Genomic DNA, 41,655 nt, shown 5'->3' with positions numbered 1-41,655 from the left:
CTCAAAATGCGACCAGCTCTTTGGTCGCATTCATTGAAAATTGGATGAACAACTATCCCAAGAAACTACTTGGTTACAAATCTCCCAGAGAGTTTTTACAAAGTGGCTAACTTCAACTTGAAATTTGCCGTATTATATTCAAATAGCTAATATTTATTTAAAAAGTGTACAGCAATCACTGTACACTTTATATAAAAATTATCGGTTGTACCACCAAAATAATCCACTTAAAAAGATCATGACTAACTCCTTTCACTTATCTTTTTCATACTATTATTGTAACGGCAATAAAGATAAATGAACAGGACATCAATGTCCTATTTTAAATTTTTTTGATCATTTTCCCACTCTCGTTCCAATTGTTGGATTAGAAATTGGTCATTTAAAAGTGAAGCAAATTGAATTGACGATTGATGAAAATGTTTTGCTTTATCTTCTCTTTTTTTCAGTAAAAAATACTTCCAATAAAGCATATCAACGATAGGCTTACGCTGAAAATCCTGTGTTTTGACAAGTATATCTTCCAAAGCACTTAAATTTTGTTTAATTTTATCCAATTCCCTCCATTCAATAAGCATACCCAGATTGCCTAGAAGGATTTCTCTAACTAGAAAGAGATTATCAACATCAATAGATTGTACTTGACTTAATAAATTGTCAAAAAGTTTATCATGTTCTACTTTATTAAAAATCAAATCATTATACTTAGAGACCTGAACAGATACTAAGTATAAATCAATAATGACTAGATCGTTGGTTGAATAAAGCTCTCTATTTTTAACTTGCTCAAAATATTCTTGAAGTATGTCTGTGGCTAATTCTGCATCTTCCATTTTGACAACTTTCATAGAATAATCTAAACAATCAATAATCAGAGCTTCATCTTCGGGTAAACGTTCATAGAAAACATTATAAATCTCAGTTAATGCGGCTTCTTTTTCTTTCAATTTTATCGGATTACCATTAGAACGTACCTTTAATAAAAAATGTTTTAATTCTTTATATCTGATTGGCAATTCATAATTTTCTCCATCAGTCAAAGTAGCCACTGATACCTTTAACTGGTCGGCAATAAAATAGACTTTAGCCAAATTAGGAATAGAAGCATCATTCTCAATTCGTCCCAGCTGACGAATGGATAATTCACTTTCATCTCCGCAAAAGTCTTGTTGCGAAATATTCTTTTCCTTCCGCAAACGCTGTACACGCTGACCAAAACTTTCTTTCACTTACAAACTCCTATGATTAATTTTTAAAAAAATTATATCACAAGTCGTTTTTTCTTTCAATATTATTTATTAGCATTTGATTATAAAATCTGAAAACAAATAAAAAACCCTTGCCTACATGAATTCACATAGACAAGGGGTGTGAAAGCTTATCTTTTCAACTATTAACCAAACTGTCTCTAAAAAGTACAGTTATCTTCGTAAATCATCCTGTTATTAATTTACGTTATAGCGGATTATAGAGCAGCCCGAAGACGAGCCTGAGAATTTTCAACATTACGAATTGAACGTGGCAAAAATGCACGAATATCATCTTCTTTATAGCCAACCTGTAGACGTTTATCATCAATCAAAATCGGACTCTTAAGAATACGCGGATTTTCTTGAATTAAGTCAATTACTTCGCTAACACTAAGTTCATCAATATCACAATTAAGAGCTTTTGCATAACGATTTTTTGATGAAACAATACTTTCAACGCCATTTTCTGTTTTAGAAAGAATAGCTAAAATTTCCTCTTTTGTTAATGGTTCTTTTCCAAGATTTTGTTCTTTATAAGGAAGCTGATGATTATTCAGCCATGTTTTTGCTTTTTTACAGCTTGTACAGCTTGAAATTGTATAAATTTTAATCATGTCAAATCTCTCTTTCTGTCACATGATACTAGTATCTTAACACAAAGACCTCAACTAGAAAATAGGTCTTGCGACCTATTTTAATCAGATAACCTAAAAAGATACTGAAACCGCGTCTATCAAAAGTCTTTATAACAATCAGATTAAAACTCTGCAACCTTTTCCCTACAAAAAACTTATCGCTCGAAAAAGAAATAAAAAGTTAAAATCAATCCCATCACAGAAAATCTATAACTTAATACACTTTTACTTGAATGTTTAATAAATCTTCAAGATTAATCTTCAATTTCTATAGTAGTATCAAGGTCAAGAACCAGATCATCTGCCTCATCTTCATGTTCTTCTGCCGGCACATCACTTGAGTCAGCCTCAACTAAGCCAAACTTAACTCGCACTTTATGATCAATTTCATCAAATATTTCTGGATTATCTGCTAAGAATCTCTTAGCATTTTCAGAACCCTGCCCAATTTTCTCATTATTGTAAGAATACCAAGCTCCAGCTTTTTGAATAATACCCAAATCCGTTGCAATCTTAACAAGTTCACCAGTTTTGGAAATACCTTCACCATACATAATTTCTACAAAAGCTTCTTTAAAAGGCGGAGCCACCTTATTTTTCACCACTTTAATTTTGGTTTCTTTACCAACATTTTGGTCTTTCTGATCACCAGTACCTTTGATTTGAGTGTTACCACGAACATCAAGACGAACAGAAGAGTAAAACTTAAGTGCTCTGCCACCTGGTGTAGTTTCCGGATTACCAAACATAATTCCTACTTTTTCACGCAACTGATTGATAAAAATAGCTATCGTTTTTGTTTTATTAATAGAAGCAGATAGCTTACGCATGGCTTGACTCATCATACGAGCCTGAAGACCAACATGGCTGTCACCAATATCACCATCAATTTCTGCTCGCGGAACAAGGGCTGCAACCGAATCAATAACAACCAAATCAACCGCACCCGAATCAATTAGTTTACCGGCTATTTCTAAACCTTGTTCGCCCGAATCCGGTTGTGACAAAAGAAGCTCATCAATATTCACACCAAGTGCAGCAGCATAAGCAGGATCAAGTGCATGCTCTGCATCAATGAAGGCAGCAATCCCGCCTTCTTTTTGCGCTTGTGCTACAGCATGAAGTGCGACAGTTGTTTTACCCGAGGATTCCGGACCGTAAATTTCAACAATTCGTCCCTTAGGATAACCACCCGCTCCAAGAGCAATATCCAATGCCAGACTTCCAGAACTCATTACTTGAACTTTTTGCTCGGCACGTTCACCTAAACGCATAACCGCACCCTTACCAAAGTCTTTTTCGATATTTTTTAAAGCATCATCAAGTGCTTTACGACGTTCATCACCAAATTTCTTTGTGATTTCTTCTGTTTTTTTTACTTTTTTAGCCACTAATTTTCCTCTTCTTTCCTAGAGATAATTCATATCATTATAGCAATTTTTATTGTTTTATTAAAGCTTTACGTACCAAATTAAAGGCATGTAGAGTGCTGATATAGCGAACGTCTGAACGACTGCGTCTGCCTATATTGACTTTAATGGAAGAAACTTCTCCTCCAAAGGCGATACCAATGAAAACTGTTCCTGCTGGATGTCCCTCAAGACTGTCTGGACCAGCTACACCTGTTAAAGAAATAGCGATGTCAGTTCCTGTTTTTTCTTTCGCGCCTTTTGCCATAGCCTGTGCTGTAAAATCACTGACAACACCATGTTTTTGCAAATCGGACAAAGGAATCCCCAACATTTTAGATTTTTCTTCAATACTGTAAGTTACAAATCCACCATTAAAAACTGCTGAAGAACCGGAAAAATCAGCAATACTTGACTGAAATAACCCTGCGGTTAAACTTTCAGCTGCTGTGATTGTCTTACCGTATTTTTTTAATAAGCCAAAAGTTTCACGCGCCAAGCTATTAGTTTCACCGTAGCCATAGAGTAATTCTGATAAGAATTGGCCATTTAATGTTTGAATTGATAAAATCCTATTTTCTAAAGCATTAAGTTTTGTGTCAGCCTCCTCTTTTGTATTTGCTTTTGTAGATAAACGCAGGGTCACTTCACCAATTTTAGCATAAGGTGCTATGGTCGGATCCGTCTGCTGATCAATCAATTCGGACAAAACAGTTGCTAACTGGCTCTCACCTATTCCAAAGAAACGCAACACACGAGAGTAAAGCTTAGTTTGATTGTTAACTAAAAGCGGCACCAATTCTTCATTAACCATCGGTTTAAGCTCACTTGGAGGCCCAGGTAAAACAACATATGTTACTTTATTTACCGTAAGAATGCCGCCTACTGCAAGCCCTGTTCTGTTTTGCAGAGGTATTGAACCTTCCACCACTTGTGCCTGACGTTCGTTATTTGGTGTGCGAGCATATTGAGGACGTAAAGCAAAGAAATCATCAAGTTTTCGACTGGCCAAATCATCAAAAATCAGACTCCTATTCAGAAATTTAGCTAAGGTTTGTTTAGTTAAATCATCCTCTGTCGGCCCAAGACCGCCACAAAGAATAACTAAATCACTGCGCTTACTGGCCAAGTCAATAACAGACAAAAGGCGCCCCTCATTATCACCAACAGCTGTTTGAAAATACACATCAATACCGAGTTCAGCTAATTTTTCAGACAAAAATTGAGCGTTGGTATTAATGATTTGACCCGTTAGGATTTCGGTTCCAACAGTAATGAGTTCAGCTTTCATTTGATTCACCTATCTTATTATTCGTAATTTTTTCAAACAATACTTTAAAATTTTGTTTGTTTATAAACTAACAAAAAATAGACCTTTTGTCAACTCTCTCATTAATAAATATATTATCAAAAAGGTCTCTTCTCTTTAGGTTAACTGGAAAAACATTTTATTTTTTTACTCCCAAAAATACTAACTTAATTTGACACCATATAGAGAACTGATAAAATATAGGTATGGGGATGGGGATACAATATGATTAAAGTAAGCACATTAACGTTTAACGATATTATTAATCGTTTGGACGAAATTATTTTAAGGTACAACATAACAAACGAATCTGTGTTAAAACTTATTAAGTTGATGCAGAAAGAATATTACAACTCTCTCTACTCCCTCTTGTCCATGGAGGGATTGAAAATACAAAAAAGTGTAGAATATACGTTTAGATTAATATTAAAAGACTGCGGTATAACTGCACAAATTACTGACGAAGTATTGCTGTGCTACTATAGACTACACTACTTTGAAGTGCTTATTTTACGACAAAAATATATGTCACGCATGAAAATAATTGAGGAATTAAAAAAATCAATGACTCTTATGGATTTTGCTCAATTATCATTAACACCAGGTTTTGTTTCGATGAATATAGAGACAAATGTGGACACAATGTTAGAAGTAACAAAAATGATGAATCAAGGAGCCACGGTCGAACAGATTGAAAAAGAGGTTGGAGTCGTATATGATTATATTCCAACACGTGTTAGCTCATGGTTAGAATTGTGCGGAGTACGATCGAAAAGACGAGATAAAAATTTGTATGATATCAAAACAGGAAATATTATTATATTTAAAAATTAAAACCTAAATCATTATTTCAAATCCAAAATAAATGTTAATTCAGATAATATTTCTTTAAAGCAAAACCCTCAATATAGACAATTAATATCTACGATAGCATCAAAATAATTCTGTCAAATACTCTATGTTCCTTCCTTCTCAAACTTTTTTTTATAATGTAGGTTAAAAGTAATTTAAAAAGGAAGGTTATTAAGTATGAAGAAAAAAGTAATTTTACGTTGCAGTGCTGCTTTAACAGCTATAGCAATTGGATTAACATCAATTTCCATATTCGCCGATGAGCCTACACCTGACTCTGGTACTCCGCAAGTACCTACATCAAGCAGCAGTGTTAGCACATCTAGCGCCAGTGTTAGCAGTAGTCCATCAACAACGGTCGGTGGAGATGATGCTATTCCCTCTACCAGCTCTTCAATAGTTCCCTCTTCAACAACAACTCCTTCATCATCAAGTGTGCCTGAAAGCTCTTCTTCTGCCATAAACGATGGAACCAATCCAATTAATTCTAGCAGTGGCTCTTCTTCTAGTACATCTGCTTCTTCAACGTCGGCTTCCTCAACTTCTGCCTCTTCAAATCAATCTAACGGTGGATCATCTTCTTCATCTAGTTCTGACCCAAGTTCAACTAAATCAACGTCATCAACATCAAATGCTGAAGCAAATACAGCAAACAACGGAGAGAATAATGCACCTTCAGTTCCAATCGCTGGTAATCAAACTATTATTGGAACCCGTAGTGGGGGGCAAGTTGTCGTTCAAAAGTCTGATGGCTCTACTCAAACTGTCCCTGCAGAATCAGTTGGATTTTCAGTTAATAAAGATGGTTCTATGACTGGAACAGATGCATCAGGACAAACTGTTACTCTTCCAAGTACTGGGGAAGAATCTACAGTATCGGCTTATGTGACTCTTATAGGAACTTTTTCAGTAGCAGTGGCAGCTTTCTTCGGATTCAAGAAAAAAACCAATTAATTTAAATTTAGCAGTAACTATGTAAATAATTAGTTAAAGAATTGAGGTTTGTGTAAACAGATCTCAATCTTTTTAGTTCTGCTTCAAGGGTTTTATGATTAGCTAAACCAGTAATCACTCCTATATGCTAAGATACTCTTTTTAGGAGAACAACACTAGTGAATTATTACTAAACCTAGTTAGGTTAAATATTTAGAGGATTTGGGTTTATTTTGCTGTCTTTGAAATCCATGAACAATTTCTAAATTCTTTTCAAGAAGACCTACTGCTATATTTCAGGATTGCAGTGTCCCTATTTTTTTGGTATAGTTACCTTATGGAAAAAGAACAATATAAGGTTATAAAATTGACAAAAGCGATGCTAAAAGAACAATTTAGCAAGCTTGTTACAGGAGTGGATTATCAATCAGAAGATGTTAGGGATGTACTAGCTCTTTTACAGCAAGGGGAGCTTTCCATTGAAAGCATTGTATCTGAAAACGGAATACCTGCCCATGGACGGGATCGAGGAGGACTTAGAGATTGGATTGCCAAAAATTCTAATCTAACTCATGAACAGATAAATGATTTATTAGTCATTTATTACAGAATTCATTACTATGAATTTTTCAAAACATTTCAACATACTACATTTAAAGTATCAAAGCTGATTCCTTTAAAAAAAGAAATAAAAGCAGTGTCATTTATGCAGTTATTTCCGACCCCTACTAAATTACTAAAATATTATTTTAGAGATCCAGACACTATGGTTGCTATCTTTGAATCTTTGAAACAGAACCCTGAGATTAGCATGTGGGAGCTGGAACGCCAAACATCAACTTTTTTTGAATTGACTAATGATGATTTTGGGTACTGGGTACTATGTGCTAATCTAAGAAAAAATGTTAAAAAGGGATTGCTCTGTGAGCGTAATTGCTCCGAAATTGAATACGAATTTCTCTAATTAAGTAAAAAAAACTCCTATTTGAAGCCCAAAACTAGCTTCAAATAGGAGTTTTTTATACGTCCTCATTAGGATAAGGAACGCCAACCCATATATAACGGCAATTATCCCGTACAGATAACTGTTCAGATAAAATATCCCCTATCCTTTGAGCTTCGTTCTCATCAGACACAAATAAATGTATTAACCCATCATTCTGCGGATCTAATGTTTCAAAATCTATCTCTGATATTTCTAGTTCAAACTCGGTTTCTATCTCTTCTTCATCTGTGATAGGTTTAAAACATAAGATATAGCCTTGTTCCTCAGAGGTTTCCATATTTGTATTATCAACCGTTTGATAACTATTCACCAGCTCATCCATATTAACTAATGAATCCGCTGTTTGAGACTGATTCTCTTTTTTAAACTTATTAAATAGGTTTATCATAATTGTTCTCTCCTTTTTTGTATTGGTATTTTATAATATTAGACCAGATAGTAAAAAGTTAGTTTATACTGTACATTATAATACCTTAATTTAGAGTTCATATTAGGGTATTATACTTTAAAGTTTTATAAGTTGACTCGGCTTTTATTTAAATTCACAACCCACTTCATGATCATTAACTAATCCCGCTGCCTGCAAAAAAGAGTAAACACACACCGGTCCAACAAATTTAAACCCTTGCTTTTTAAGTTCTTTAGAAATCTTTTCGGAAAGAAGTGTCTTGGCAGGTACTTCCTTATAATTGATAACAGGGTTGTCAATTGTCTGATTAGCTACAAAAGACCAAATATAATGATCAAAAGAACCGTAGTTATCTTGAATTTTAAGAAAAGCTTGTGCATTGGTGCGAGTTGCAAAAAGCTTAGCTCGATTGCGAATAATATCTGGATTCTGTAAAAGGTCCTCCAACTGCGCATCTGTCATAGCAGCAACTTTAGAAATCTCATAATTGCAGAAAGCAGTCTTAAAGGCAGCCCTCTTGTTCAGCACAGTCTCCCAAGAAAGGCCTGCTTGATAAGATTCTAAGCAGAGCAATTCAAATAAGGCACGATCATCATGGAGTGCCTTACCCCATTCTCTGTCATGATAAGAAACATATAAAGGGTTGGTCATTTTAACCCAGCCACAGCGTGCTGTCATAGTCATTCCTTTCTTATATCAGATCAGAAAATAAAATAATATTTGAAACCAATAAATCGCAGTATATGCTTATTATCACATTATTACTTGCTTTTATAGTGATGTTCACAGTACTTATTTCATCAGCATTTTCAATGCTTGTTTAACGTACTGCTCTGCGGTCTCATTTGTACCCTCAAAGAAAGCTTTAATTTTCTTAAGCTCTGCAGCTTTATAACCTAGTGCTTGAAGAGCTTCCATAGCTTCATCTAATTGTTCGTTTTCTGCTGTTTTTATTTTAACCGCTTTGCTATTTTCTGCAGAGACTTCTACAAATTTACCAGCTAAATCCAAAATCATTTGCTGAGCCGTTTTCTTACCAATCTTTGGAAACTTCGTCAGATACTTAATATCGCTATTGTCAATAGCAGCTACCAGCCCATCATTATCATCCACAGCAACAATAGCAAGTGCAGTAGTGGGGCCAATCCCTGAAACCGAAATAAGTTGGAGAAAGACTGTCTTTTCAGTCTCATTATGAAAACCAAATAAAAGGTTAGCATCTTCACGAACTACTTGGTGCAAATATATTTGCAGCTCCTGATTCATTTGTTGGGAGAAACTGTAAGGATTGGCTACATTAATGATATAACCGATACCGGCAGCTTCTACTACAATATATTTGGCAGTAATCTTAGTAAGTATTCCTTTGATGTAATCGTACATGATAAATTCCTTTGCAACAATATCCTTTTCATTATATCAAAAAATCCGCCTTTTTAGACGGATTTAAAATTAGGTAATGGTAAACAGCAAAATGTCAAAAAATTTTCAAACAATACGGAATAATAGTCTGCCATAAATGATCGGTCTTATGCTTGACATCCCCTAAAAAGAGCTAAACTAAAACATGCTGCATCTGTTTATCTTGTGACCTCATTACTAATTATTTGGTCAATGCAAGCATAGGAATCACAATATTGCTGCTGATAGTGACCCAAAATCCCAATAAAACAGCAGATTTTCTCCATAGGCGCTACCGTTTTCATTGCCATCTTTAAACCAAGCAGCTCGTCAAATGATAGCTGGTAATATAGTGCAAGTTTTACCAAACTCACACTGTCTGGCAGTACCTGTCCCTCTTCCCAATTCAGAATAGTTTACCTAGAAACATCAAGCGCATTCACCAAAGCTTCCTGTGTGTCCTATCTTTTTGTTCGTTCTTGTTTGATAATTCCTCCAAGATTGTCATGTTGACTTCCTCAGTTTACGGCAGATTGACGGACGGTATTCCCTAGACAAATCCTTTAACATAATGGTTAATACTTCCCTAATTCTCGCAAACTTGTGTGGTTTTCCTGGATACGTCGGAACATCTTTTCCATATCACCGTTGGTAAAATGCACTAAGACCGGACGGCCGTGCGGACAATTATAAGGATTCTTACATTGAGACAGCTGGACGAGTAAATTTTGCGCAGAATAGTCATCTAGGGCATGATTAGCCTTGATGGAGCGTTTGCAACTCATCATAATGGCCAGCTCTGCACGATATTTCTTAATTGACACTTCGTTGGTCAAAAGCAGCATATCACACATTTCATAAATACCAGACTCTATTTCTTCTTCTTTCATCCAGATAGGATGTTCACGAAGAATAAAGGTATTGTCCCCATAGGGTTCAAGACAAATACCAACCTGATTAAGTAAAGGCATTTTTTCCTGAAGATTAAGAAAATCTGATGGCGAAAATTCAAAAAGATAAGGGACTAATAACTGCTGCAGAGAATCATTGACCTCCCCAATATTTTCACGATAATATTCATACTTGACACGTTCTTGTGCGGCATGCTGGTCAATGATATAAAGGCCTTCTCTAGCCTGTGCAAAAAGGTAAGTCCCATGCATCTGTCCGAAATAATCTAACTCCGGAAAAATTGACGTTTCCTCTTTTTCCAAACGATCAATTAAACGATTAACTTTAGCCTTATTTTGAAAATCCACGTGATCGTGTTCTAGCTGATTTTCCTGATTTATGGCGTGACGCTGAGCATATCTGACAGAACTGCTTGAAGATGGCTGTTGGATATCTTGAGATTCAGACGTTTGAGGCGGCATCGGATTCTCAGCTAGCCCATCGTTTTTAATAAAGAAATCCCCACGTTCCTTGTCATAATAAAGGCCGGTTTGCTTCAAAGGCAAACTAGTCTGCTCTGGTTTCTGAGCTCCCCTAGTGCTGGATTTTGCCAAATTTTCCAAGGCATCTGGCACCAAATCCTGTTCTTTTAGACTTTGGGCAATGGCGGAGCTAATCAATCGCATTAACTCTTTTTCTTTAGAAATACGAACTTCCTGTTTGGTTGGATGAACATTGACATCAGCAAGGTAAGGATCAATCTGAATATCAATCACAGCAATCGGAAAACGTCCTACCATCAGTTTGGAGCCATAACCATCCAAAATAGCACGATTGAGCAGGAAATTTTTGATGTAACGCCCATTAATCAAAAGGGTAATGTAATTACGATTGGCTCGTGTTAATTCAGGCAAACTAACATAGCCTGATACTTCAAAATCAAGATCTACAGCTGAAATTTCCACCATTTTCTTAGCCGTGTTAATACCATAAATACCAGCAATAGCCTGACGCAAATCACCTGTTCCGCTTGTTTTAACCAATTCACGGCCATCATTTGCTAAAGCAAAAGCGATTTGGGGATGTGCTAAACTAAGGCGATTAACCACATCAATAATATGAGCCAGCTCTGCCTGCAAACTCTTCATATATTTTAGACGGGCAGGCGTATTGTAAAAAAGATTTTCTACAATAACCTTGGTACCTCTGGGAGCTGCAAAGTCGTCTTGTTCTTCAATTACGCCGCCTTTTGAAATCAACTTAGTACCGCTTTTTTCATCAGCCGAAGCCGTTATAATAGTCATCTGACTGATTGAAGCGATAGAGGGCAAAGCCTCTCCTCGAAAACCTAAAGTCCGAATCCGAAAGAGGTCTCCCTGCTGTTTTATCTTACTGGTAGCGTGACGCCGCAGACTCATAGCTGCATCACTGCTGGTCATCCCTTCACCATTATCAATCACAGCAATGGATTTAAGACCTGACTCTTCAATTTCAACAGTGATTTGATTAGCACCAGCATCAATGGCATTCTCAATCAATTCTTTGACGACACTGGCAGGTCGTTCAATAACTTCACCGGCTGCAATTTGATTAGCCAAAACTTCTGGTAATTCAACAATTTTCGACATAGTTTCCTCACTTTACTTGGCTTTTATTATAACATAAAAGGCCTGAGTTATCGGAAGCTCAGGCTAGGCTTGCTAAAGCATTTTTTTTAGTTCAAAAAGCGTATTCATAGCCTCCATAGGTGTCAAATTCATGACATCTACGGCAGATAAGGCTGCTAACACTTCCTTATGTTCCTTTTCTTCTCCGAAAAGGCTGAGTTGCCGCCCCTGAGATTCTGCCTGAAGAGCTTCATTTCTTTGATTTGATTGAAGCGGTTCTTGCGCTACATCTAACTGGACGGTATTGGTTTCTAAATGAGATAATATCGTATCTGCTCTTCTCAAGACATTCTCAGGCATTCCAGCAATTCTAGCAACATGAATGCCATAAGATTTATCAGCCGCTCCATCTGCAATTTTATGAAGGAAGGTTACCTGACCGCCTTTCTCCAAAGTAGCCACATGAACATTGACAAGTTTTGTCAATTTAGTTGACAGAGTTGTCAACTCATGATAATGGGTAGCAAACATGGTCTTTGCTCCCACATGATTGTGGATAAACTCAATTATAGCCTGCGCCAAAGCCATACCATCATAAGTTGCCGTCCCACGACCCAATTCATCAAATAAAATCAAAGAATGCTCTGTTGCCCGCTGAATGGCTTGATTTGCTTCCATCATCTCAACCATAAAAGTTGACTGACCCGAAATGAGGTCATCAGCTGCCCCAATACGAGTATAGATAGCATCAAACACAGGCAGGCTTGCGCTATTGGCTGGAACATAAGAACCGAGCTGTGCCATGACTGTAATGAGCGCCAATTGACGCATATAGGTTGATTTACCAGACATATTTGGCCCTGTGATAAGCTGAATGGAGGTTTCTTCATCAAAGTGAATACTGTTTGGAATGTATTCTTGCGTTCCCATAACCTTTTCAACAACCGCATGACGTCCTTGATCAATTGCAATCGTTTGATGATGATTGAAACTTGGACGTACATAGTGGCTGGTTTCTGCAACAACAGCTAAACTTTGGAGAACATCAACTGTTGCAAGAGCTTTTGCCAAGTTTTGCAGCCGATCAATGTAAGATTCTACCCGCTCACGGATTCGTATAAAAATATCATACTCAAGGGTTGAAGACTGCTCTCGTGCTTCCAGCAGCTCTCCTTCAATTTTAGCTAATTCAGCAGTTCCAAAACGTTCAGAATTTTTCAGGGTAGCCTTTCGGAAAAAATGCTCTGGAACTAAGCTAAGATTAGAATTTGTCACATGAAAATAATAGCCGTCCTTACGATTATAATCAATTTTAAGCGTGTTAATGCCAGAAGCCTGACGCTCTTTAACTTCTATGTCGGCAATCCAAGATGTACCCTCTTTCATCACTGTTCGATACTTGTCTAAGGTCTCGTCAAATCCTGTCTTAATGATTCCGCCTTCCGTGATGGTTGCTGGAGCCTCTGGATCAATAGCCGTTCGAATTAAATTTTCCAACTCAGGCAAAGTGTCAAGTTGGTTGACAATACTGTCAAGCGCAGCATTCTCAAAAGACTCTAAAACCGCTTTAATAACAGGCACCTGAGCGAGTGTTTGGCCAAGCTGCAAAAGGTCTTTAGGGTTAGCCTTGCCAAAGGAGACACGGCTGGCTAATCGCTCAATATCGTAAACCCCTTTAAGACTTTCTGTCAAGTCACTGCGTTCAAAAAAATTATCCAAAAAAACTTGTACAATATTCTGACGAGATTCAATAACAGCTTGATTTATCAGCGGCCTGTCAATCCACGTTCGCAATAAACGCATGCCCATAGCTGTCTTCGTCTCATCCAGCAGCCAAAAAAGCGAGCCATGCTTTTTACCTGTACGAGCATTCTCCAATAAATCCAGACTAACTTTAGTTGCATAGCTCATCTGCAAGTAATCCTTGATTTCGTAATGCTTAGCTTTTTGTAAATGTCTGAGTTCCCGCATTTGGGTCTTGTGAATGTAAGACAACAGCTTACCTGATGCAGCGTATTCTAAATCCGTCAGACCGTTATCTAAAAGATCATCCTCAGCTTGATAGATTTCTGTTTCCGCTGATAGTACCAAATTAAGCTGTCGAACAAGAATTTCTTCTTCGTCTTTAGCCAGAGGATAACCTACAACAACCTCTCGTGCTTTTAAGTTTTGAATTTCACTGCAGACACTGGCAAAATCAGGCAGTTCTGTCGCAAAGAACTCTCCCGTAGATAAATCCATATATGACAGTCCAAACTGCTCCTGCTGACAATCTATGGCTACTAAAAAATTATTGGCATTATCAGGCTTTGAACTATCTACAGCCGTCCCGGGGGTAATGACCTGAACAACCTCTCTTTTAACAACTCCAACTGCCCGCTTGGGATCTTCCATTTGCTCAGCGATAGCAACTTTATAGCCCATATCAACTAAAACATCAATATAGGATTGAGCAGAGTGATAAGGCACTCCTGCCATAGGAATAGGATTATCTGCATTTTTATTACGGCTGGTTAGACTAATTTCTAAAATTTGCGCCGCTTTAATGGCATCTTCATAAAAAAGTTCGTAAAAATCACCCATTCTGAAAAGCAAAAAAGCATCTGAATAGTCTTTTTTGATGTCCAGATATTGCTGCATTCCTGGTGAAATTTTTTCCTTAGTCATGGCGTAATTCCTCGTTTATCTTTGCCTCAAGTGTCTTCGTCACATATTGCAATAAATCACTGGCATCCTGCATTTTATTTCGATAATCCTGAACAATCGGCATTTGATCCAATTCTTCCTGAATGAGACCTGCCTTTTGATCTGAGTCTTCATAAGCTTGGGCTTTCTCAATTTTTTGAAATAGCACAGCTTCTTGCTGATAGGCTTTCATTTGGCGAGCTAGATCTCTAAGAAAAGGTATCTTTTGTATATCAGCCTCTGCCGCCTGATAAGCAAGGACTGTTTCATTGGCTTTGAGCAATCCCAATAATTCATCTAAGGATTCCTGAAAAACCTGCTCTGCCTGCTCCATTAACCCAACTCACTTTCCAGTTTGGCAGCCACCTGCTCATCTTTACAAATAACCAAAAGAGTATCAGCACCAGCGATTGTCCCCAGAATCTCAGGATTATCATCATGATCAATCAAATTAGCCAGAACATCTGCCTCACCAAGATCCGTATGCAAAATCAGCATAAACTGTGCACGCGCAACCTTTTTGACGTAATCAAAAACTGCAGGATCTAAGGTGGTCATGACAGCTTCCGACAAACTGTAGTAAAGCCTGCCTTCCTCATCACGAAGCTTCAAAAGCCCAATCTCACGCAAATCACGGGATAAGGTTGCCTGAGTGACGGAAATCCCCGCTTCTTCAAGACGCTGTTTAATCTCTTCTTGGGTACTGATTTTATCGGCAGCAATCATTTGTTTGATAACAGCTTGACGGTCTCTTTTCATTTCAAAATCCTCTTTAATATTGTATAAATAATGTATATTATAACAAAATTTCTGTATTTTTTCAGGGATTCTTCACCAGTCAAACAGAAAGAAAACGCCAATAAGTCCTACCCTATTAGTCAAAATAATGGTAAAATAATGAGGACTGACTAGTTTTGAATGGAGTAACTATGAATACAAAAACATTAATTGCTGCTGAAATTGCAAACATTGTTCCTGAATTGGATCAAGACACTATTTTCAGCCTCTTAGAAACCCCTAAAAATTCCGACATGGGAGATCTTGCTTTTCCTGCCTTTTCTCTTGCAAAGGTGCTGCGAAAAGCTCCACAGGCAATCGCTGCCGACCTTGCCGATAAGATTGATACTTCTAAATTTGAGAAAGTAGAAGCTGTAGGACCTTACATCAACTTTTTCTTTGATAAAGCCAAAATTTCCAGTCAGGTTCTCAGCCAAGTCATTCGTAAAGGCGCTCACTATGGCGATCAGAACATTGGACAAGGCCGTAAGATTGCTTTTGACATGTCCTCACCTAACATTGCCAAACCATTTTCTATTGGCCATCTGCGCTCAACCGTTATTGCAGACAGTCTAGCTTATATTGTAGAAAAGCAGGGCTACAAGCCTGTTCGTATTAACCACCTTGGTGATTGGGGCAAACAATTCGGCCTGCTGATTGTCGCTTATAAAAAATGGGGCAGTCAAGCAGCAGTTGAAGCCAATCCTATTTCGGAACTGCTGCAGCTTTATGTCCGCATTAACGCAGAAGCCGAAAAAGATCCCACTCTTGATGAAGAGGCACGCGAATGGTTCCGCAAACTAGAAGCAAACGATCCCGAGGCTACCCAACTCTGGCAATGGTTCCGTGACGAAAGTCTGGTTGAATTTAACCGCCTTTACGATGAGCTTGATGTTTCTTTTGACAGCTATAATGGCGAAGCTTTTTACAATGATAAGATGGACGAAGTGGTAAAACTTCTTGAAGAAAAAGGACTTCTGCAGGAATCTCAAGGTGCCCAAGTTGTCAATCTTGAAAAATATGGGATTGAGCACCCAGCCCTCATCAAAAAATCCGACGGAGCAACCCTTTACATTACCCGTGATTTAGCTGCAGCTCTTTATCGCAAGCGCACTTACGACTTTGCCAAAGCTGTTTATGTCGTAGGAAATGAGCAGAGCTCTCATTTTAAACAGTTAAAAGCGGTGCTGAAGGAAATGGGATACGACTGGTCAGATGACATGATGCACGTTGCTTTTGGCCTTGTTACAAAAGGCGGTAAAAAATTATCAACCCGCAAAGGAAACGTTATTCTTCTGGAGCCAACAATCGCAGAAGCAATCAGCCGTGCTCAGGCTCAAATTGAAGCCAAAAATCCTGACCTCCCTAACAAAGAAGCTGTCGCTCACGCTGTCGGAGTCGGTGCCATCAAGTTCTACGACCTTAAAACGGATCGCATGAACGGCTATGACTTTGACCTTGAAGCCATGGTATCCTTTGAAGGTGAAACGGGACCCTATGTCCAATATGCTCACGCTCGCACCCAATCCATTCTGCGCAAAGCTGATTTCACACCATCCGCTGATAAAACATACAGTCTCACGGATCCAGAAAGCTGGGAGATTATCAAGCTTATTCAGGATTTCCCACGTATCATCAATCGTGCAGCCGATAACTATGAACCATCAATCGTAGCTAAATTCGCTATCAATCTAGCGCAAAGCTTTAACAAGTACTATGCACACACACGCATTCTTGATGACAGTCCAGAACGTGACAGCCGCTTAGCGCTCAGCTATGCAACAGCCACAGTGTTAAAAGAAGCCCTTCGCCTTCTCGGTGTAGAAGCGCCTGATGAAATGTAATCTAAAAACAAGCCCTTTATATTAGCTTATCAGCTCAGTATAGAGGGCTTTTCATATGCGGCAAAAAAATACCCAACTTATACAAGCCAGGCATTTCTTAGGAGATTTATGAAAAAGAAAAGTTATTTAGGATTGTTTTTAGTATAGCCTTTCTTCCTTAAGACAATCTAAAAATTCTCTTATACAAATCTTAAATTAAAAATAATTTTTGTTTTTTTAGTCACCCAGACCAATCCGCTCAAAAATCTCGTCTACACGCTTAGTGTAGTAAACCGGGTTGAAGATTTCGTCGATTTCTTCTTGGCTCAGGCGGGAAGTGACTTCTGGGTCTGCTTCCAGCAGCGGTTTGAAGTCCACTTGGTTGTCCCAAGACTGCGCTGTCTTAGGCTGCACAAGGTCGTAAGCCTGCTCGCGGGTCATGCCTTTTTCAATCAAGGTCAGCATAGCACGCTGGCTAAAGATCAGACCGAAGGTAGAGCCCATGTTGCGCTTCATGTTTTCTGGGAAGACCGTCAGGTTCTTGACGATATTGCCAAAACGGTTGAGCATGTAGTCAATGAGAATGGTCGTATCAGGCGTGATAATGCGCTCCGCCGATGAGTGCGAAATATCGCGCTCGTGCCAGAGGGACACATCCTCATAGGCCGTCACCATGTGACCGCGAATGACACGCGCGAGGCCCGTCATGTTTTCAGAACCGATAGGGTTGCGTTTGTGGGGCATAGCAGAGCTGCCCTTTTGACCCTTGGCAAAAAACTCTTCCACCTCACGCTGTTCAGACTTTTGCAGACCGCGGATTTCCGTCGCCATGCGCTCAATTGATGTGGCAATGCTGGCTAGCGCAGCAAAATATTCGGCGTGCAGGTCACGTGGTAAAACTTGAGTTGAAATTTCCTGAGCTCGGATGCCTAATTTGTCACAGACATATTTTTCCACAAATGGCGGAATATTGGCAAAGTTCCCAACGGCACCAGAGATTTTCCCAGCTTCCACACCAGCGGCAGCATGTTCAAAACGCTCGATATTACGCTTCATTTCGCTGTACCAAGTCGCAAGCTTGAGACCAAAAGTTGTTGGCTCCGCATGGACCCCGTGCGTGCGTCCCATCATGATGGTGAACTTGTGTTCCTTAGCCTTATCAGCGATGATAGCCAGGAAATTGTCCAAATCCTTGCGGATAATGGCATTAGCCTGTTTGTAAAGGTAGCCGTAGGCCGTATCTACCACATCTGTTGAGGTCAAGCCAAAATGCACCCACTTGCGCTCCTCACCCAGCGTCTCAGAAACCGCACGGGTAAAGGCCACCACATCGTGGCGGGTTTGCTGCTCAATCTCCAAAATGCGGTCAATATCAAAATCCGCCTTCTCGCGAATCTTGGCCACATCTTCCTTAGGAATCTCACCCAACTCAGCCCAAGCCTCGTCAGCCAAAATTTCCACTTCCAACCAAGCACGGTACTTGTTTTCCTCACTCCAAATGGACGCCATCTCAGGGCGTGAATAACGTTTTAGCATTGTTTGTCTCCTTTTACATTAAAAAGCTTTACTATTTTCTTGTTCTTCTTTTTTTCTTTATTCTATTTTTTAATTTCTTTTCCCGCTTGCTCCCTACCTCGTTACTCGACATTACTTTAGAAATTTCTTCATTCTTTGTCCAGTAAATTGTTGGTGTAAATCCATCTGTGATTAATTTCAATTTACGAAAAGTGTATACTATTTCTAGTATATAAAAAATTAAAGAAAAATTAATTATACATAACTTAGCGAAATCTACAATAGAGTATTTTTCAACTCTAACCCTACCACCATATTCATCCTTAAAAATAATTTCTTGATTATCAATATCCACCTGAGAGCTATAATGTTGTATTGCATTCCTAATTTTATTATTAAGGCTACTCACTGGTTTACTAAACTGTTCTGAAATATTTAAATAAGATTGTTTTGGATTATGTTGGCTAATTTTCTGAAACTTAGTGGTAATTTTTTCAAGATCGTCTCTATATTTTTTCCCATTATAGCATTCATTGTAACTATTTCTCTCAAAAATATTATTAAGTGCTATAACCAGATTAATATTATCAAGAATCCACTCATAACTTGAAGCATAAAACTCATTTAATTCTTTATAGTTGGCTGCGGAAATGCCAGCTTCGTCCTGATTTAAATTTTCATAATTTCCAACATTCATCAATGTAACTACAGGAATTAGAATTTGATAAATTTTGGCAAAAGCTGTGATTTTATCAAAAGCGGTCCTCTCAATCATATCAAAATTACATGCAATATAATTGCTGTATTTGAGCAATTCTTTTCTGTGTTGCTCTGATTTATAAATACAATTGCTTAATTCTGTATATTCCGATAAAGAGTGTTCTCCAAGAATAAAATTAATACCAGAGGTAGTCAAAAATAACTGATGTAACACCATGGTGGCATCTGAAATATTCTTCACATCCGTTATTGGCGTCAGTCCTCTGTAATCACTTAATAACCTGTTTAATTCTGGATAAAGATATCTATCTTGTTGATTCCAATATAAATTATATAAACGTTTAAAATTATCTAGTTTTTTATCCCTTATAAAGTCTGCAAATATGCTTGTATTCTGAAATTTTTTTATATCAGTTAAGTCATCTTTTTTACTCATACGAGCCATTTGAGCCATAAATGGCGCTAATCCATCAAACGGACTTTCTCTTAAATGTAATTTTCGAGTTGGGAATTCCGCAGAAATTTCTAAACACCATATAGGAAACTCCGTTAATTTATCATAGTTAGGAACATCTTTATCAAGAATTTGTGCATTTGTTAAAGTTATGTCAAATGGTTTAAATTCAACTCTACCAGTAATTTCTGTTTTACACTCTGGACAATTTAAAGCAAAATCAACAGGAAAATTCCCCATCTGAATTCTTAAGTTAATACACCTCTTACATGTAGAACATAAAATAAATTCATTATAAGTCATAAATCCATCCCTTCTCCAAACTCCTCCACACTATCCGCGTCTTCTGCGAACACCGTCACGTGTCCCATTTTGCGGTTGTGTTTGGCTTCTGCTTTGCCATAGAGGTGGAGGTGAGCGCTAGGATTTTCTGCAACGTAGTGCTCAGCTTTTTCGACATGCTGTCCAAGGACATTGAGCATGACAGCTGGGGCGTGGAGGTGAATTTTGGGAAGGGGTGCGCCGAGCACGCCTAGGATATGGGTATCAAATTGTGAGAAGTCGCAAGCTTCGATGGAGTAGTGGCCTGAGTTGTGGGGGCGTGGTGCGATTTCGTTGACGATGATGTCGTCGGCTGTCGCAAACATTTCCACGCAGAGGGTGCCTGAGAGATGGAGCTTTTTGGCAATTTGCACCGCCATGCTCTTGGCTTTCTCAGCCAGTTGGTCTGAGATGCGGGCTGGGACAATGGTTTTTGAGAGGATATTGTTGCGGTGGATATTTTCCTGAACAGGGAAAACCGTCACGTCCTTGCCATTGCCTGACACGATGACCGAGATTTCAAGATCAAAGTCCACAAATTCTTCCAAGACACACTCAGCCGAGTTTGCTAATTGGTTCGCGGCAGCTAAATCGTCGCTGGTTTTGATGACGACTTGACCGTGACCATCGTAACCGCCTGTGGCCGTTTTCAAGACGTAAGTCTTGTCCAAGTCCAAATCCTCCAAGTCCAAGCTAGAAGTCACTACCTTATAAGGAGCGACCGTCACGCCAGCCTTGTTGGCGAGGAAGTCTTTTTCAAAAATACGGTTTTGCGAAATGCGCAGCAGGTCAGTCCCCTGCGGCAGCTGACCGTCCTTGATGACCGCGTCCAGTCCGTCGGCATCGACATTCTCAAACTCATAGGTCAGCACGTCGCAGCGCGCAGCCAATTGACGCAAAGCATCCACGTCGTCGTAAGGCGCCACAATCATGTCAGACACGCGCGAAGCGGGACAGTCCGCCGTCGGATCCAGCGTCACCACCTTGTGACCCATGTAAACCGCAGCAATTGCCATCATCTGACCCAGCTGGCCGCCGCCGATAATACCAATGGTCTTAGTTGAGCTCATCCGTTGACGCCTCCGCGATTTTTCCTTGTTCCTCTGCGAAATCTGCTAGCGCTGCTGCCACGTCCTGGTCTTCAATCGAGAGAATGCGCAGGGCAGTCAGGGCAGCGTTGGTAGCTCCCGCCTCCCCAATGGCCATGGTTGCCACAGGTACGCCGCCCGGCATTTGTACAATAGAGTAAAGGGAGTCAAGCCCTGATAGGGCGCGTGATTTGACAGGTACACCGATAACGGGCAGCGTTGTTTTGGCTGCTACCATACCCGGCAAGTGCGCTGCACCACCAGCACCGGCAATAATAACCTTGATGCCGCGTGCGCGTGCTTCTTGAGCATGTTTGAACATGAGGTCTGGTGTGCGGTGGGCAGAGACAACTTTTTTCTCATAAGCCACGCCGAACTTGTCTAAAACCTCGGCAGTTTTTTGCATGGTTGCCCAGTCGGATTTGGAGCCCATGATGATAGAAATAATTGGTTTCATTTTAATGTCCTTTTCTTTCGATAATGGGCTTAAGTAGTGAGGTCGGGAGCAAACCTGCGGTTTCATCCCTAAACGTTGAGCCTAAGGTCTCAACGTTTCCCGCGACCGTAACTTTCAGTTACGGTCTTTTCACTACGGCGCCCATTATCCTTTTTAGCGACCTGCGGTCGCTTGTTGCTGTCGCTGTTAGTCTTTTATGGCCTTACTGCCGATATCATGTCGGTAAAAGAGGCCTGTGGTGTTTTGTTTGTCAAGCTGGGCATAGATTTTATCCTGCGCTGCTTTGACGCTGTCGGCTGTGGTGACTAGCATGTAGACACGGCCGCCGTTGGACAGCAGCGCTTTGCTATTGCCATCAAACTTAGTGCCAGCATAGTAGGTGATGATGTCACCGTCGGTCTTTTCCGGCAGAGTCACACCTTTTTCGTAGGCGAGCGGGTAGCCATCTGAAGCGACCACCACGCCAAGGGTCACACCCGCATCCGTCCAAGTGATATCAGGCTCCTTGCCCTCCAAGATATCCGTGATGTTCTGCGCAAAATCAGAAGTCAGGCGCGGCAGGATAATCTGCGTCTCAGGATCGCCAAAGCGCGAGTTGAACTCGATAACCTTAGGACCGTCCTTGGTCAGGATAAGCCCCGCGTAAAGCACGCCCAGATAAGGACGACCTTCCTTAATCATGCCTTCAAGGACTGGCTTGATAATAGAGTCAACCGACTTGTCAACCACACTTTGCGGTAAGTGAGGCACCGGCGCATAAGCCCCCATACCGCCTGTGTTTGGACCCTTGTCACCGTCATAGGCACGCTTGTGATCCTGCGCTGCAGGCATCACGTAGAACTTGTCGCCGTTGACAAAGGCAAAGAGGGAGAACTCCTCACCGTCCAAAAATTCCTCGATAACCACACGCGCACCGGAATCGCCGAACTTATTGTCCAGCAGCATCTCATGCGCCGCTTCGACCGCCTGCTCCACGGTTTCTGCCACGACCACGCCTTTGCCCAGCGCCAAGCCGTCCGCCTTGACCACGATAGGAGCGCCCTGCTTTTCGATATAGGCTTTAGCTTCCTCGAAGTCGGAAAATGTGCCATAGGCTGCTGTTGGAACGCCGTATTTAACCATGATTTCCTTAGCAAAATCTTTAGACCACTCCAGCTCCGCTGCTAACTTAGTCGGACCAAAAGCTTTGAGCCCAGCCTGATTAAAATCATCAACGATACCAGCCGCCAAAGCATCATCAGGACCAATGAAAGACCAAGCAATATCATTTTCTTTGGCAAAATCAATGAGCTTAGAATGTTCGGAAATTCCGATATCAACCAAATCCAACCCATCAAGCGTCATGCCATCATTTCCAGGAGCCACAAAGACCTGCTCCACCTGCGGAGACGCCAATAACTTCTTAGCAATCGCATGCTCACGACCGCCAGAACCAACAACCAAAAGTTTCATAAACAAGATACCAAGAACGAACAGAAAGCGACAGAATTTTAGGGAATCAACGCAGTGTGCGGGCACACAAGATGATTCCTCTAAATTCCGAGCTTTCCGCTCGGCTTCAATTCCTTTCATTTCACGAATTATATAGGAATATTATAACATATTTGTTCGGGAGTTTGAAATGGAGAGGTAAAGAAAAACACCACAAATGTGGTGCGGGGGAGGAGAAAATGATATGAATTGTTCATTACAGTTTTTTATTTATACTAAAACTCTTCAAGTAATCCAGTAATTTTTTTATACAAAGGAAAATTTTCTATAATTACTAACTGAAGTTTTGTTCTTGTCCTCGTGATATTTTGGTAGAACATTTTATCAATTCTATAATATGACCTACTCGTATTCAATACCTCAAATCGCTTACCATTTTGTACAAATTGACTATACTGAAAATTATCATCCATTGGAATTAGAACTTTATCAAATTCTTGCCCAATCACTTGATGAGAATTATAACCTTCATCAATCATCTTATCAATTTGATCACTCTCTCTTTTATAATTGGGATTAGACTTAGTATAAGTTAAAACCTGCCAATCACCTTTGCTAGAAATATATTTAATGTATTGGTCTGCATCTACTCTATGTGCAAAATATTTAACCTGTATATTTTTGTTTTTATTAGCTAATTTAGTTGTGTTATCAATAGGTATTTTATTCAACAACTTGATGAAACTACTCATCTCTTTATTGCTACGAATCTTATCTTTTAGACTAAATGTTTTACCAATTTGTGATTTCTTGATTGCTTCAAAGAATTTATTTGCTAATTTTTCATCTTCTTTAGGTCCTAGTATTTGCTTAGCATCCATAGATATTAAAAATTTCACTGATAAATTTAAAGAATTTATTGTAGTAATAAGTCTTTCCATTTGCTCCCTTCTTAATCGCTGTGCCTCATCTAAAATAATAAAATCATAATCATTGGAATTATCTAGTATATCTTGAAAAAATTTTATAGATTTAATATTAAAATTGTGTTTGTTCAACTCTAATTGACCATCATTTAAATTGCCACCATGCAGAATAACAATTTTTTTATTGTTGGTAATAAATCGTTTCGCCAAATGATATATTAAAAGAGTTTTTCCAGTTCCTGGGTTACCTTTAATAGCATAGATTCTATGGTTCTCTGACTCAATTTCTTTCACTATTTCTTCTTGGTGTCCAGTTAAAAAATACTCTGATTCTAAAAATTTGTCTACATTGTTAAATGGTGAAACTAAGTAATTCGACACAGCAAATAATTTGTTAATTTCTTCTCTATTTAATTCCCTAACTACTTGCTCAGATATGATTTTCCAAAATTTTTTAAAATCTATTGGTTTAAATTCTTTATTCTCCGAATCATATTCAATATAACTTTCAATTGTAGGAGAAAAACTAAAATATCTTGTTGGTACTTCTAAAAATTTTAAATAATGTTCATTTTTTTGCAACTGCTTTTCTTGTTCATCTATTGTAGTATTACTTTTTAATTCAATACTTATATTATAGTTAGAACCTATTCTGATTAAATCAAACTCTTTTGCTATTTGTGGTATCTCATACCCAAAATTAAAATTATCACTAAAGTATGAGATCTCATTGTCTGAAATACCTTTATTTTTAAGTAAATTAATAAATTGACAGAAAACTACCAATTCAGATGCGTGCTTAAATGGATAGCCTACTGATTTGTAATATTTTATATATTCTTTTTCATTCCGTTTTATTGCTTTATCTAAGCTCAAATCATCATCTGCTATGCTTTGATATGCCGATCCTTCAATATCGTTTTCTAATGTTAAAAAATCCATTACCTATTCGCCTCATTTTCTCTTATCTGCATTAGTATACCAAAAAATTCTAAGAGATGCTAAACTCCTAGGAAGCTTGTAAAAATTATAAATTTAACAACAGATTTGTTGACTATAGCTCAAATAAATTTACTCCAATGTCTTCTCTTGGATCACTTCCACCGATTAATACCTCTAAAAAAGGGTCAAGTTGTTGTAAAAAGATCTCTTTCTGTTTCTTAGAAAGAGAATCCCATGATTCAGGATTTATTGCTATATTTTCTCCAGAACGCAGTAGTTCATTAGATATAAAATTTTGTCTGTCATTATTATTTAGTTTATCTAGAAAAGAACCATAAGACTTAAACAACAATTCATCCTTCTTCAACCATGATATTATGGCATAGGTTTTCCCTCCCTGTGGAAAGACTGTTAAAAAAACATGGCTTAATGGTTCATTAACATTCTCTGCATTTTGAATTCTTTTTCCCTCAAAATCTGTTTTCGGAGAATAAAAACAACTTCCTGCAAATTTTACTTCGTTTTCAAACTCCCACACTCTATTGATAAGGGAATCAAAGCATTTATTTTGGATTGATTTATCAAATTCTTTTTTATCCAATAAAAAATCTTTAATTGCCAATTCAAAACCTAATTGACCATCATGATTATCAGTAGTCTTTTGAGCTATTATCCTCAAAAAGTTATTAGCTTCTAATTTTCTATGATACTCATAGGCAAATGTTCTATAAGTATACAAAAATATTTGTTCTTCCGTTTTAGTAAATTCTCTATCTTCAATTGGTTGAAAGAGAATCTTATCATGTTTTTTGCAAAATCCAGTAAAGACGCTAGCAACTTTTCTACCATACCTATCTATTGTTATAAATGGCAAACTATCTTTCGATAATGGCATATAAACTTCACCATTAGTAGAAATTTTCTTTAATATTTGATTATTTTGGATTGAATGTGCTTTTATAATTTTTTCATCACATTCTTCTACATTAGGGTGTAAGCACTGTTTGATATACGCCTCATTCCGTGACTCCCTTACTAACTTGTGTGTTTTCTCAAAAAATAATTCCTGAGATGTTTTCTTTAAACAACATTTTTTATATTTTCTTCCACTTCCACACGGACACTTATCATTTCTTCCAATTTTATTTCCCATACATGCTCCTAATTATAATTTTTTTATTGTAACTATTTCTTTCTTATATTTTGAGGAAATCAGTTTTAAAAATAATTTAACTTTTCTATATATATATCTATTATAACTAATAATTAAGTTTATTTCTTGACAACAACCAAAAAAGCAAGCCTCCCAGCTCACTTCTTGTCTCTTTATTTTCTCAAAACAACTTCCCAATCACTGGTAAAACCTAAGTGATGTAGGTGAATACTAGACTGGTATTTGGTAAATAAGGCTTTTAAACGTGGAATAAAATGGTTATTCCATTTGTCGTCATTAATATATAATTGTTTAAGCGCGTATAATTGTGCCATGAGGCGATTTTTAATTTTGGTATTTTCAGTCATAAAAGGCGGAAGTTGACCAGGAATTTTTGTAAAACTTCTGTAATACAATCTGCCATAATGTGCACAATAATTTCTGAGGACAACTGCAACTTCAAGGTAGGTACGAACTTGAGCTGTCTTTATGTTTAAGTCTTTTGCAATAAGACTTTGAACGCCATTTGGACTATCGGCATAAAACTTAGAAGTCATACCAAATGAGAAAAATTCAACCAAAACCCAGAGAGGAAATTCCCCATTATACTTGATTGGCGGCTATTCTCTATATATGATATGGAAGTTGGTTTAAAATTCTTTCCAATCTAACTGAGACAAATCAATTTCGGTTCTTCCTCTCATAAAAGATGGAGTATTATCTGGTCCCACCTTAAAAGGTTCCTCTTGGACGATGTCATAACCAGAGTTGTCTGCTCTCAATTGGTATAAGTAAGCAGTGCCTTCGCCTGTGCCTGACAACCATTGAACGAAATAAACTGTTCCATCGGTGTAGATACCGGTCGATTCACGATCGCCTCCGGCCGAAGCTACATAGGAACGTGATAAATAAGTTGATACACCATTTTGAAGGTAGTAAATGGCTAGAAGAAATGGTTGACCTTCACTTGTCTTATAACCCGTTAATAATTCTCTTGTTCCGTTTTTGTCAATATCATAAAAAGCATACATAGTTGCATGACCATCTGTCGTATCAGCAGCCACCTTGTCCAAAGTCGTCGCATAGAGATCTTCATCTGAGGGTTGACTAACCTCTGATGATTGTGTTGTTTCTGATGATGCTTCCGTTGAAGAAACAGCTGTGCTTGATGATGTTGTCTGACTGTGACTAGAAACCGACTTTTTAGCAGAACTATCCTGATGACAAGCCGATAAAAGCAAAACAGACGACAAAACAAGGATAACCCTCATTACTTTCTTCCTCATAAGAACTCCTTTTCATATTGTAAAGCTATTATATCATTTTTACAGCAGCTGATACAATAAGCCTCTTCATCTGAGTTGTTTCAAGTATTAACACCAATCCTTTGTTAAATCATAACGATTAATCAATATTCACAGTGATTTAGGCAGGGCTTAAGGAAACTTGCGGGAAATTTAACGTTTCTTGGCAGAATCATTCCAATTTTTCAACCGCTTAGACTGGTAGCCATTTTGCCGTCTCGTTTTTCAAAAATAGGGCCAAAGGACTTTTTCCAAACCTTACGATAGCCATAGATAGAGGCATCTATAGTAGCCTTAAAACGGAGTTGCACTCTGCCATTGCCTAAATCAGTAACCTGTGCAGACAGGAGCTTGTAGTCAAAGATCAAACGCCAAGCAACGCTTGGATTCCTTTTGAACAGGCAACAGCTATTTCATGCTCTTTAATTTAGCATAAGGGTAATCAAAAATCTGCTCTCAAGGATTTGGATTTTGCGGCGACTGTCAAGGACTGTTATACCAAAGAGTATTAAAGTAAAAAAAGCTAGGTTTTCCCAGCCTTTTTGCCTGTTTCAAGATTTTAATGCCTAAAATGTCTCACGCCTGTAAAGACCATAGCAATGCCGTGTTTGTCCGCAGCATCGATAGACTCTTGGTCACGGACGGAGCCGCCCGGCTGGATAATAGCCTTGATTCCTGCGGCTGCAATTTCTTCAATGTTATCCGCAAATGGGAAGAAAGCATCAGACGCAAGAACAGCGCCATCAAGACGATCCTTAGCTTGGTCAATAGCGATGCGAACAGAAGCCACACGGTTGGTTTGACCCGGACCGACACCAAGGGTCATGTGGTCATTGGTCACGATGATCCCATTGGATTTGACATACTTAATAGCCTTCCAAGCAAACTCAAGGGCTGTCTCTTCAGTTTCCGTTGGCTGGCGTTTGGTGACAACCTTCCAGTCAGCTGGGTTTTCCTTGATTACATCTTGATTTTGCACAAGGAGACCGCCGACAACACCAGTATATTCCTTTTCAGCCTCGCTGGCTTCTTGGGCAGCAAAAGGCAACTCAAGGATACGCAAATTCTTCTTCTTGGTTGTGAGAATGGCTAGCGCTTCGTCTGTATAAGATGGTGCAATAATGATTTCAAGGAAGATGGCATGCATCTTCTTAGCTGTCGCTGCATCAACTTGACGGTTGAGAACAACAATGCCACCGAAGATCGAAACGGAATCAGCTTCATAAGCGTAGTCCCAAGCAGTCTCAATATCGTCAGCCTGACCGATACCGCATGGGTTCATGTGTTTGAGCGCCACAACGGTTGGGCGGTCTTTGAAGTCACGGATGATACGGATAGCCGCATCAGCGTCGCGGATATTGTTGAAGGACAACTCTTTACCGTTGAGCTGTTTAGCAGATGCAATAGAGTAGTCTGTTGGCAGAGCTTTTTGGTAGAAATCCGCATCCTGCTGTGGATTTTCACCGTAGCGCATGGGCTGTTTGAGATCATAAGTAATGGTCAGCTTTTCAGGCTTGGTTTCACCGACTTGGGCTGTGAAGTATTCGGCAATTAAGGCATCATAGGCTGCGGTATGACGGTAAACCTTAGCTGCCAAACGCTGACGCGTTTCAAAAGTTGTTTCGCCAGCATCAGCCAATTCTTCCAAAACAAGAGCATAATCAGTTGGATCAACCACAACTGTCACACTGGCATGATTCTTCGCTGCTGAGCGCAGCATGGAAGGTCCGCCAATATCAATGTTTTCAACCGCATCCGCATAGGTTACATCTGGTTTGAGGATGGTTTCCTTGAATGGGTAGAGGTTAACCACAACCAAATCAATCGGTGTGATGTCATGCTCTTTCATGGCCTTGACATGACTGTCAAGGTCACGGCGAGCCAAAAGACCGCCGTGAATCTTTGGGTGAAGGGTCTTAACACGGCCGTCCATCATTTCAGGAAAGCCGGTCACATCGTCAATAGCAATAGTTGCAACTCCTGCATTATCAAGAGCAACCTTGGTTCCGCCGGTTGAGACGATTTCCCAACCAAGCTTTGTCAATTTTTGGGCAAATTCCACAATGCCCGCTTTGTCTGAGACGCTGATAAGTGCGCGTTTAGTTGTCATCAATTTTCCCTTTCTTCTTTTAAGAGTTTTCCTTTGATACTTTCCTAAAGCAGCACGGACAGCAGCGACTTCCTTTGGAATTCCATGCTTAAAAATTGAGCCTAAAGTCTCAATTTTCCCGAGACTGGTGACAGATGTCTGTCACCAGTCTTTTTGCTGCGTCGGAAAGTATCGGTTTAGCGACCTATGGTCGCTGGGTTGAGCTAATAGCTATCTATTTAATTTTGGAATATCTTTCCCTCTGACATTTACACCTAGCATAGTTACTCCTATCGCTAATGCTCCAAGAACAACATAACCACCATATTTTATAATTTTCTCTAAGAACTCTTTGTTTTCTGTATCCTTTGCAGCAATTTTATCTGCTATAGCAATCATTTGCTCTGTAATATACTTTCTCTCATCAATAGAAGTCTCATCTTTTTGAAGAAGTACTGACAATTCATCAAGGACTTTTCTATAAGCCTTAATAGCCTCTGTTTGACTATTATCATTTCTTTCTAAAGCCTTTTCACATAATACATTCAATTGTTTAACTATATTTTGTGAATAATCTGCATAAGATGGAAATTGCTCCACAATTTTTATCGCTAGATCTTTATCCATATTCGGAATCAAAGATATAAACTCCATCACTTTATCTTTAGATAAGTTTCTAAAATTTTCAATATTTAAAGCATTTTTGACTTCTTCAACTGATACGAGGACTTTCCCCATAATAAACTCCTATTAATTATTTTGGTTTTACTCCCAAGCTATCCAGCACCTGTGGATAGAGCTGGTATTCGGTTTCGTGGATGCGAGTTTCAAAGCTTTCGATGGTGTCATCTGGCAGGCGCGGCACGCGCGCTTGCTTGATGACCTTGCCTGTGTCAACGCCGCTGTCCACCCAGTGAATTGTGACACCGGATTGGTTGACACCAGCATTCCAAGCATCCTCAATGCCATGGGCACCAGGGAATTCCGGCAGATAGGCGGGGTGAATATTGATCATGCGACCTTCGTAGGCAGCCAGCAAAGTCGGTCCGACAATTTTCATATAGCCAGCTAGGCAAATAAGGTCAATCTGGTGCTCTTCCAGCAAGTCAACAATAGCCTGTTCGTAAGCCGCCTTATTGTCAAATTCTTTGAGTTCAAAGCTGTAACTTTTGACACCGAGATTTTTAGCGCGCTCTAGCACATAGGCATCGCGGTGATCAGAGAAAACAAATGCAACTGGGAATTGCTCTGCAATCACCTGAAAGTTTGTGCCAGACCCACTGGCAAATACAGCAATCTTTTTAGCCATTACTTAATCACCACACTAGCGTCTGCTTTTTTCACGATTCGACCAAGCTCATAAACAGGCTCATCAAGGATTTCCTTGACACGGTCAACCTTGTCTGGACTGACAGCCAGCATGAGACCGATACCCATGTTGAAAATCTCAAACATTTCTTCGTGTTTCAGCTCACCGTATTTTTCAAGAGCCTTGAAGATTGGTAAAACTGGAACTTTGGCTTCTTCGATTTCGGCAGCTAAATCGTCCGCAAACATCCGTGGAACATTTTCGATAAAGCCGCCGCCTGTGATGTGGGCAATACCATTGACTAATTCTTCCTTAATCAATGGCAGAGCTGCTTTGACATAGATACGAGTAGGTTCAAGCAGAACGTCTTTTAGTTTTTTGCCTTCCAACTCTGGTAGTTCTTCTTCACCAGTATAATCGGCAAAGACACGGCGGACAAGCGAGTAGCCGTTTGAGTGAATACCGCTGGAAGCAAGCCCTAGAAGCACATCGCCTTCCTTGACCTTTGAGCCATCAATGATTTGCGATTTTTCAGCCACACCAACCGCAAAACCAGCCAGGTCGTAGTCGTCTTCGCCATACATACCAGGCATTTCAGCCGTTTCACCACCGATCAGACCAGCGCCTGATTGCACACAGCCTTCAGCCACACCAGCAACCACCTGCTCCAATTTAGCCGGTTCGTTTTTCCCAGTTGCGATATAGTCAAGGAAGTAAAGGGGCTCAGCGCCCGCAGCGATGATGTCATTAACACACATAGCCACACAGTCCTGACCGATAGTATCGTGCTTGTCGTACTTGATAGCCAGCATGAGCTTGGTTCCGACACCGTCAGTCCCTGAAATCAAGACAGGCTCTTTAACATCCAATTGAGATAAGTCAAACATGCCACCGAAGCCGCCAAGAGCTCCCATGACACCAAGACGCTCTGTACGCGCCACGTGTTTTTTGATACGTTCAACAACCTCGTATCCAGCCTCAACGTCAACACCAGACTGAGCGTAAGCATTTTTTTCTGTCATTTCTTTTTCCTCATTTTTCTTTTGAAAATAGCAGAGCTGTTATTTAGGTTAACCCCATCAATAAAAACTTGTCTTCTCATCCAAACTCTTCTGATAATCTTCCTCATAATCATAGAGCGGTGTAGGGTATTTTCCATCAAAATAGGCCACACAGAGACCACCATTTGGTGCATCCGTATCAAGACCAATCGAATCAATCAAACCATCAACGGACAGATAAGTCAGGCTGTCTGCACCTATAATTTCGCGCGTTTCTTCCACAGTGTGGTTAGCCGCAATCAACTCCTTACGCGTTTGAATATCAATGCCGTAGAAACAAGGGTAGGCAAGAGCTGGGCTGCCGATTGCTACGTGAACTTCCGTTGCGCCAGCTTCCTTCAAAAGCTGAACGATACGACGTGATGTTGTCCCGCGCACAATCGAGTCGTCAATCATGACCACACGCTTGCCTTTGACAACACCAGACACGGCAGATAGTTTCATGCGAACACCCTGCTCACGCAGTTCCTGAGTTGGTTGGATAAAGGTGCGCTGAGTGTATTGGTTTTTGATGAGTCCCATTTCGTTTGGTAGACCCGATTCTTCAGCAAAGCCCATAGCTGCGCTGAGAGATGAATTGGGAACGCCGACCACGATATCTGCTTCATGCTTAAATTCGCGCGCCAGCTGTGCTCCCATACGTTTACGAGCAGTGTGGACATTAACCCCGTGAATATTTGAGTCAGGGCGGGCAAAGTAGATGTATTCCATGGAACAGATTGCCAGTTGTGTGTCCGTTGTGTAAGTATCATAGGTAATTCCTGAGTCATCAATGACAACCACTTCACCCGGCTTGACATCACGAACCCACTCAGCACCGACCACTTCAAAAGCACAGGTTTCAGATGAAACCACAATGGCACCATTTGCCATTTTGCCGATTGATAGGGGACGAAAACCGTTGGGATCCAGCGCTGCAATTAGCTTATCTTCCATCATGAGAAGGTAGGCAAAGCCGCCTTTAACGGTGTTAAGAGCTTCCTTGACCTTGCCCATAAAGCTTGGATTGTGACTGCGGCGAATGAGATGTGCCAAAATTTCAGAGTCAGATGTTGAATTGAAAATAGCTCCGTTTTTTTCCATCTCCTGTTTTAACGATTCTGCATTCGTTAAATTTCCATTATGAGCCAATCCAAACTCCATATCATGGAACTTAAAATGGAAGGGCTGAATATTATCAACAGAAGCCTCACCAGCTGTCGCATAGCGCACATGGCCAATAGCGGCACTTCCTGTCAATTTGTCCAAATCAGCTGGATTTTTGAAAACTTCGGATAGAAGTCCCATGTTCCGATGGCGTTTGAGGAAACCACTGTCGTTTGAGAGGATGCCCGCTCCTTCTTGACCACGGTGTTGCAGGCTATGTAGGCCAAAATAGGTCAACTTAGCTGCATCTGGGTGTCCCCAAATACCGAAGACACCACATTCTTCATTAAGAGATTTTACTTCGTATGTCATTTTTACCTCAATACAAAAGCCGTTAAGCACACCGGCAAAATAGGAAAGCGGTAGAAAATCCTGATTTTCTAGACGCTTTATCTTTTTGATACAGTGCTTAGGCCGTGTTCAGTACAGCACATGATTTACTGTGATTATTTTCCAGTAAAATATTTCACTGCACTTTCAAATAATTTTTGGTCTTTGTTTCCTGGGATGTTTTGGAAGAGACCATTTTCATAACGTTCTGAGTGTCCCATTTTACCGATGATTTGACCGTTCTTACTTGTAATCCCTTCAATAGCATTGACAGAACCATTTGGATTGTATTTAGAATCCATAGAAGGCTTGCCATCAAAGTCTACGTATTGGCTCCAGATTTGACCATTGTCACGGAGTTCCACAAATTCTTCAGCCGTCACAACAAATTTACCTTCTCCGTGTGAGACAGGAATAGCGTGAACATCACCGACTTCAACACCTGCTAGCCAAGGCGAATTGGTGTTAGCGATCCGTGTTTCAACCATTTTCGCCACGTGTTGATTGGCATCATTATAGAAGAGGGTTGGGCTTGTTTCAGTCGCGTCTTCAAAGTTACCGTATGGAAGAAGACCAGATTTGACAAGGGCTTGGAAACCATTACAGATACCGATGATAAGACCGCCTTTTGCGATAAAGCTGTCAATAGCAGAGCGGACTTTTTTATTGAGTAAGATATTGACGATGAATTTAGCCGAACCATCTGGCTCATCTGCTGCTGAGAAGCCGCCAACAAAGAAGATAATATTAGCTTTAGCAATGTTGTCAACCATGGTGTCAACAGAAGACTCAATCGCTGCTTCATTAAGCGTTACAAATGGCACTAAGTTGACTTTAGCTCCAGCTTGTTCAAAGGCTTTAGCGGAATCATACTCTGAATTGGAACCAGGGAAAACAGGGATGTAAACAAGTGGTTGTTCAATCCTTTCTTTGGCTTGAATGACTGCATTTGAAGCAACAGCTGGTACGTCTTGCAATTCCTTACTTTGTTCAAATTCAGTCGGATAAACTTCGTCCAACTTACCTTCAAAGGCTGCAAGTAAGTTAGCACCAGATAAGTTGACACCATTGACAGTTACTGTAAAGTCTGCCACAGTCTGACCAATTTTAACTGCGTCAGCAATAGCTTCATCAGATGTAAAGATGAAACCACCAAGCTGTGCTGTCAAGCTATTGTCAAGTTCAGCTATTTCCACATCCGCACCAATACGATTACCAAAGCTCATCAATGCCAAGCTTTCTGCGACACCGCCATATTTAACAGCTGAAGCTGCTGTCACCTTGTGTTCAGCTTGAATAGCTGCAAACTTAGCAAAGTTAGCTTTAATCAAGTCAAAATCAATGGTTTCAGAAATGGCCTGTCCTGGAATATAGTAAATATTTTGACCAGCGGCTTTGAATTCAGGTGAAAGAATCTTTCGGCTGTCAGCTGTTGTGACACCAAAGGCAACTAAGGTTGGTGGTACCGTCAATTCTTCAAAGGTACCAGACATAGAGTCCTTACCACCGATTGATGGCAAGCCCAGCTGAATTTGTGCTTCAATAGATCCAAGAAGGGCTGAAACAGGTTGACCAAAGCGGTCAGCTTGTTTGTCCATACGCTCAAAGTATTCTTGGTAGGAGAAGCGAGCACGAGACCAGTTAGCACCCGTTGCCACCAAGCGAGCTGTCGCTTCAATAACAGCATAGGCTGCACCGTGGTAAGGTGACCATTCAGCGATATATGGGTTGAAACCTTGTGCCATAACAGAAGCTGTTGTCGTTACACCGTCTTGAACTGGCAATTTTTGAACAGAGCTTTCTGTCGGTGTGATTTGGTAACGACCGCCAATTGGGTGGTTGATGGTTGAACGGCCAACTGAACTATCAAAAATCGTTTGAAGTCCTTTTTGGCTGGCGTGGTTGAGGTCAGACAAGACCTTGATTGTGTCTGCTTCAAGTGTCGCAGCTGATGTTGTACGCACCTCTGGCAAGTCGACTGCCTTGTCAACCACTTTTGCATCAACTACCACACGCACACCGTTTGTATCAAGGAAACGACGCTCCAGATCAACAATTATTTCACCATTCCAAGTCATGACAAGGTTTGGTTTCTCAGTGACCGTTGCAACCACAACGGCATCAATATTTTCTTTGTTACACTCTGCAATAAAAGTATCCACGTCTTTAGGACGAACCACAACAGACATACGTTCTTGCGATTCAGAAATAGCAATTTCAGTACCGTTGAGGCCTTGGTATTTGAGCGGCACTTTGTCTAGGTCAATTTCAAGACCGTCTGCCAATTCACCGATAGCTACACAGACACCGCCTGCACCGAAGTCATTTGATTTCTTGATAAGACGAGTGACATTACCATCACGGAAGAGACGTTGAATCTTCCGTTCTTCAATAGCATTCCCCTTTTGAACCTCAGCACCAGCTGTTTCAACAGATTCAACTGTTTGAACTTTAGAAGAGCCCGTCGCTCCGCCAACACCATCACGACCAGTTTTACCACCAAGCAAGATGACCACATCACCAGCTTCTGGTTTTTCACGGACAACATTTTCCTTAGGAGCTGCACCAACAACCGCACCAAGCTCCATACGCTTGGCAACAAAGCCTGGGTGGAAATACTCTTTGACGTAGGTAGTGGCTAGACCAATTTGATTCCCATACGAAGAATAGCCGTGCGCCGCAGTTTTAGAGATGACTTGTTGCGGTAATTTGCCAGCACGCGTTTCTGCGATTGGTGTCGTAATATCACCTGCACCAGAGATACGCATGGCTTGGTAAACATAAGAACGTCCTGACAAGGGGTCACGAATAGCCCCACCGATACAAGTAGCCGCCCCACCAAATGGTTCGATTTCAGTTGGATGATTGTGGGTTTCATTCTTGAACATGAGGAGCCATGGTTCTTTAACACCATCAACATCCACTTCAATTTCAACCGAGCAGGCATTGATTTCATCAGACACTTCCATGTCGTCCAAACGACCATTTGCACGTTCATAGCGGCCAAAGATGGTCGCCATATCCATCAGGGTCTGCGGCTTTTCAGAACGCCCCAATTCATCACGCATAGCAATATACTTATCATAAGTCGCCTGCAATTGCTTCTGGAACTTAGAGGCTGAAAAGTCAATGTTTTTCAATTCTGTCTCAAAAGTCGTGTGACGGCAGTGATCAGACCAGTAAGTATCCAAGACCTTCAGTTCCGTTTCTGTCGGCACGCGCCCGATTGACTTGAAATAATCTTGAATGAAAACAAGGTCGTCAACTTCCATGGCCAAACCTTGCTCTGCCTTGTAAGCTGCAAAATCTTCAGCTGTGTAAGTTTCAAAGAAATCCAGGTTAGGAATCATCTTATCAGAATTTGAAAATTCCTGCGGACGAATAGGCACTGTAATATCTTTAAAACGCGAATCCACTGGATTGAGCAAATAGTTCTTCACCGCATCAAGTTCAGCCTGATCAATATCTTTATTGACCAAATAGAGCTGAGCCGTATTGACTGTGATATTGCTATCACTGCCAAGCAATAGCAAAGCTTCCTGAGAACTTGCAGCCCGCTGGTCAAACTGCCCGAGCAAAGCTTCAATGGCAAAGAAAGCATAGTTAGCAAGATCAGCCTGTACAGCTGTTTCATCCAAAATCGTATCTGTCACCTGCTCAGAGAAAATATGCTTTTCCGCACGCGCAAACAAGTCTTCAGCCAAATTGAAAACATCATAAACCTGCACAATACGCAAGTTTTTCAAAGATGTCAACTGCAAATTATGCGTCAATTCTCTGACCAGCGACTCTGACTTAATGCCAAAGTTGGCCTTTTTCTCAACAAAAATACGTTTATCCATACAAGATACCAAGTCCGACAAGGAAGCGACCGAAAAATAGGAGACCGTTTGAAACTTTGATTTCAGTAAAGGTTATCTCCAATTTTCTATTTTCAGTTGGAGCCTCAAAGAGCCTATCCCAAGACTCTTTGAGTTTCCGAGCTTCCCAGACGGTTCATTTCCTTCCTCGCCTTATTTCAATTCTTGCAACTTTTCCCAAACAACTTCATAAACATCTGTCAAACTACCAAGATCGCGGCGAAAGACATCCTTGTCCATGTGATGACCTTCAGCATCCCAAAGGCGGCAGTTATCAGGAGAAAATTCATCTGCCAAGATGATCTTGCCATCCTTGTCAAAACCAAACTCCAGTTTGAAGTCAATCAGATTGAGACCGATTTGAGCAAACCAATCTTTTAAAAGTTCGTTGATACGGCGTGTCTCTTCTTTCAGATAGGCAATCTGTTCATCATTTGCAATTTTCAAGAACTTGACATGCTCATCATTGATGAACGGATCGTCCAAATCATCATTTTTGTAGTAAAATTCTACGATTGGTTTTTCTAGCTTGATACCTTCTTCAACAGCAAAACGTTTTGAAAATGAACCAGCAGTCACATTACGCAAGACTACCTCAAGCGGAATAATATTAACCTTTTTATTGAGCTGCTCAGTATCTGATAGTTGTTCAATAAAATGAGTGTTAATACCTGCTGCATTCAATTTTGCAAAAATAAGAGACGAAATCTGATTATTCAGCACACCTTTACCCTTAATTGTCTCCTTACGAGCTCCATTAAGCATGGTGGCCTGGTCTTTATAGACCGACTTAATCACATTTTCGTCTTCTGTACTATAGATGTCCTTAGCTTTTCCTGTGTAAATTAATTCACCTGACATATTTGTTCGCCTTTCGTCCTTAATCATCATTATTATATCATATCGTATTTTAGAAACCAAGTTTTACCAAACTATCTTTTAACAAAAAATAAAAATCGTTCGTGAAAAACGAACAATAAGTCATACTTTGCTTTTTTCAAAATAAAAAGCCTTGTAAAGGCTTGTAAAAACTAGGCATTAATGCCAGCATATAAATAGTCTACCAAATCAGATACATGAGTCATATCGTCAATGGTCTCATCAGAAATTTCCATTTCAAAATCATCTTCCAAATTAATAATAAATTCCATTAGCTCAATAGAATCTATTCCAAGATCAACCAAGGCAGTTTCAGACGTTAAGGTAATGTCTTCTCTTCCCATCTGATCACGAATAATTTGTCTCATACGATTCAAAATATCTTCTTTTGTAATCATCTATTTCTCCTTGCTAAAAGCTTCAACCAACTGATTAACAACCTGAGTATCCAGCATCGTTCTGACTTGTTTAATCGTGTGATAAACTGCTGAGGCATCACTTGAACCATGGCATTTGACAACAGGAGCCTTGAGGCCAAATAGCACAGCCCCGCCTGCTGACGAATAATCCAGCGATCCTCTAAGGCCATATAGGCTATCTTTAAGAAGAAAAGCTCCTAATTTAGCTTTGAAGCCTCCTGTTTTAATGGCAGATTTGAGTTGACTTAAAATTCCCAAGGCTGTTCCTTCAATGGCTTTTAGCACCGCATTCCCAGTAAAACCATCAGAAACAACAACATCAGCCACGCCATTCATCAAATCACGCGCTTCAATATTTCCGATAAAATTAATGGTAGTATCAGCTGACAACAATTCATAGGCTTCTTTGTGCAATGAATCACCTTTTGTATTCTCCGTTCCATTATTAAGAAGACCTACTCGAGGATTAGCAATGCCACGAACTTCCTTGGCATAAAAAGATCCTAAAATAGCATACTGATGAAGGTGAGAAGCTGAATTTTCAGCATTGGCTCCCAAATCCAACATATCATATCCTTTACCATTATGAGTTGGTAAGGTAGACATAAGCCCTGGACGATCAACACCCTTAATGCGACCGACAACAAAAAGACCTGCGGCCAATAAAGCACCTGTATTTCCTGCAGAAATAACTGCTGCTGCCTGTTTGTCCTTAACTGCTTGAGCACCTAAAACCATTGAAGCTTTCTTCTTTCGTCGGATAGCTTTTGCAGGTTCGTCATCTGAATTGATTTTTTCATCAGTGTGAATAATAGAAACACGCTCAGCTGCTGTAAGATATTTTTTGATTTGTGCTTCATCCCCATAGAGTTGAATTTTAATATCTGAAAAATCAGCTATAGCTTTATTAACTCCCTCAACGATTGCCTGAGGCGCATTATCCCCGCCCATTGCATCAACAGCAATTACATGCATATTTGAACTCCCTCTATCACAGCTTTTTAATAGCAAAGCTTCTAAGATTTTTAACTCTAATCATTATAGCATGAAACTAAATTCATTATAAGCCTAAAATCAGTCTTCTAGGTCTTTTTTCATAACATCGCCCCATTTGTCCAAATCATCAATAAATTTCTTACTTCTGAGATGAATACCAACATAATTGTCATAAAGTTCATCAATGAAACGCCGTAATTTTTTCTTCATATCACTTCCAACTGAAATGCTCCGCAATTCTTCAAAAGAAAGCCCCTGAAAACGATCCAACAGATAAAGTACATTGGGATCCAAGTGACTGCGATTTTCATCCTCATAATAATGCTGTGGACAAAGCAAACCAGAATGCTTATAGGAAAAATCAAAAGGAAGACCTATCCGATGACAGCGGCTGCACTCATGAAAATTTAACCGAACACCAAATCGATCCAAAATTTGTATCTCAAAAATATTTGCTAAAACTTCATAATCAAGCCCCTCTTCCATCAGCTCCAATGTTTTAGTCAAAAAAACAAAAAGCTGAGCATCTGTCGTATTATCTGCTAGAGCTGCATCTGCTAATGCAAGCAGGTAGGAAGCATAGGACAATTTGAAAATATCAGCATTAATTTTTTGAAAAGTCTCAGCAAAGCTGTAATCTTCAATAAATGACAACCCTTCATCATTAATCGTCATCATAAAATTAGCCATTGTTAAAGGTTGAATAGCTAAAGTCAGTCTAGAATGGCTGCCACCACGCACAAAGAACATACGCTTTCCAGCTTGCTCTGTAAAAATTTTAACCAACTTATCATTTTCTCGATAATTCCGATTAAAAATGACGATTCCTTTGCTATCAAGCTTTCTCATGTTCTTCCATAAACTCTTTAAGACGAGTCATAGCTGTGCAAATCGTGTCCATGCTGGCTGCATAAGATAAGCGGACGTAACCTTCACCATATTTACCAAAAGCAACTCCAGGAATAATAGCAATAGCCTTTTCGCGAGCGAAATCTTGACAAAATTTGAAAGAATCCTGATTATGATTGTTTGGAATTTTAGCAAAAATATAAAAAGCTCCATCTGGCTTGATAATCTTAAAGCCTAGTTCAGTCATTTTATCAATAATGTAATCTCGCCGCTCAAGATACTCTTTTTTCATCGGCTCTGCATCATTTTTACCAGCAGACAAAGCCTCAATAGCTGCAAATTGTACCATTGTTGCAGCTGCTGTTACCAAATATTGATGGCTTTTTATGAGCTGTGCTGTAAAAATAGCCGGCGCGAAAATCAAACCAAGCCGCCATCCTGTCATGGCATGAGATTTAGATAAACCATTAATCAGAATAGTTTGTTCTGGCAAATATTCTGCTATAGAAACATGCTGTCCAGAATAAGACAGCTCAGAATAAACTTCATCACTCACAACAAAAATATCATACTTCTTAAGAACATCAGCTAAATCAGCAATCTGTTGGCGTGAATAGGTTACACCAGTAGGATTAGTCGGATAGTTAAGCAATACTGCTTTTAGCTTATCTCCTTGTTCAATAATAGCTTTTTCAAGAGCTTCTGGTGTCAAAACAAAATCATTTGCTGTCGTGTCAATCTCAACGATTTCAGCCCCAACCAGATTAGCAATAGGTTCATAACCAGGATAAGCCGGTGCTGGAAGCAACACAACATCCCCCGGCTCTAAAATCGCTGTCAAAGTCGCTGAGAGGGCTTCTGTTGCTCCGATAGTTACCAAAATTTCATTGTCAGGATTATACGATACATGATATTTCTCACGAACAAAATCAGATGCGGCCTGACGCAGCTCTATTAAGCCGCTCATTCCAGTATAGTGAGACTGATTGGCATCAATCGCTGCTTTAGCGGCTTCCTTAATATGATCAGGAGTTGGAAAATCTGGCTCTCCCAATGTTAATTTCTTAATACCAGGCACATCAGAAATTGATTGATCAAACTGACGAATCATTGACACTTCGATTTTGTCCAAATTTTTATTAAAACGTTTTGTTAAATCCATAGTATTACCTCTTCTGTCCTTCATTATACCAAAGTCAGTTACTTTTGAACATAGCAGAGCTTAAAAAGCTTTTTGATAACAGATAAACTTTACTTGATAAGCTGCTTTTTATTATGGTGATATGTAAAAAAGGCTCTATAATATCTGTAGTGGGTAAATCTCATTCAGATATTATAGGGCTTTTTGAGGGTATGAAAAAAGTCCCATATGACTTATAATGAAAAGCGACAAAACCATCATTAGAAAGATTCATATGG

35 protein-coding genes and 2 pseudogenes are annotated in these 41,655 nt (G+C 39.7%); 5 read left to right on the top strand and 32 right to left on the bottom strand.

From position 1 onward, the window contains the following. Positions 1-110: pseudogene (locus tag ACVRZ8_RS08910) on the top strand (IS30 family transposase); the annotation flags it as partial. A gap of 207 nt (positions 111-317) precedes the next feature. On the opposite strand, the gene ACVRZ8_RS08905 reads toward ACVRZ8_RS08910, so the two are convergent. The 4 genes from ACVRZ8_RS08905 to ACVRZ8_RS08890 all read right to left on the bottom strand — a co-directional run bounded on the left by ACVRZ8_RS08905 (position 318) and on the right by ACVRZ8_RS08890 (position 4,585). Further along, positions 318-1,229: a helix-turn-helix domain-containing protein gene (locus ACVRZ8_RS08905; RefSeq protein WP_447448973.1), complete on the bottom strand. Its 912-nt coding sequence runs from the start codon at positions 1,227-1,229 to the stop codon at positions 318-320. Positions 1,230-1,465: 236 nt separating this feature from the next. Then, positions 1,466-1,864: a transcriptional regulator Spx gene (spx, locus tag ACVRZ8_RS08900; RefSeq protein WP_447448972.1), complete on the bottom strand. Its 399-nt coding sequence runs from the start codon at positions 1,862-1,864 to the stop codon at positions 1,466-1,468. A 275-nt stretch (positions 1,865-2,139) separates the two neighbouring features. After that, entirely contained in the window at positions 2,140-3,276 is a 1,137-nt protein-coding gene (recA, locus tag ACVRZ8_RS08895; protein ID WP_447448971.1) for a recombinase RecA, read from the bottom strand. Positions 3,277-3,325: 49 nt separating this feature from the next. Beyond that, positions 3,326-4,585: a competence/damage-inducible protein A gene (locus ACVRZ8_RS08890; RefSeq protein ID WP_447448970.1), complete on the bottom strand. Its 1,260-nt coding sequence runs from the start codon at positions 4,583-4,585 to the stop codon at positions 3,326-3,328. A gap of 243 nt (positions 4,586-4,828) precedes the next feature. Between ACVRZ8_RS08890 and ACVRZ8_RS08885 the strand changes: the two genes are divergently transcribed. The 3 genes from ACVRZ8_RS08885 to ACVRZ8_RS08875 all read left to right on the top strand — a co-directional run bounded on the left by ACVRZ8_RS08885 (position 4,829) and on the right by ACVRZ8_RS08875 (position 7,352). Then, a complete protein-coding gene (locus tag ACVRZ8_RS08885; protein WP_447448969.1) occupies positions 4,829-5,437 on the top strand; it encodes a hypothetical protein in 609 nt (202 codons plus the stop codon). 195 nt (positions 5,438-5,632) lie between these two features. Continuing rightward, a complete protein-coding gene (locus ACVRZ8_RS08880) occupies positions 5,633-6,409 on the top strand; it encodes an LPXTG cell wall anchor domain-containing protein (protein ID WP_447448968.1) in 777 nt (258 codons plus the stop codon). 316 nt (positions 6,410-6,725) lie between these two features. Beyond that, on the top strand, positions 6,726-7,352 hold the full coding sequence (locus ACVRZ8_RS08875) for a hypothetical protein (RefSeq protein ID WP_447448967.1): 627 nt from the start codon (positions 6,726-6,728) through the stop codon (positions 7,350-7,352). 55 nt (positions 7,353-7,407) lie between these two features. Here ACVRZ8_RS08875 and ACVRZ8_RS08870 read toward each other — a convergent pair whose 3' ends face one another. From ACVRZ8_RS08870 to argR, 7 genes are all read right to left on the bottom strand, one after another. Next, positions 7,408-7,782, bottom strand: a complete 375-nt coding sequence (locus tag ACVRZ8_RS08870; RefSeq protein ID WP_447448966.1) for a hypothetical protein — start codon at positions 7,780-7,782, stop codon at positions 7,408-7,410. Positions 7,783-7,926: 144 nt separating this feature from the next. After that, positions 7,927-8,481 carry a DNA-3-methyladenine glycosylase I gene (locus ACVRZ8_RS08865; RefSeq protein ID WP_447448976.1) on the bottom strand — a complete coding sequence of 185 codons (555 nt, stop codon included), beginning with the start codon at positions 8,479-8,481 and terminating at the stop codon, positions 7,927-7,929. A gap of 114 nt (positions 8,482-8,595) precedes the next feature. Next, positions 8,596-9,186 carry a Holliday junction branch migration protein RuvA gene (gene ruvA / locus ACVRZ8_RS08860; protein WP_447448965.1) on the bottom strand — a complete coding sequence of 197 codons (591 nt, stop codon included), beginning with the start codon at positions 9,184-9,186 and terminating at the stop codon, positions 8,596-8,598. A gap of 593 nt (positions 9,187-9,779) precedes the next feature. After that, positions 9,780-11,723 (bottom strand): DNA mismatch repair endonuclease MutL, encoded by a 1,944-nt coding sequence (mutL, locus tag ACVRZ8_RS08855; protein WP_447448964.1) that lies wholly within the window; start codon positions 11,721-11,723, stop codon positions 9,780-9,782. A gap of 72 nt (positions 11,724-11,795) precedes the next feature. After that, a complete protein-coding gene (gene mutS, locus ACVRZ8_RS08850) occupies positions 11,796-14,369 on the bottom strand; it encodes a DNA mismatch repair protein MutS (protein ID WP_447448963.1) in 2,574 nt (857 codons plus the stop codon). Further along, positions 14,362-14,721: a YlbF family regulator gene (locus ACVRZ8_RS08845; RefSeq protein ID WP_447448962.1), complete on the bottom strand. Its 360-nt coding sequence runs from the start codon at positions 14,719-14,721 to the stop codon at positions 14,362-14,364. The genes mutS and ACVRZ8_RS08845 overlap by 8 nt, the downstream gene beginning before the upstream one ends. Then, the gene (gene argR / locus ACVRZ8_RS08840; protein ID WP_447448961.1) at positions 14,721-15,146 is read right to left on the bottom strand and encodes an arginine repressor; all 426 of its coding nucleotides are present in this window, start codon (positions 15,144-15,146) and stop codon (positions 14,721-14,723) included. The genes ACVRZ8_RS08845 and argR overlap by 1 nt, the downstream gene beginning before the upstream one ends. 170 nt (positions 15,147-15,316) lie before the next feature. Here argR and argS point away from each other — a divergent pair, with 170 nt between their 5' ends. Further along, entirely contained in the window at positions 15,317-17,008 is a 1,692-nt protein-coding gene (gene argS, locus ACVRZ8_RS08835) for an arginine--tRNA ligase (RefSeq protein ID WP_447448960.1), read from the top strand. Positions 17,009-17,224: 216 nt separating this feature from the next. On the opposite strand, the gene purB is transcribed toward argS, so the two are convergent. From purB to ACVRZ8_RS08730, 21 genes and pseudogenes are all read right to left on the bottom strand, one after another. Then, a complete protein-coding gene (gene purB, locus ACVRZ8_RS08830; RefSeq protein ID WP_447448958.1) occupies positions 17,225-18,523 on the bottom strand; it encodes an adenylosuccinate lyase in 1,299 nt (432 codons plus the stop codon). Between the two features lie 31 nt (positions 18,524-18,554). Beyond that, positions 18,555-19,979 (bottom strand): SEC-C metal-binding domain-containing protein, encoded by a 1,425-nt coding sequence (locus ACVRZ8_RS08825; RefSeq protein WP_447448957.1) that lies wholly within the window; start codon positions 19,977-19,979, stop codon positions 18,555-18,557. Continuing rightward, a complete protein-coding gene (purK, locus tag ACVRZ8_RS08820; RefSeq protein WP_447448956.1) occupies positions 19,976-21,067 on the bottom strand; it encodes a 5-(carboxyamino)imidazole ribonucleotide synthase in 1,092 nt (363 codons plus the stop codon). The genes ACVRZ8_RS08825 and purK overlap by 4 nt, the downstream gene beginning before the upstream one ends. Further along, positions 21,054-21,542, bottom strand: a complete 489-nt coding sequence (purE, locus tag ACVRZ8_RS08815) for a 5-(carboxyamino)imidazole ribonucleotide mutase (protein ID WP_447448954.1) — start codon at positions 21,540-21,542, stop codon at positions 21,054-21,056. Before purE ends, purK begins: the two co-directional genes overlap by 14 nt. A 186-nt stretch (positions 21,543-21,728) precedes the next feature. Beyond that, positions 21,729-22,994 (bottom strand): phosphoribosylamine--glycine ligase, encoded by a 1,266-nt coding sequence (gene purD / locus ACVRZ8_RS08810; protein WP_447448975.1) that lies wholly within the window; start codon positions 22,992-22,994, stop codon positions 21,729-21,731. Positions 22,995-23,248: 254 nt separating this feature from the next. After that, positions 23,249-24,841 carry a DNA/RNA helicase domain-containing protein gene (locus tag ACVRZ8_RS08805; RefSeq protein WP_447448953.1) on the bottom strand — a complete coding sequence of 531 codons (1,593 nt, stop codon included), beginning with the start codon at positions 24,839-24,841 and terminating at the stop codon, positions 23,249-23,251. Positions 24,842-24,953: 112 nt separating this feature from the next. Then, entirely contained in the window at positions 24,954-25,994 is a 1,041-nt protein-coding gene (locus tag ACVRZ8_RS08800; protein ID WP_447448952.1) for a YecA family protein, read from the bottom strand. Positions 25,995-26,167: 173 nt separating this feature from the next. Then, positions 26,168-26,605 (bottom strand): annotated as a pseudogene (locus tag ACVRZ8_RS08795) (Abi family protein); the annotation flags it as partial. 39 nt (positions 26,606-26,644) lie between these two features. Next, on the bottom strand, positions 26,645-27,280 hold the full coding sequence (locus ACVRZ8_RS08790; protein ID WP_447448951.1) for a hypothetical protein: 636 nt from the start codon (positions 27,278-27,280) through the stop codon (positions 26,645-26,647). A 203-nt stretch (positions 27,281-27,483) separates the two neighbouring features. Continuing rightward, positions 27,484-27,666, bottom strand: coding sequence for a hypothetical protein (locus ACVRZ8_RS08785; protein ID WP_447448950.1), 183 nt, complete (start codon positions 27,664-27,666; stop codon positions 27,484-27,486). A gap of 191 nt (positions 27,667-27,857) precedes the next feature. Beyond that, a complete protein-coding gene (purH, locus tag ACVRZ8_RS08780; RefSeq protein ID WP_447448949.1) occupies positions 27,858-29,408 on the bottom strand; it encodes a bifunctional phosphoribosylaminoimidazolecarboxamide formyltransferase/IMP cyclohydrolase in 1,551 nt (516 codons plus the stop codon). A 210-nt stretch (positions 29,409-29,618) separates the two neighbouring features. Then, positions 29,619-30,125: a hypothetical protein gene (locus ACVRZ8_RS08775; RefSeq protein WP_447448948.1), complete on the bottom strand. Its 507-nt coding sequence runs from the start codon at positions 30,123-30,125 to the stop codon at positions 29,619-29,621. Between the two features lie 16 nt (positions 30,126-30,141). Continuing rightward, a complete protein-coding gene (gene purN / locus ACVRZ8_RS08770; protein ID WP_447448947.1) occupies positions 30,142-30,696 on the bottom strand; it encodes a phosphoribosylglycinamide formyltransferase in 555 nt (184 codons plus the stop codon). Next, complete coding sequence (gene purM / locus ACVRZ8_RS08765; protein WP_447448946.1) at positions 30,696-31,718, bottom strand: phosphoribosylformylglycinamidine cyclo-ligase; 1,023 nt, start codon at positions 31,716-31,718, stop codon at positions 30,696-30,698. The genes purN and purM overlap by 1 nt, the downstream gene beginning before the upstream one ends. Before the next feature lie 57 nt (positions 31,719-31,775). Then, positions 31,776-33,215: an amidophosphoribosyltransferase gene (purF, locus tag ACVRZ8_RS08760; protein ID WP_447448945.1), complete on the bottom strand. Its 1,440-nt coding sequence runs from the start codon at positions 33,213-33,215 to the stop codon at positions 31,776-31,778. 134 nt (positions 33,216-33,349) lie between these two features. Further along, the gene (locus ACVRZ8_RS08755) at positions 33,350-37,075 is read right to left on the bottom strand and encodes a phosphoribosylformylglycinamidine synthase (RefSeq protein WP_447448944.1); all 3,726 of its coding nucleotides are present in this window, start codon (positions 37,073-37,075) and stop codon (positions 33,350-33,352) included. Between the two features lie 171 nt (positions 37,076-37,246). Continuing rightward, positions 37,247-37,954: a phosphoribosylaminoimidazolesuccinocarboxamide synthase gene (purC, locus tag ACVRZ8_RS08750; protein WP_447448974.1), complete on the bottom strand. Its 708-nt coding sequence runs from the start codon at positions 37,952-37,954 to the stop codon at positions 37,247-37,249. Between the two features lie 170 nt (positions 37,955-38,124). Further along, on the bottom strand, positions 38,125-38,370 hold the full coding sequence (locus ACVRZ8_RS08745; RefSeq protein WP_447448943.1) for a phosphopantetheine-binding protein: 246 nt from the start codon (positions 38,368-38,370) through the stop codon (positions 38,125-38,127). After that, positions 38,371-39,366 carry a phosphate acyltransferase PlsX gene (gene plsX / locus ACVRZ8_RS08740; RefSeq protein ID WP_447448942.1) on the bottom strand — a complete coding sequence of 332 codons (996 nt, stop codon included), beginning with the start codon at positions 39,364-39,366 and terminating at the stop codon, positions 38,371-38,373. A 99-nt stretch (positions 39,367-39,465) separates the two neighbouring features. Further along, positions 39,466-40,236 carry a DNA repair protein RecO gene (gene recO, locus ACVRZ8_RS08735; RefSeq protein WP_447448941.1) on the bottom strand — a complete coding sequence of 257 codons (771 nt, stop codon included), beginning with the start codon at positions 40,234-40,236 and terminating at the stop codon, positions 39,466-39,468. Further along, on the bottom strand, positions 40,223-41,398 hold the full coding sequence (locus tag ACVRZ8_RS08730; protein ID WP_447448940.1) for a pyridoxal phosphate-dependent aminotransferase: 1,176 nt from the start codon (positions 41,396-41,398) through the stop codon (positions 40,223-40,225). The genes recO and ACVRZ8_RS08730 overlap by 14 nt, the downstream gene beginning before the upstream one ends. Between the last annotated feature and the right edge of the window lie 257 nt (positions 41,399-41,655).

This window comes from Streptococcus dentiloxodontae (assembly GCF_053206925.1).
The sequence above is the reverse complement of the archived record's forward strand: the minus strand, read 5'-3'. Positions and strand labels throughout refer to the sequence as shown.

What these genes read in the sequence shown, in the direction of transcription:
- purM (WP_447448946.1), bottom strand. Translation starts at nt 31,718, where the DNA reads ATGACAGAAAAAAATGCTTACGCTCAGTCTGGTGTTGACGTTGAGGCT.
- ACVRZ8_RS08890 (WP_447448970.1), bottom strand. Translation starts at nt 4,585, where the DNA reads ATGAAAGCTGAACTCATTACTGTTGGAACCGAAATCCTAACGGGTCAA.
- ACVRZ8_RS08880 (WP_447448968.1), top strand. Translation starts at nt 5,633, where the DNA reads ATGAAGAAAAAAGTAATTTTACGTTGCAGTGCTGCTTTAACAGCTATA.
- purK (WP_447448956.1), bottom strand. Translation starts at nt 21,067, where the DNA reads ATGAGCTCAACTAAGACCATTGGTATTATCGGCGGCGGCCAGCTGGGT.
- purD (WP_447448975.1), bottom strand. Translation starts at nt 22,994, where the DNA reads ATGAAACTTTTGGTTGTTGGTTCTGGCGGTCGTGAGCATGCGATTGCT.
- ACVRZ8_RS08870 (WP_447448966.1), bottom strand. Translation starts at nt 7,782, where the DNA reads ATGATAAACCTATTTAATAAGTTTAAAAAAGAGAATCAGTCTCAAACA.
- mutL (WP_447448964.1), bottom strand. Translation starts at nt 11,723, where the DNA reads ATGTCGAAAATTGTTGAATTACCAGAAGTTTTGGCTAATCAAATTGCA.
- recO (WP_447448941.1), bottom strand. Translation starts at nt 40,236, where the DNA reads ATGAGAAAGCTTGATAGCAAAGGAATCGTCATTTTTAATCGGAATTAT.
- ACVRZ8_RS08845 (WP_447448962.1), bottom strand. Translation starts at nt 14,721, where the DNA reads ATGGAGCAGGCAGAGCAGGTTTTTCAGGAATCCTTAGATGAATTATTG.
- ACVRZ8_RS08865 (WP_447448976.1), bottom strand. Translation starts at nt 8,481, where the DNA reads ATGACAGCACGCTGTGGCTGGGTTAAAATGACCAACCCTTTATATGTT.
- purB (WP_447448958.1), bottom strand. Translation starts at nt 18,523, where the DNA reads ATGCTAAAACGTTATTCACGCCCTGAGATGGCGTCCATTTGGAGTGAG.
- ACVRZ8_RS08885 (WP_447448969.1), top strand. Translation starts at nt 4,829, where the DNA reads ATGATTAAAGTAAGCACATTAACGTTTAACGATATTATTAATCGTTTG.
- argS (WP_447448960.1), top strand. Translation starts at nt 15,317, where the DNA reads ATGAATACAAAAACATTAATTGCTGCTGAAATTGCAAACATTGTTCCT.
- purF (WP_447448945.1), bottom strand. Translation starts at nt 33,215, where the DNA reads ATGACATACGAAGTAAAATCTCTTAATGAAGAATGTGGTGTCTTCGGT.
- ACVRZ8_RS08730 (WP_447448940.1), bottom strand. Translation starts at nt 41,398, where the DNA reads ATGGATTTAACAAAACGTTTTAATAAAAATTTGGACAAAATCGAAGTG.
- purE (WP_447448954.1), bottom strand. Translation starts at nt 21,542, where the DNA reads ATGAAACCAATTATTTCTATCATCATGGGCTCCAAATCCGACTGGGCA.
- ACVRZ8_RS08755 (WP_447448944.1), bottom strand. Translation starts at nt 37,075, where the DNA reads ATGGATAAACGTATTTTTGTTGAGAAAAAGGCCAACTTTGGCATTAAG.
- ACVRZ8_RS08805 (WP_447448953.1), bottom strand. Translation starts at nt 24,841, where the DNA reads ATGGATTTTTTAACATTAGAAAACGATATTGAAGGATCGGCATATCAA.
- ACVRZ8_RS08800 (WP_447448952.1), bottom strand. Translation starts at nt 25,994, where the DNA reads ATGGGAAATAAAATTGGAAGAAATGATAAGTGTCCGTGTGGAAGTGGA.
- ACVRZ8_RS08775 (WP_447448948.1), bottom strand. Translation starts at nt 30,125, where the DNA reads ATGGGGAAAGTCCTCGTATCAGTTGAAGAAGTCAAAAATGCTTTAAAT.
- ACVRZ8_RS08745 (WP_447448943.1), bottom strand. Translation starts at nt 38,370, where the DNA reads ATGATTACAAAAGAAGATATTTTGAATCGTATGAGACAAATTATTCGT.
- argR (WP_447448961.1), bottom strand. Translation starts at nt 15,146, where the DNA reads ATGAAAAGAGACCGTCAAGCTGTTATCAAACAAATGATTGCTGCCGAT.
- purH (WP_447448949.1), bottom strand. Translation starts at nt 29,408, where the DNA reads ATGACAACTAAACGCGCACTTATCAGCGTCTCAGACAAAGCGGGCATT.
- ACVRZ8_RS08875 (WP_447448967.1), top strand. Translation starts at nt 6,726, where the DNA reads ATGGAAAAAGAACAATATAAGGTTATAAAATTGACAAAAGCGATGCTA.
- purN (WP_447448947.1), bottom strand. Translation starts at nt 30,696, where the DNA reads ATGGCTAAAAAGATTGCTGTATTTGCCAGTGGGTCTGGCACAAACTTT.
- mutS (WP_447448963.1), bottom strand. Translation starts at nt 14,369, where the DNA reads ATGACTAAGGAAAAAATTTCACCAGGAATGCAGCAATATCTGGACATC.
- spx (WP_447448972.1), bottom strand. Translation starts at nt 1,864, where the DNA reads ATGATTAAAATTTATACAATTTCAAGCTGTACAAGCTGTAAAAAAGCA.
- ruvA (WP_447448965.1), bottom strand. Translation starts at nt 9,186, where the DNA reads ATGTACGATTACATCAAAGGAATACTTACTAAGATTACTGCCAAATAT.
- ACVRZ8_RS08790 (WP_447448951.1), bottom strand. Translation starts at nt 27,280, where the DNA reads ATGAGGAAGAAAGTAATGAGGGTTATCCTTGTTTTGTCGTCTGTTTTG.
- plsX (WP_447448942.1), bottom strand. Translation starts at nt 39,366, where the DNA reads ATGCATGTAATTGCTGTTGATGCAATGGGCGGGGATAATGCGCCTCAG.
- purC (WP_447448974.1), bottom strand. Translation starts at nt 37,954, where the DNA reads ATGTCAGGTGAATTAATTTACACAGGAAAAGCTAAGGACATCTATAGT.
- ACVRZ8_RS08825 (WP_447448957.1), bottom strand. Translation starts at nt 19,979, where the DNA reads ATGACTTATAATGAATTTATTTTATGTTCTACATGTAAGAGGTGTATT.